This window comes from Desulfacinum infernum DSM 9756 (assembly GCF_900129305.1).
GTDB lineage: Bacteria > Desulfobacterota > Syntrophobacteria > Syntrophobacterales > DSM-9756 > Desulfacinum > Desulfacinum infernum.
The window spans coordinates 1-51158 of the sequence record NZ_FQVB01000033.1 but is presented as its reverse complement, the minus strand read 5'-3'; the positions used below and the strand labels follow the sequence as shown (position 1 = coordinate 51158).

The 51158-nt window shown below is 62.0% G+C and carries 42 protein-coding genes and 1 pseudogene; 19 read left to right on the top strand and 24 right to left on the bottom strand.

Features of this window, described 5'->3' with window-relative positions:
* Positions 1-225 precede the first annotated feature (225 nt).
* A complete protein-coding gene (locus BUB04_RS14855; RefSeq protein ID WP_073040883.1) occupies positions 226-1053 on the top strand; it encodes an MBL fold metallo-hydrolase in 828 nt (275 codons plus the stop codon).
* A gap of 268 nt (positions 1054-1321) precedes the next feature.
* Here the strand turns inward: BUB04_RS14855 and BUB04_RS14850 are convergent, their stop codons facing one another.
* From BUB04_RS14850 to BUB04_RS14820, 7 genes are all read right to left on the bottom strand, one after another.
* Entirely contained in the window at positions 1322-1696 is a 375-nt protein-coding gene (locus tag BUB04_RS14850; protein WP_073040881.1) for a hypothetical protein, read from the bottom strand.
* Between the two features lie 151 nt (positions 1697-1847).
* Complete coding sequence (locus BUB04_RS14845) at positions 1848-2969, bottom strand: ABC transporter ATP-binding protein (protein ID WP_073040879.1); 1122 nt, start codon at positions 2967-2969, stop codon at positions 1848-1850.
* Between the two features lie 20 nt (positions 2970-2989).
* Positions 2990-4384, bottom strand: a complete 1395-nt coding sequence (locus tag BUB04_RS14840; RefSeq protein ID WP_218588482.1) for an ABC transporter permease — start codon at positions 4382-4384, stop codon at positions 2990-2992.
* A gap of 256 nt (positions 4385-4640) precedes the next feature.
* Complete coding sequence (locus BUB04_RS14835; protein WP_073040875.1) at positions 4641-5654, bottom strand: Fe(3+) ABC transporter substrate-binding protein; 1014 nt, start codon at positions 5652-5654, stop codon at positions 4641-4643.
* A 100-nt stretch (positions 5655-5754) separates the two neighbouring features.
* Complete coding sequence (locus BUB04_RS14830; RefSeq protein ID WP_178372012.1) at positions 5755-9090, bottom strand: PAS domain S-box protein; 3336 nt, start codon at positions 9088-9090, stop codon at positions 5755-5757.
* Positions 9091-9450: 360 nt separating this feature from the next.
* Positions 9451-11622, bottom strand: coding sequence for a catalase/peroxidase HPI (gene katG, locus BUB04_RS14825; RefSeq protein ID WP_073040871.1), 2172 nt, complete (start codon positions 11620-11622; stop codon positions 9451-9453).
* Between the two features lie 70 nt (positions 11623-11692).
* The gene (locus BUB04_RS14820) at positions 11693-12151 is read right to left on the bottom strand and encodes a Fur family transcriptional regulator (RefSeq protein WP_245795210.1); all 459 of its coding nucleotides are present in this window, start codon (positions 12149-12151) and stop codon (positions 11693-11695) included.
* Between the two features lie 166 nt (positions 12152-12317).
* Here BUB04_RS14820 and BUB04_RS14815 point away from each other — a divergent pair, with 166 nt between their 5' ends.
* The 4 genes from BUB04_RS14815 (at position 12318) to BUB04_RS14800 (ending at position 16488) form a co-directional block, all read left to right on the top strand.
* Positions 12318-12734, top strand: a complete 417-nt coding sequence (locus BUB04_RS14815) for a MarR family winged helix-turn-helix transcriptional regulator (RefSeq protein WP_073040869.1) — start codon at positions 12318-12320, stop codon at positions 12732-12734.
* A gap of 347 nt (positions 12735-13081) precedes the next feature.
* The gene (locus BUB04_RS14810; protein ID WP_073040867.1) at positions 13082-13705 is read left to right on the top strand and encodes a flavodoxin family protein; all 624 of its coding nucleotides are present in this window, start codon (positions 13082-13084) and stop codon (positions 13703-13705) included.
* A 97-nt stretch (positions 13706-13802) separates the two neighbouring features.
* Positions 13803-14261, top strand: a complete 459-nt coding sequence (locus tag BUB04_RS14805; RefSeq protein WP_178372011.1) for a PaaI family thioesterase — start codon at positions 13803-13805, stop codon at positions 14259-14261.
* Between the two features lie 88 nt (positions 14262-14349).
* Positions 14350-16488: an acetate--CoA ligase family protein gene (locus BUB04_RS14800; RefSeq protein WP_073040863.1), complete on the top strand. Its 2139-nt coding sequence runs from the start codon at positions 14350-14352 to the stop codon at positions 16486-16488.
* Between the two features lie 151 nt (positions 16489-16639).
* Here BUB04_RS14800 and BUB04_RS14795 read toward each other — a convergent pair whose 3' ends face one another.
* The 8 genes from BUB04_RS14795 to BUB04_RS14760 form a co-directional block, all read right to left on the bottom strand.
* The gene (locus BUB04_RS14795) at positions 16640-17863 is read right to left on the bottom strand and encodes a carbohydrate porin (RefSeq protein WP_073040861.1); all 1224 of its coding nucleotides are present in this window, start codon (positions 17861-17863) and stop codon (positions 16640-16642) included.
* A 139-nt stretch (positions 17864-18002) separates the two neighbouring features.
* Positions 18003-18251, bottom strand: a complete 249-nt coding sequence (locus tag BUB04_RS14790; RefSeq protein WP_073040860.1) for a hypothetical protein — start codon at positions 18249-18251, stop codon at positions 18003-18005.
* Positions 18252-18366: 115 nt separating this feature from the next.
* Positions 18367-20577 (bottom strand): ferrous iron transport protein B, encoded by a 2211-nt coding sequence (gene feoB / locus BUB04_RS14785; RefSeq protein ID WP_073040858.1) that lies wholly within the window; start codon positions 20575-20577, stop codon positions 18367-18369.
* Positions 20578-20827: 250 nt separating this feature from the next.
* Positions 20828-22069 (bottom strand): DUF2325 domain-containing protein, encoded by a 1242-nt coding sequence (locus tag BUB04_RS14780; RefSeq protein WP_073040856.1) that lies wholly within the window; start codon positions 22067-22069, stop codon positions 20828-20830.
* A gap of 77 nt (positions 22070-22146) precedes the next feature.
* Positions 22147-22383: a FeoA family protein gene (locus BUB04_RS14775; protein WP_178372010.1), complete on the bottom strand. Its 237-nt coding sequence runs from the start codon at positions 22381-22383 to the stop codon at positions 22147-22149.
* A gap of 163 nt (positions 22384-22546) precedes the next feature.
* Positions 22547-24001: an efflux transporter outer membrane subunit gene (locus BUB04_RS14770; RefSeq protein WP_073040854.1), complete on the bottom strand. Its 1455-nt coding sequence runs from the start codon at positions 23999-24001 to the stop codon at positions 22547-22549.
* Between the two features lie 65 nt (positions 24002-24066).
* Positions 24067-27201, bottom strand: coding sequence for an efflux RND transporter permease subunit (locus BUB04_RS14765; protein WP_073040852.1), 3135 nt, complete (start codon positions 27199-27201; stop codon positions 24067-24069).
* 5 nt (positions 27202-27206) lie between these two features.
* Positions 27207-28409 carry an efflux RND transporter periplasmic adaptor subunit gene (locus tag BUB04_RS14760; RefSeq protein WP_084076531.1) on the bottom strand — a complete coding sequence of 401 codons (1203 nt, stop codon included), beginning with the start codon at positions 28407-28409 and terminating at the stop codon, positions 27207-27209.
* 162 nt (positions 28410-28571) lie between these two features.
* Here BUB04_RS14760 and BUB04_RS14755 point away from each other — a divergent pair, with 162 nt between their 5' ends.
* The 3 genes from BUB04_RS14755 (at position 28572) to BUB04_RS20150 (ending at position 29800) form a co-directional block, all read left to right on the top strand.
* Positions 28572-29207, top strand: coding sequence for a CerR family C-terminal domain-containing protein (locus BUB04_RS14755; protein ID WP_073040885.1), 636 nt, complete (start codon positions 28572-28574; stop codon positions 29205-29207).
* Positions 29208-29332: 125 nt separating this feature from the next.
* A complete protein-coding gene (locus BUB04_RS19440) occupies positions 29333-29509 on the top strand; it encodes a hypothetical protein (protein ID WP_178372009.1) in 177 nt (58 codons plus the stop codon).
* 162 nt (positions 29510-29671) lie between these two features.
* Positions 29672-29800, top strand: coding sequence for a hypothetical protein (locus BUB04_RS20150; protein WP_281246608.1), 129 nt, complete (start codon positions 29672-29674; stop codon positions 29798-29800).
* A 113-nt stretch (positions 29801-29913) separates the two neighbouring features.
* On the opposite strand, the gene BUB04_RS14750 is transcribed toward BUB04_RS20150, so the two are convergent.
* The 3 genes and pseudogenes from BUB04_RS14750 to BUB04_RS14735 form a co-directional block, all read right to left on the bottom strand.
* Entirely contained in the window at positions 29914-30306 is a 393-nt protein-coding gene (locus BUB04_RS14750) for a pyridoxamine 5'-phosphate oxidase family protein (RefSeq protein WP_073040850.1), read from the bottom strand.
* 47 nt (positions 30307-30353) lie between these two features.
* Positions 30354-32380: pseudogene (locus BUB04_RS18845) on the bottom strand (DUF1365 family protein).
* Positions 32377-33648: an NAD(P)/FAD-dependent oxidoreductase gene (locus BUB04_RS14735; protein ID WP_073040848.1), complete on the bottom strand. Its 1272-nt coding sequence runs from the start codon at positions 33646-33648 to the stop codon at positions 32377-32379. Before BUB04_RS14735 ends, BUB04_RS18845 begins: the two are co-directional and overlap by 4 nt.
* 115 nt (positions 33649-33763) lie before the next feature.
* Between BUB04_RS14735 and BUB04_RS14730 the strand changes: the two genes are divergently transcribed.
* Positions 33764-34180, top strand: a complete 417-nt coding sequence (locus BUB04_RS14730) for a DUF2177 family protein (protein ID WP_073040846.1) — start codon at positions 33764-33766, stop codon at positions 34178-34180.
* A 42-nt stretch (positions 34181-34222) separates the two neighbouring features.
* On the opposite strand, the gene BUB04_RS14725 is transcribed toward BUB04_RS14730, so the two are convergent.
* Positions 34223-34630, bottom strand: a complete 408-nt coding sequence (locus BUB04_RS14725) for a DUF1499 domain-containing protein (protein WP_073040844.1) — start codon at positions 34628-34630, stop codon at positions 34223-34225.
* A 56-nt stretch (positions 34631-34686) separates the two neighbouring features.
* Between BUB04_RS14725 and BUB04_RS14720 the strand changes: the two genes are divergently transcribed.
* The 3 genes from BUB04_RS14720 to BUB04_RS14710 are packed head-to-tail and all read left to right on the top strand — an operon-like array spanning position 34687 to position 38216.
* Positions 34687-36042 carry an MFS transporter gene (locus BUB04_RS14720; RefSeq protein ID WP_073040842.1) on the top strand — a complete coding sequence of 452 codons (1356 nt, stop codon included), beginning with the start codon at positions 34687-34689 and terminating at the stop codon, positions 36040-36042.
* Complete coding sequence (locus BUB04_RS14715; RefSeq protein ID WP_073040841.1) at positions 36039-36851, top strand: DUF1295 domain-containing protein; 813 nt, start codon at positions 36039-36041, stop codon at positions 36849-36851. The genes BUB04_RS14720 and BUB04_RS14715 overlap by 4 nt, the downstream gene beginning before the upstream one ends.
* Positions 36852-36863: 12 nt before the next feature.
* Positions 36864-38216, top strand: a complete 1353-nt coding sequence (locus BUB04_RS14710) for a deoxyribodipyrimidine photo-lyase (protein WP_073040839.1) — start codon at positions 36864-36866, stop codon at positions 38214-38216.
* Here BUB04_RS14710 and BUB04_RS14705 read toward each other — a convergent pair.
* From BUB04_RS14705 to BUB04_RS14685, 5 genes are all read right to left on the bottom strand, one after another.
* The gene (locus tag BUB04_RS14705) at positions 38177-39340 is read right to left on the bottom strand and encodes a protein-tyrosine phosphatase family protein (protein WP_073040837.1); all 1164 of its coding nucleotides are present in this window, start codon (positions 39338-39340) and stop codon (positions 38177-38179) included. The two genes, BUB04_RS14710 and BUB04_RS14705, sit on opposite strands and share 40 nt — an antisense overlap.
* The gene (locus BUB04_RS14700; RefSeq protein ID WP_073040835.1) at positions 39337-41958 is read right to left on the bottom strand and encodes a PEP/pyruvate-binding domain-containing protein; all 2622 of its coding nucleotides are present in this window, start codon (positions 41956-41958) and stop codon (positions 39337-39339) included. The genes BUB04_RS14705 and BUB04_RS14700 overlap by 4 nt, the downstream gene beginning before the upstream one ends.
* Positions 41959-42051: 93 nt before the next feature.
* Positions 42052-42687, bottom strand: coding sequence for a GAF domain-containing protein (locus tag BUB04_RS14695; protein ID WP_073040833.1), 636 nt, complete (start codon positions 42685-42687; stop codon positions 42052-42054).
* 452 nt (positions 42688-43139) lie between these two features.
* Positions 43140-43562 carry a universal stress protein gene (locus BUB04_RS14690; RefSeq protein ID WP_073040831.1) on the bottom strand — a complete coding sequence of 141 codons (423 nt, stop codon included), beginning with the start codon at positions 43560-43562 and terminating at the stop codon, positions 43140-43142.
* Positions 43563-43794: 232 nt separating this feature from the next.
* The gene (locus BUB04_RS14685) at positions 43795-44154 is read right to left on the bottom strand and encodes a DsrE family protein (RefSeq protein ID WP_084076528.1); all 360 of its coding nucleotides are present in this window, start codon (positions 44152-44154) and stop codon (positions 43795-43797) included.
* A 443-nt stretch (positions 44155-44597) separates the two neighbouring features.
* Between BUB04_RS14685 and BUB04_RS14680 the strand changes: the two genes are divergently transcribed.
* The 7 genes from BUB04_RS14680 to BUB04_RS14650 all read left to right on the top strand — a co-directional run bounded on the left by BUB04_RS14680 (position 44598) and on the right by BUB04_RS14650 (position 50725).
* Positions 44598-44852 carry a sulfurtransferase TusA family protein gene (locus BUB04_RS14680; protein WP_073040826.1) on the top strand — a complete coding sequence of 85 codons (255 nt, stop codon included), beginning with the start codon at positions 44598-44600 and terminating at the stop codon, positions 44850-44852.
* A gap of 13 nt (positions 44853-44865) precedes the next feature.
* On the top strand, positions 44866-45318 hold the full coding sequence (locus BUB04_RS14675) for a hydrogenase iron-sulfur subunit (RefSeq protein ID WP_073040825.1): 453 nt from the start codon (positions 44866-44868) through the stop codon (positions 45316-45318).
* Positions 45319-45781: 463 nt separating this feature from the next.
* A complete protein-coding gene (locus BUB04_RS14670; protein WP_073040823.1) occupies positions 45782-47092 on the top strand; it encodes a CoB--CoM heterodisulfide reductase iron-sulfur subunit A family protein in 1311 nt (436 codons plus the stop codon).
* A gap of 38 nt (positions 47093-47130) precedes the next feature.
* Positions 47131-49053: a CoB--CoM heterodisulfide reductase iron-sulfur subunit A family protein gene (locus BUB04_RS14665; protein WP_073040821.1), complete on the top strand. Its 1923-nt coding sequence runs from the start codon at positions 47131-47133 to the stop codon at positions 49051-49053.
* 50 nt (positions 49054-49103) lie between these two features.
* The gene (locus tag BUB04_RS14660; RefSeq protein ID WP_073040819.1) at positions 49104-49400 is read left to right on the top strand and encodes a hypothetical protein; all 297 of its coding nucleotides are present in this window, start codon (positions 49104-49106) and stop codon (positions 49398-49400) included.
* A 79-nt stretch (positions 49401-49479) separates the two neighbouring features.
* Positions 49480-49797 (top strand): 4Fe-4S dicluster domain-containing protein, encoded by a 318-nt coding sequence (locus BUB04_RS14655; RefSeq protein ID WP_073040817.1) that lies wholly within the window; start codon positions 49480-49482, stop codon positions 49795-49797.
* The gene (locus BUB04_RS14650) at positions 49784-50725 is read left to right on the top strand and encodes a (Fe-S)-binding protein (protein WP_073040815.1); all 942 of its coding nucleotides are present in this window, start codon (positions 49784-49786) and stop codon (positions 50723-50725) included. Before BUB04_RS14655 ends, BUB04_RS14650 begins: the two co-directional genes overlap by 14 nt.
* The last annotated feature ends 433 nt before the right edge of the window (positions 50726-51158 follow it).

Sequence of the window (51158 nt, the reverse complement as noted above, 5' to 3'; positions counted from 1 at the left end):
AGATGGGGTTGTACGGCCAAATCATCGCCAATGCATCCTCAAGGTGGGTCATTTTTGATGGCCGTAGGTGGGTCATTTTAGTTGGCCATTAACAAAGGCACCCCGGCGCGGATTGACTTGAGGAGGGGAGTGTTCTAGGAATCGTAAAGTTTTCTGGGCGGTTGAAGAGGATCCAACGGATGGAAACGAACCGGGTGTTTCCGGGGAAAAGGGGAGGTTGGCACGTTGAAGACTTTCGAAGGAGAAGATTCCAGGCTGGCCGGACTGGGCTGGATACCGGATTCCGGGCCGTGTTCAGGCGCCTACGTGCTGCATGGAGGCCGCACGCTCATCGACACGGGGAACATGCTGGGCCTTGTGGACGAGCTTCGGGAAATGGGGCCTGTGGAAAACCTGGAGCGGATTCTGCTCACCCACGCCCATTTCGACCACGTGGGCGGCATGGCGGAGATCTATCAAGTGACGGCCCCCGATCTGTTCGTCCACAAGCTCACCCGGGAATACCTGAAGCTGCTTCGCCCTCCCTTTCCCGAATTCTTCAGGAGCGTGGAAGAGGCGGGAAAGATGCATTTTGTGGAAGACGGGGATGTGATCGACGGCGATCCGCCCCTGGAGGTGTTGCACCTTCCCGGTCACACGGCCGGGGATCTGGCTTTCTACTGGCGGGACGCAGGGGCGCTCTTTGGCGGCGATGCGGTATTGCCCCACAAGGAGCGGTTTGCGGCCGTCCTTTCCAAGCCCGACGAGGTCCTGGGCGGTCGCATGCAGGACAAGGTGAGCACGCTCAGGCGGCTGCTTTCCCTTCCCATCCGCCATCTTTTCCCGGGCCACGGAGAGCCCGTTCTTCACAAGGGGGACCGGCAGGTGAAGATCGCCCTGGTGACCCTCTATCAGGCCCTCCACGAGAACCCGCCCGAAACGGCCTGGCTTCTCATGGCGCGGGATCTCCTGGACGCCGGGCAGCCGGAAGAAGCCCGCGAATGCTGGAAAAAGGCCCGTTCCATCGCCCCCGACTCCGACGGCGTCGCCCAAATGGCCAAGATCTTCGAGTAGCGGGGCATTTGAAAGTCGGCGGACAGACTCTGACAGCGTAGAGCAGCCCTTGCCTCCAAGAGGCTGTCCGAGGACTCCACCAATCGTCACTCCCGCGCAAGCGGGAGTTCATAACTTACTGAAAATTCTGGATCCCCGCTTCCGCGGGGATGACGGATGGGCGTTGAACGGCGCAAATCAATCGTTTTCGGACAAGCTCCTAGCCAACAGATCAACGCGTTTTTGGAGGGGCGGGCTTTGCTCTCTCCCGTGAGGAACCGCGCCTTCCTTACTGCTGTTTGCCCAGCATGAGCATCACGGCGGTTTCCCCTTCGTCCTGGGTCACCATTACGTGCATCATCCGGTCACCCTTTACCCAGTGGCCCTGGATGCCTTCCTCCTGGGCCATCTCCATTTGGGATTCCCAGCCGTCTCCGCTCAGAGCCTCCTTGTAGAACGCGAACACCTTCTTGGGTTCATCCTTGGTGTGGAGCATGACCTGGGTGCCCTGCTGCATCTTCATGGCCATCTCCACGGTGGAGTCGGGGTATTGGGCCACCACCTGAGCCATCTCCTCGGGATAGTCCACCTGGGCCGCACCCGGTGCCGCAAGAACCCATGAACACAAGACCAAAACCGGCAACATCCACTGCAAGGCTTTCATGGGACCCTCCTGTGAAAAAGGTCAAAGATCGGTAAAGTCTCTAAAGGGGAACTTTTAAAGCACTTTACGACCAAGTGAACCTACAGGACAAGCCGAAAGTGCCAGGAAAGGCCACATCTTTTCAGGGGGTTGGCGCACGGTTCCTTTGGCGTCACACGGCCACGGGAAATTCCTTGTTTTTGGCAATGGTGGGATCGAAAGGGCAGGTTTCCCGGTCATGGCCGTCGGTCCCGTAGGCGGGCCAGCCTCCTGGCGGCGGAGGCTCAAGGCGAAGTCGGACCCTTGATCCTGCCGGCCTGGGGAATCGTTCGGGCGAAACGGCATACAACCGGTCTCCCGAATCCAATTCCACCAGATACATGGATCCGGCTGCGGACAACACGGATCGCACCACAACGGCGCTTACAGGACCTGCCGGATCCTGGACCAGATCCGGAGGGCGAAGCAAAATGTCCACTCCCTCACCCGCAGGGCTTGTGCTTTGTCGGCGAATCGGTAAAACGCCCAGAGATGTTGCCGCCGCTTTGGAAGAAATCAGATGCCCGGGAAGGAAGGAGGATACTCCCACGAATTCCGCCACCGTCCGGGTGGCGGGGTCCAGAAATAGTCGGGTCGGCTCATCCCATTGGGCCAGCTCCCCCCCGTCCAGAACCCCCACCCTGTCGGCAACGGCGAAGGCTTCTCCCTGATCGTGCGTGACCATGAGGGCCGTGATGTCCTGCTTCTTGAGAATTTCCCGGACTTCCAAAGCCAAATCTACTCGAAGACAGGGGTCCAGGTTGGAGAAGGGTTCGTCGAGGAGAAGGAGCATGGGGCGAGGAGCCAAGGCCCGTGCCACGGCCACCCGCTGCTGCTGCCCCCCCGAAATCTCGTGGGGATATCTCTCTTCCATACCTTCCATCCTCACGAGCCTCAGAACCTCCGCCGTTCGGGCCTTCCGTTGGTTTCGGGGAAGGTGGCGCAATCCGAAAGAGACGTTGGCGGCCACCGTCAGGTGCGGAAAAAGAGCGTAGTCCTGAAAAACCAAACCGATTTGCCTCTTGTGTGGAGGCACGAGGTGGGTGCGGTGAGAAAGGAGCCTGTCTCCCAGGGTAATCGTTCCGTCCCGCAGGGGCTCGAAGCCGGCGATGGCCCGCAAGAGCGTGCTCTTGCCGCAACCGCTTCGACCGAGTAGACAGCCGATTTCACCCTTCTCCAGAGTCATGGAAAGATGCCGGATGACGCATCGGTTGCCGTAGCGGCAGCTTACGTTCTGCACGTTCAAAAAGGACATCTCCCGTTTCCTTTCCGTTATTAGACCCGGACGCCGCGGCTGGCGAGCATCATGGGGATTGAGCCCACCAACACCAGGATCAAGGCCGGCAGAGCGGCTTGTTCCCAAAGGCCCTCAGAGGTCAATTCGAAGATTCTCACCGCCAAGGTATCCCAGCCGAAAGGGCGGGTCATGAGCGTCAGAGGCATTTCCTTCATGACCTCCACCATGGTCAGAGCTCCGGCTGCCAAAAGACTGGGGGTGAGCAGGGGCAGGTGGATCCGACGTAAAACGCCCCAGCCGGATTCTCCCAGGGATTGCGCCGCGTTCTCCAATTGGGGCGAGCATCGCTCCATGCCGCTTGCCACGGCCCCATGGCCCACGGCGAGAAAACGAACCAGATATCCGAAGAGCATGACCAGAAGCGTCCCCTTGAGCTGGAAGGTCCCATCGCCGAAGGAAGAGATTTTGAGATCCGCCAGAAGATTGTCCAAAAGAGCAAAGGGCAGGTAGACCCCGACGGCCAAAACCGATCCGGGAAACGCATAACCCAGGGTGGCTATGCGGACGCCCAAGTCGGTGGCCGTACCGGGAGATCTTCTCTGCCAGAAACTCATCATCAGGGACACCCCAACCACCACCAGTGCCGCCAAGGTTCCCAGGAAAAATGTCCTCCCGACCAGCAGCAGGTCGCGTGAGGGTATTTGGCTTAGTTGGGGGAGGGTCCAGGCCAGGAGCTGCCCCATGGGAAGCAGGACGGAAAGGAAGAGAACCAGGAAAGCGTAACCGGTTGCCAGCCACTTGGTCCTTGGGCCCAGGGGCGGCGGAATCGCTCGGGATGAACGGGTCGATTGGTGGTATCGCCTCCGACGCCGTTCCCGGTGTTCCAGAAAGGCGCACAGGAATACGAAGGAAAGGAGGGTCAAGGCCAGTTGGGCCGCCGCTTCGATGGAAAAGAGGCCGTACCAGGCCTTGTAGATGGCCGTCGTGAAGGTGTCGTAATTGAAGACGGCCACCGTCCCGAAATCGGCCAGGCACTCCATGACGACCAAAAAGAGGGAGGCCCCGATCCAAGGGCGAGCCATGGGCAGCACCACCCTCAAGAAAGCGGAGACGGGAGAATGGCCCAGACTTTGGGCCGCCTCTTGAGTGCGTCCGCTCAGACTTTGAAATGCCTCGCGCAACATGAGATACACGTAGGGGTAGAGGGCCAGAGTCATGGTGAAGATGACGCCGCCTCGAGACCGAACGGAAGGAAACCATGGAAGGTCTCCTCCCATCAGCTTTCGAAGATAAGTCTGCACAGGCCCCGTAAAATCGAAGAGCCCCACCATGACGAACGCCAGCACGTAGCCCGGCATGGCGAGAGGAAGCGCCAAGGCCCATGAAAAGATGCGCCTTCCCGGAAAATCGCGAAACGCCACCAACCATGCCAAGCTGCTTCCCAGCAAAAGGGTGAAAACTCCGACTCCAAGCACCAGCCAGAATGTGTTGGACAGAAGCCCCCACATCAAATGCCTGACCAGATGATCCCATACGTTCCTGCTGTCGCCCAGGGCGGTCCGCACAATGGCCCACAAGGGCAGTGTGATCAGGACGGCAAGGGCCCAGATGGCCCATTGCCGCCCTGATCCAGGGAGAAAGAAACGGCGCACTGAAGGAATCGTGCAGGTGACGGCTTTCATGGGTTGCCTATCTGTATCCGGCGCGATCCATCAGCATGATGGCGGCGGCTTGGAGTTCCCCGGCTTGGCTCAGGTTGAAGGAGCTGGCTTTGAAGCTCCCCCAGCTTGCCACCGTCGGATGGGGAGAAACGGAGGGATCCGCGGGATATTCCATGTTGAGGTCCGCGAAGATCCGCTGAGCTTCCGACGTGGAAAGCCATTCCAGAAACCGGACGGCCTCCTCCTCGTTCTTGGCATGACGGACGAGCCCGCCGCCCGACACGTTCACATGGACCCCGTTTCCGTCCTGATCCGGCCAGAAAAGGGCCAGGGGAAGATCCGGCTTTTCTTTCATGAGACGACCATAATAGTAGGTGTTCACAATGCCCACCTGGCACTGGCCCGCGGCGATGGCCTCCAGCAGTTTGGTGTCATTGGAAAAGACGTCCGTCGCCAGGTTGGCCACCCAACCTCGAACCATCTCCTCGGTGGCCTTCTCGCCGTTTTGGGCCATGAGCATGGCCACGAGCGATTGGTTGTAGACCTTCTTGGAAGTCCTCAGGCAAAGCCTCCCCTTCCACTTGGGATCGGCCAGGTCCTCATAGGTGGTCAGCTCCGAAGGATCCACCAGCTGGGTGTTGTAGGCGATGGTCCTTGCCCGCACGGAAAAACCGAACCATCGACCTTGAGGGTCTCTGAGGTGTGACGGGATGTTCTTTTCCAGTGCCGGGGAAGAGACAGGTTGCAGCAGGCCTTCCCGGGCTGCCCGCCAAAGGTTTCCGGCGTCCACGGTCAAAAGGATGTCCGCCGGGGTGTTGGGTCCTTCGGCCTTGAGGCGCTGGATCAAGGCCGGACTTTTGTCGGTGATGTAGCGGATGGAGACCCCGGTCTTCTGGGAATAAAGATCGAAGAGGGGTTTGATGAGGTGTTCATTTCGAGCCGAGTAGACCACGAGGGAGTGGGTATCGGCGAGGGCGTTGAACGTGGACACTGCCATGAGTGCCAGAAGCAGGGTGAGCGAGAAAGTGAACCGCTTTTTCATGAAGTTTACCTCCCATTGTTGGATGCATGACAAGCATTTTCGAGACCACGAACGTAATTAGGCGCCTCTAACTTTTTTGTCAACAAAAAACGATCCAGATTCATGCCACCGTTTCCTGCGGGTCCGGACGGATCGCCTTCACCACGGCTTCGGCCAGGTCCTTGGTGAGGAAGGGCTTGGAGAGAACGGCGCGGATGTTCCCATTGGGCTTCAAGGTTTGGGAGGCCTCATGGTAGCCCGTGCAGAGGATCACCGGAAGATCGGAGCGGATTCGGGCGGCCTCTTCCGCCAGGTCCACGCCCGTCATGTGAGGCATGGTGAGGTCCGTGATCACCAGATCGAAGGCGTGCGGGGCCGAGCGGATCCTTTCCAGGGCGGCTCTGGGGTCGGTGTCCGTCTCCACCCGGTAACCCGCCTTTTGGAGCATTTCCCGGCCCAAGGTTACCACCGATTCCTCGTCGTCCACCAGAAGAATCCGCCCGGTTCCACGGGGCAGAGGGCTTTCGGACGTCGGCGGTTCCGCCGTGGCCGGTTCGGCCACGGCCGGAATGAAAACCCGAACAGCCGTCCCCTTGCCCGTTTCGCTTTCCACCTGGATGAAACCGCCGTGATCCTTGACGATGCCGTGCACCACGGCCAGCCCCAGGCCGGTGCCCTGGCCCGGCTTCTTGGTGGTGAAGTAGGGATCAAAGATCTTGTGGCGTATGGATTCGGGAATGCCGCAGCCCGTATCGCGCACTTGGAGCCGTACGTAAGGTCCCGGTGATACCCCGGGGGGGCAGGGGATGCCTTCTCCTCCCACCAGCACCTCGTCCAGGACGATCTCCAGAAGGCCGGGTTTGCTTCCCATGGCGTGGGCGCTGTTGGTGCACAGGTTCATGAGCACCTGGTGCATCTGGGTCGGGTCGGCCAGTACCACCGCGCGTTCGGCCCGGATGGTGCATCGGATGTCGATGGTCGTGGGGATGGATGCCCGCAGCAGCTTGGTGGTTTCCTTCACGATGGTCGACAGCTCCAGCGGCTTGGGGTGCCGGTCCCCCTGCCGGCTGAAAGTGAGAATTTGAGCCACCAGGTCTTTCGCCCGCTGTCCCCCCTGGAGGACCCTTTCGGCGTATCGTTTTCCGGGATCGTCCGGGGGAAGGCGTTGGAGCAGGAGTTCCGTGTAGCCGTTGATGGAAAGGAGAATGTTGTTGAAATCGTGGGCGATGCCGCCGGCCAGGGTGCCGATGGCTTCCATCTTCTGGGCCTGGCGGAGCTGATCTTCCAGGCGGCTTTTTTCCGTAACGTCGCGGTACACGGCCACATAATGGGTCAGGCGGCCCCGGCCGTCGCGGATGGCCGAGACCTTTCCTTCCAGTTGGGTGGGGGCGCCGTCCCGGCTTGCCGTGCGGACGCGTCCCGTCCACACGCGCCCGGACAAGACGGCATCCCGGATTTCATAGCGGGTGGCTTCCTCCATACCCAATCCGGGCAGGTCCCATGGGGCCCGGCCCAGCGCCTCCTCCCGCGTGTAGCCGGAAACCTTCTCGAAGGCCGGATTCACATATTCGATCCGTCCGTCCCGGTCGGTGACGATCACCACGTCCGCCGTCTGGTCCACGGCCGTGGCCAAGAGAATCCGCTGTTCCTCCGCCTTTCGACGCTCGGTGATGTCGGTGAGGATGCCCACCACACCCCCCACGGCCCCGTCCTTCAAACGGAAGACAGCTCGATTGAAGATCACGCTTCGCGGGCGTCCCTCCCGATCCAGAATCTCCTGTTCCTCCACGTGCATGTGACCGCTTTCCAGGAGCTTGCGGTCCCGCTCCAGCCACGAAAGGAAGACGGCGGCCTTTTCCAGATGTGCGAACGCGCCACCACCGGGTTGCCCGGCCTCTTCCAGGCCGAAAAACTTCAAGAACGCCGCGTTGCAGCCCGCGGGGCGGCCCCGGGCGTCGGTGTAGTAGATGGGGTTGGGGATGGTGTCCAACAGGGTCTGGAGAAAGGCATACTGGGCTTGCAGGCGATCTTCCGCCTCCTTTCGAGCCGTCTCGTCTTCCAGGATGTAGAGTGTCTCTCCCGTGACGGGGATGGTCAGCAGGGTGACCCGCAACCAAAGGTGCCCTCCGTCCCGGGTTCGCCCCAAGCACTCTTTGGAGGCATAGGCGGACTGGGCCGCCTCCCGCCGAAGCTCCTCCAAGAGCCGGGCGTCTTCCACCAGGTCGTCCGGGCGGAGGATTCCCACGGCCTCCTCCGGGCCGAATCCGAACGTCTTCTGGGCCCACGTGCTCCAGGTTTCAAATGTTCCGGAAGGGGTGAGCAGGGACACGAGCACCGGCATCTCCTGGAGGATGAAGCAGGACCGGCCCCGCTCCAGGTCCATGATCTGCTGATGGGTTCTTCGCACCACGGTTTCCACCCGGCCCAGGTAGCCCGCCATGAAGAGGACCAGGGACGAGCAGAGGAGAAAGGCTGCGGTGCCGAAACCGATGAGCATTCGGCGGGCATGGGCCACCCGTTCCGTGATGTCGGTGAGAACGGCGATGTCTCCGATGCTTTTTCCGGAAGCGTCCTTTAGATGGAAAAATCGCGAGCGGTAGGTTCTTCCGGCCCAGCCGAACCGAATGTCCGTCTGGCCGGCTTGATGGTTTTCTTCGTCGATGTAAGGAACGAGCGGTTCCGGAACCGGCGACAGGGTGGTGTCGCTGAGGACGACCGTTCGGAAGGCCGTCCACGTGTCGGGCCTGCCCAACACCTTCTGGCCTTCACTCCACAAATCTCGATCCAGACGCTCCTTTTCCACGAAGGCCGCCAGGTGAAGCCCCGTGGCTTGGTGAATGCTCGTTAGAATGGTCCCCACTTCCTTGCCCAGCTCCAGAAACCCCATGAGGCGGCCGGCATGGATCCAGGGAATCACAACGCGCAGCGTCAGGGTGCCCATGGGCCCCAGCTCCACCCCGCGGGCGGTCTTCAGGGTGGTTTGGGCCCGGCGGGCCGTCCAGCGGGTGATCACATCTCCGGAAAGTTTGGGGTGATGGACCCTCAGGAAGACCCGAAGGGACGGGTCCATGAAGTAAAAGTGGGTCATGTGATGGTTCTGCTTGAGTCGGACAAAATCGGGAGCCGCCGCTTCCAACAAGGAATCCACCGACCGGAGTGTGAAGGCCTCCAGCAGGGCCGGCTTGGCGGCCAGTTTCAGGAGGGCCTCCTCCATGAGGCCGGCTTCCCGCTCGAGGGCGGTCTCCCAGAGGCTCCGAAAGCTTTCGAACCGGCGCTGGGAAAACTCCCGCGTGGAGCTCTCCAGGACCCGGTGGATGCCGAAGACGAAAAGCCCCAGCAGCAGGCTCATGGCCACGACGAACGGCACAAGCACCGGCCCGCGCAACCGAAAGAGCCCCGACGCCCCCTTTTCGGCGGCGCTGGCCGTCTGGGCCGCGGCTGACTCGCATTTTCCCATGAACTCGCCTCCACAGGTTCCGGCCACCAAAGACTTTCTCACCAAAAACATCGGAAGATGGCGTCCGGAACATAAATCCTACTTTTGTGCTGGGAAATAATAGTCGGCGGGCCCGGGGAACGCAAGATCCCGGGGATTACCTTGGGTCGGACGATGAAGGAAGACAGCCGCACCGAGCGGTGCCATTGCCCGCGTTCAGCAGGCCGTTCGCTTGGGCTGTTGGCGGCGGTGGGATTCGCCAGGCAATCTGCGCAGGGGCGTGGACGGCCCCCGCCACTGCGCAGGAGGTGAATAAGTACGGGCGGGCTTTACGCCCGCCCTTCAGGAGTTCACCACGATAATGAATCGCTCAATGGGTTTTTACCTTCCCAGGTGGAGGTCGAAGCGGTCCAGGTTCATCACCTTGTTCCAGGCGGCGATGAAGTCGTGGACGAACTTCTCCTGGCCGTCGTCGCTGCCGTAGACCTCGGCGATGGCCCTCAGCTGGGCGTTGTGGCCGAAGATGAGATCCACCCGCGTGGCCGTCCACCGGAGATCCCCCGTCTTGCGGTCTCGGCCTTCGAACACGTGGGCGTCTTCCGACACGGGGTGCCACTCGGTGCCCATGTCCAGAAGGTTCACGAAGAAGTCGTTGGTGAGGACCTCGGGACGCTGGGTGAAGACGCCGTGGGGTGAGCGCTTGTGGTTGGCATTGAGAACCCGCATGCCGCCCACCAAGACCGTCATTTCCGGGGCGGTCAGGGTCAGGAGCTGCGCCTTGTCCACCAGCAGGTGTTCGGCCGGGATCCTGTAGGGCGATTTGAGGTAGTTGCGGAACCCGTCGTAGATCGGTTCCAGCACCGCAAAAGACGCCACATCGGTCTGTTCCTGGAGGGCGTCCATGCGTCCGGGCGCAAAGGGGACCGTCACCTGGACCCCGGCGTTTCGGGCCGCCTGTTCCACGGCGGCGCAGCCTCCCAGGACGATCAGATCGGCCAACGAGACCTTCTTGCCTCCAGCCGCGCCGGCGTTGAACTCCTTTTGGATCCCTTCCAGCACGCCCAGCACCTTGGAAAGCTGCTCGGGCATGTTCACCTCCCAGTTCCTCTGGGGTTCCAGGCGGATGCGGGCGCCGTTGGCGCCGCCCCTCTTGTCGGAACCGCGGAAGGTGGCGGCCGATGACCAGGCGGTGTAGACGAGCTCCGAGATGGAAAGTCCCGAGGCCAGAATCTTGGCCTTGAGGGCCTGGATGTCCGCCTCGTCGATGAGCGGGTGATCCACCGGCGGGATGGGATCCTGCCAGATAAACTCTTCGGCAGGGACATCCGGTCCGAGGTACCGGGAACGCGGGCCCATGTCCCGATGGACCAGCTTGAACCAGGCGCGGGCGAAGGCGTCGGCGAATTCATCGGGATGTTCCATGAAGCGCCGCGAGATCTTCTCGTACACCGGATCGAAGCGCAGCGACAGATCCGTGGTCAGCATGGTGGGCCGGTGTTTCTTGTCGGGATCATGGGCATCGGGGACCACCTCCGGAGCGTCCTTGGCCACCCACTGCTTGGCGCCCGCCGGGCTCTCGGTCAGCTCCCATTCGTACCGGAACAGGTTGAAAAAGAAATTGCTGCTCCACTTGGTGGGCGTGACAGTCCAGGTGACCTCCAAGCCGCTGGTGATGGTGTCCGGCCCCTTGCCGGTCCGGAAGGTGCTCTTCCAGCCCAGTCCTTGCTGTTCGATGGGGGCCGCCTCCGGTTCCGGCCCCAGGTGGGAGGCGGGTCCTGCGCCATGGCACTTGCCGAAGGTGTGGCCGCCGGCGATCAGGGCTACCGTCTCCTCGTCGTTCATGCCCATCCGTGCGAAGGTCTCCCGGATGTCCTTGGCCGCCGCCACCGGGTCCGGGTTGCCGCCCGGGCCTTCGGGGTTGACGTAGATGAGACCCATCTGGACGGCCGCCAAGGGATTTTCCAGGTCGCCCTGGGCGGTGTGGCGCTGGTCTTCCAGCCACTGGCCTTCCGCACCCCAATAGACGCTTTCATCCGGCTCGAACCAGTCTTCGCGCCCGCCGGCAAAGCCGATGGTCTTGAACCCCATGGATTCCAGGGCCACATTGCCGGCCAGAATCATGAGGTCGGCCCAGGAGATCTTGCGGCCGTACTTTTTCTTGATGGGCCAAAGGAGCCTTCGGGCCTTGTCCAGGTTCACGTTGTCCGGCCAGCTGTTGAGCGGAGCGAAGCGCTGCTGGCCGGATCCGGCCCCGCCCCGGCCGTCGCCGATGCGGTAGGTGCCCGCGCTGTGCCAGGCCATGCGGATGAAGAGACCTCCGTAGTGGCCGAAATCCGCGGGCCACCAGTCCTGGGAATCGGTCATGAGGTCGCGCAGGTCCTTTTTGACCGCTTCCAGGTCCAGGGACAGGAACTCCTTGGCGTAGTTGAAGTCCTTTCCCATGGGGTTGGCTTCGGGCGAATTCTGGTGAAGGATCTTCAGGTTCAGTTGGTGGGGCCACCAATCCTTGAGGGATTTGGGTTCGTTGCCGGTGGGTTTGGCCGGTGCGGTCATGGGATTCCTCCTGGCTTGGTTAAACATTCGCTCCTAACAAAGAATCATTTTCCATAGAATCAAAAAATTTTTAGTCCCCCCGTGCGTCGGTCTTCTCGCGGCACTCCGGGCACACTCCGTAGAAGTCGAGCCGATGGGTGACGATGGTAAAGCCCGTTTTGCGGCCCATCTCTTCGGCCAGCTCTTGAAGGCCGCTCAACTCGGGATCCCGGATCCTTCCGCAGCTCGTACAGATCACATGGGGATGAGGGAACGGCTTGCGGGCGTCGTACCGGTTGCCGGCATCATGGAAACCCAGCTCCAAGACCTCGTGCATCTCCTTAAGGAGCCCCACCGTCTTGTAAACGGTGGCGAGGCTGGTGGTGGGAAAGCGCTTTCGCACCTGCGCGAAGATGGTCTCCACGCTGGGGTGAAAATCCGATTCCACGAGAATTTCCAGGACGGCCAGCCGTTGCGGGGTGATGCGGAACCTCCTCCTTTTGAGCTTCTCGAGCATCTGCTGGAGTCTTTCCTGGGCATGGCGGTCCACTCGAGAAGTCCTTCGGTTCGGGGGCAATCTTGATGGAAAACGATTCTTATTTAAAAAAGAACCTAGCCCGTACGGGGCACGGGGTCAATGGGAAAAATGATTTGCTTGCTAATAAATGTTGTGCTAGCAAAAGATGTCGTCCCCCTCCCACCTCAAGGAGCGGTCCATGCTCTTCGAAGACTGTCTCTGCTTTCAGCTTGCTTCCCTTTCCCGTTTCCTTTCCAAACACTATCGGGATCGGATCGCACCCTACGGCCTCACCCAGGCCCAGTTTTTCATGCTCATCGCCCTTTACGAAGAGGACGGGGCCCTTCCCAGCCGCCTTGCCGAAAAGACCCACCTGGACCGGCCCACCGTGACGGGCCTCATCGACCGATTGGAACGGGACGGCTGGGTGGAGAGGCGTTCGGACCCGGAGGACCGGAGGTCCTTGAGGGTCTTTCTCACCTCCAAGGCCCTGGAACACAGACAGCCGCTTCTGACCGTCTACGACGAGGTGAACGGCCTCTTCCTGCAAAAGTTCCGTCCCGAGGAATGGCAGGCCTTCCGGGCCTTCCTGGATCGCCTCCGGGACGCACATTGAGAAGCCCCGAGGCGGGGATAAACCAGGCCCCTGCAAAAGCCAAAGGGCTATTGGGTAGGGGCGGGGTTTATCCCCGCCCGCAAAGTGCGACATTCCTCCTGATGGCACGAAGAAGTGCCGCAACCGCACACAGGAGGTCTTGCTGCGAGAATCCTTCAAAAGAATAAAAGGCGCGATACGCGGCTTCATGTGTGTCTAACGGTTAGCACGGTGCGGGGGCAGCGGTGGATTCCTTTGGAAGAGGGAGAAAACTTCAGGGGGGAATCGTCATTGGCCCCCACGTCCCAAGTCTTTGAAGGTTTTGTGATCATATTTCATGGCAATACGATCCGAAGCGGGAGGGGAAGATGAAGATCCTGGCCATCAATGGTAGCCACCGGAAGGGGAAGAACACGGCTGTCATGCTCGGCCTGGTGTTGGAAGAGGCGGCCGCGGGCGGAGCGGAAACGGAGCTGGTGGAACTGGCGGATTGGCGCATCGAATACTGCATCTCCTGCAACAAGTGCCTGCGCGAGCCTCAGTGCTCCATCCGGGGGGACGACATGGCCAAACTGGCGGAAAAGATGTTGGCCGCCGACGCCCTCGTCATCGGTTCGCCCGTCTATTTCGGCAACGTCACGGCCCGGCTCAAGACCTTCATGGACCGAACCCGGTGGCTGCACATGCGGGAAAACCTGCTGGAAGGGAAGCTGGGGGCGGCCCTCACCCACGCGGGTTTGAGAAACGGAGGCCAGGAACTGACCCAGGTGATCCTGGAGCGGTTCCTTACCGCTCACGGCCTTCGCCTGGTGGAAGCCCGGGAGCCGGCCGGTCCCATCTACAACACCGCGCCCATGGGGACCCTCTACGAAGGACTGGACGACGGGCGTTTCCGATGGCGGAAGGGCGTCCTGGAAGATGAACTCACGGTCGTCATGTGCCGGATTCTCGGCCGCAACCTGGTGCGGTTGGGAAGCGGGGCCGAAACGTAAGGGCGGGAGGCCCCAGGGACCCATGGCCGGATCCGCGGCGGGTCGTGGATCCGGGCGCCCGCCCATCAAAAGGGCACGCTGGAGCGGAAGGGTCCAATTGGAACGGAAACAACAGTTTGAGGAGACGGTCATGGGGGTGCCGAGTCTGGAACATGTCCGGGAAAGACTGCGAAGGATCCCGGCCCTGCGCTTGTTGGGAGTGGACCTTCTGGCCCTGGAGCCGGGGCTGGTCCGCCTTCGGCTCCCGTTTCGGGAAGACTTCTGCAATTCCATGGGCATGGTCCAAGGGGGATTCGTCACGGCGGTGGCCGATGCGGCCGGCGGACTGGCGGTTCTCAGCAAACTGGAGTCCGGATGGAAGGCTCCCACCATTGAGCTCAAGATCAACTTTCTGGAACCCATCCGCGGGTCGGTGGAAGCCGTCGGTCGGGTACTGCGCACGGGAACCGGGGTGGGAGTGAGTTCCATGGAAATCTTTCTGGAAGACGGCACCCTGGCGGCGGCGGGGATCGCCACCTATCGGCTGGTGGGTCCGACGCCCCGCGGCCACCAATGAACCGCCAGCACCGACGGTCGTGACGGCAATGGATGAAACGGGTTTTTCGGAAACAGGGAATTGGTGCGGCGAACTTCGGAGGACGACCATGGAAGGAATGGACAAGGCGGCGCGTGCGGCTTTCGATGCTCTCTTTTCCCCGCGATCGGTGGCGGTGGTGGGGGCGTCCACCCACGGCGGCAAGGTGGGAAATTTTGTCCTGCGCTCGGCTCTGGCCTCGGGCGTGGAAGAGGTCTACCCGGTACACGCGGGCGGTGTGGAAGAGATTCTCGGGCGGAAGGCCTATCCGTCCATCGAGGCCATTCCGGACGATGCGGTGGATCTTTTTCTTTTCGCCGTTCCCCAAAAGCACATCCTGAAGGGCTTCGGGGCGGCTGTGGCCAAGGGATGCCGGGGAGCCGTCATCTTCACGGCCGGGTTTCGGGAGGCGGGGGAGGAGGGGCGTCGCGATCAGCGGCGGTTGAAGGCCATGGCCGACGAGGCGGGGGTGAAGATCATCGGGCCCAACACCCTGGGTTTTTTCCGGTCGCATAGCCGCATGAACGCTACCTTCATGCCGGTCCTATCGGATCTCTTCAGGGAACCCGGTTCCATCACGCTGGTGAGCCAGAGCGGGGGCGTGGCGGGCTTCGGGGCCATCCGGTTCGCGGAGGACAGGATCCCGGTGGGCACTCTGGTCTGTCTGGGGAACCGCGCCAACGTGGAATTCGCCGACATGCTCGACTACCTGGCCGAGGATCCCCACACGCGGGTGGTGGCCCTTTTCATCGAGGGGCTGGACGACGTGCGGCGTTTCTTCGATGCCGCCAGGCGCTGTGCGGCCGTGAAGCCCGTGGTGGTCCTGGGCGCGGGCTATACGGATGCAGGGCGCAAGGTGGCCCGCTCCCACACGGGAAGCATGGCCGGGGCCCAGGCGGTCTATGAGGCCGCCTTCCGCCAGGCGGGCCTCCTCCAGGTGCACTCCATCGAGGAACTGGTGGACACGGCCAAGATCCTTTCCCTCAGCGCCCCGCCTCGGGGAAACCGGGTGGGCGTCATCACCCACACGGCCGGGCCCGCCGTACTGGCGTCCGACATCCTGGCTCGAAGCGGCCTGGTCCTGGGGGATTTGAGCGATGCCACCAAGGAAGCCCTGGTTTCCAAGGGGGTTTTGCCGTCCTTCATGCCGCCGGACAACCCGGTGGATCTCACCACCTTCGGCTACCTGGATCGGCGCCTCTACGTGGAGGTGCTGGAGCTCCTGGCAGAAGACCCCGGGGTGGACGCGGCGTTGGCCGTCTGCATGTCCGCCTTGGGGGATCCCCATGTGGATCCGTTTCCGGCGGACGCCTTCGGCAGGGCGGCGGCACGGTCCGGAAAGCCCGCCGTGGTGGCCTGGGGAGCGCCCAGCGACGCCCACGAGGAATTGGATGCCTGGGTGCGGGCCGGTGTGGCGGCCTATCCCACGGCGGAACGGGCTGCGGCGGCCCTGGCCAACCTCCACCGGGCGTCCCGGCTGCAAGAACGCCCGAAGGATGCCGCACCTCCACCCGAATTTCCAGCGGAGCTTTCCGATTACGTGGCGGATCTACGATCGTCGGGCCGAGTGCACCTTTTGGAACACGAGGCCAAGCGGGTTCTGGATCTGGCCGGCATCCGCACCGCCCGGACCGTCCTGGCTAGCGGCGAAGACGAAGCGGTTTCCGCGGCCCGGGAAATCGGGTATCCGGTGGCGCTCAAGATCGCCTCCCAGGACATCGCCCACAAGAGCGACGTGGGCGGCGTGGCCCTCCACCTTGCGGACGAGGAGGCCCTTCGCCGGGCCCACCGGTGCATGATGGAAGTCGTGGCCCGGAAGGCTCCCGGAGCCCGCCTGGAAGGGGTGTGCGTGCAGCCCATGGTGCCGGCGGGAACGGAGCTCATCGTGGGCGGAACCCGGGATCCCCAGGCCGGCCCGGTGGTCATGTTCGGCCTGGGTGGCATCTGGGTGGAAGCCATTGGGGACGTGGCGTTCCGGCTGGCTCCCGTCACGGAAGCGGACGCTCGGGAGATGATCACCGAAATCCAGGGGACGGCCGTCCTGGACGGCCTCCGCGGGGCGCCGCCGGTGGAAAGGGACGCCCTCGCGCGCCTCATCGTCGCCGTCTCCCACCTCCTGGCCCGCTTTCCCATTCAGGAACTGGACTGCAACCCGGTCATCTTCCACGACGGCACCTATACGGTGGCCGACGCCCGCATGAGTTTTTGATCGGCGGTTCGGGTCGGAGTTGCACTTCCAGGGTTCCGGAACCCGGGGTAGGGCAGGCGCGCACAGCGGCATCCCATGGGATCGGACAGCCGCTCCGCCGAAACGTTCACTGCCGGCAAACAGGCACCCCCGCCCGGGCTCCGGAGCCCCGCTAAAACGACAGTTGGGCCCTCAATCCCGCCACCACGACATCGTCGTTGTGTCGATCTCCGTCGGCGTTCTTGATCCACTGGATGTCGGGAGAGATGGTGAGATGATCATTGGCCTTGTAACTGTAATAGAACTCCACATGATGCTCGTTGGCCGGATCGGCCCCTTCGGCCTTGGCCTGATCCTTCCAATCCTCGCCGAGGATGGCCACTCCGTAGGCCAAGGCCATGTGGTCTTCCGTCCTCCCGAAGACCTGTCCCGAGCATTGCAGTCCTGCGCTGAAAGCGTGGCTGACTTGGGAGACGTCTGACCGTTGCCACCCGTATCTGGCAAACAGGGCGAGCGGTTCCAAGACCTGTTGATCGAAGGAAAACCCGATGCCCCAGTTCTTCTCGTCCGTATCGCGGGGATCTTCCAGGGACTGGTGATCCTTGCCGTTGTACCAGCCGTAAATGCGATAGTTGCCCTGCATACCGCCCAGGGACGGCTTGAAGTCCATTTCGGCCATCACGAACGGATCGTCGAAGATATTCTCCCAATCCGCATCCGCGTCCGCCGCCCCGAAACCAATGTCCCAGAGGCTTCCGGGAGAGAACCAGATCATGGCCCCGAAGCCGTTGTCGTCAGGAAACTCCACGGCCAGGTTGTTCACAAACCCGCTGGAAAGAAACTGGTCTGTTTCGCTGTTGGCAATCGAATTGGTATCAAAATCCGAGCTCAGATCCATCTTGCCGATGCGAAAGCGCAGACCGGACGAGCATTCCTGCTCATACCACAGCTCGGTGATTCTCAAGGATGGATCGTCATCTGCATCGTCATTGATTCCCGAAATTGTCGGGATTTCCCCGTCGATGCCTTCCCCGGATCCCCCCTCCACGAGGGCATAAAAGGTCCCTCCCTCGGTCACGGGAAGCGTAAGTTCCAGGTCAAAGGAGACGCTTCCATCCGTCACATCACCCTCCTGACTCAAGGAATCCTCCACCCCCATGGATCCCTGGACGATGCCGGTGGCACCAATTCCCACCTCCAGCTTCTGATACCAGGGCACTTCGCCAGCCGGCGAAGTCTGGGTTGCGGGCTGCTCCACTTTCTGTTTCAGTGCTTCCACTTGTGCTTTCAGGGCGTTGATCTCATCTCGGGTGACATCCGCTTCTTTGCCTGCGGCCGGTCCTGTCCACGAAAGGGTCAACAAGGCGGCCAAGGCCAGCAGTGCGGTTTGCTTCATTGGGCGTTTCTCCTTTTCTTGCATAAACTGGGACCAAAAGAAAAGGGCGCGACAAGACCGGGGGAACCCCTTTCCCGTCGCGCCCTCACTTCCCGGCTCCTGGTGCCGGGCCGTAGGGCGAACAAGCCGACCCTTGCTGCTAGTCGGCTTGCGCCAGAACCCTGATCAGTTTCTTCCTTAGTGCTTCAAGCTGCTTGGATTTAAACGCCTTTTTCGATTCTTCCAGTGTTTGGATGGTCTCCAGGAGCGCTTCCCGCAGCGCTTGGCCTTGAGCGCCCGCCGGAGCGCATCCGCAAGCCGTCAGGGCATCACCTCCTTCCAGAAGGGAGTCCGCAAGGCATGCCTGCTCCTCCAGCAATCTCCCGATGTGGTGGATGTTTCTCTTCATCAATTGACACACATTCGCACAACGCCTCGAATCTTCATCCCTGCCGCTCATCAGCCGTCCATGTCTCCTCCTGCTTGTGTCCTTCTCTTTCGGCAAGTTCCCATCCGTGGCGAATCTAGACGCCGCCGATACCCATCAGCCTGCCGATCTGGAAAACGGTCGCGGTGATCACGAAGGCCATGACGGACAAGCCGCCCAGCTGGAAAAGGGCCCATCTCCAGGAATTGCTCTCCCTTCTGGTTATGGCGATGGTCGCCATACAAGGGGCGCTGATCAGACAGAAGAGCATGATGCAAAAGCCCACCAGGGGCGTATAGCTGCTCCTGAGCTTTTCCCTCAAGGATTCGGATTCCTCATCGGCCTCGCCCACGGAATAGACGATACCCATCTGGGCCACAAAGACCTCCTTGGCGGCGAAAGCCCCCACCAGGGCGGTTCCGATCTTCCAATCGAAGCCCATGAGCTGGAGGACCGGTTCCAAGGCCCGGCCGAAGCGACCTGCAAAGCTGTGGCGAAGTTTGGCCTCCGCTTCCTCGTTGTCTATGGAGGCAAGCATTTCGGCCCTCATCTCTTCGGTGAGCTCCGCCTGTTGGATCTGGCTTCGGGACATCTCGAACCGCGCCGATTCCTCTTCCGGGAGGGAAGGAAAGGAGGTGGCCGCCCACAGGAGAATGGAAATGCCCAGGATGATGGTTCCAGCCTTTTTCAGATAGACCCATCCCCTTTCCCACATGTGGATCAGCACCCCCCTCAGGGTGGGCATTCGGTAGGGAGGAAGTTCCATGACGAAGGGGACCGATGCCCCCCTGAGGAGAGTGCTTCGGAGGAGCCGCGCGCTCAGAACGGCCAGAAGAATGCCGGTGGTGTAGATGACCCACAGCATGGGGGCGTGCCATGCACGGGGAAAGAAGGCGGGGATGATAAGGGCATAGATGGGCAAGCGCGCGCCACAACTCATCAAGGGAACCACCAGCATGGTCGCCAGTCTGTCCCGCCGGTTTTCCAGTGTCCTTGTGGCCATAATGGCCGGTACCGAGCAGCCGAAGCCGATGAGCATGGGGATGAAGCTCTTGCCGTGCAATCCGATCTTACTCATCAGTCGATCCATGATGAAGGCGGCTCGGGCCATGTATCCGGAATCTTCCAGGATAGCGATGGCAAGAAAGAGCAGGAGGATGTTGGGTAGAAAGACGATCACGCCGCCGACCCCGCCGATGATGCCGTCAACCAGAAGGGACTTGAGGGGGCTTTCCGATCCTTCCGGCCACCAGGAGGAGACGGATTCACCCAGCCGGGCGAAGGCCTCCTCGATCCAGCCCATGGGGGGGTCTCCCAGGGTGAAGGTCAGCTGAAAGACCAGGTACATCAGGACCAAGAAAAGGGGTATGCCGAGGGCGCGGCTGGTGACAACGGCATCGATGCGATCGGAGAGGCTCGGACGCGGTTGGCCCTGGCTGTGGACGGTTTCCTGACAAATGGTGAAAATCAGCTCATACCTGGCCGCAGCAATGACCGTCTCGGCCGATTGGCCCGTGGCCTTCTCGATGAGATCCGCGCCTCGCGACACCTGATTTCTGATCTGCATGGAACCGATTCTTTCCAGCAGATAGCCGTCGTTTTCCAAAAGCTTCACGGCAAGCCATCGGGCGTCGTAGGAACCCCGGATTCCGTCGTCCCTTTCAATCAGCGATTGCACCACGGCGATCTGCTTTTCCACCTCCTCACCGTAGCGAACCCCACCGGACCTCGAGGGGGCCCCCCGGATGCTCCCCCTGGCCGACAAAGAACCCGCGGCGGGCTTCCCCTTTTCCTTTCCAGGACTTCGTTTGGCTTCCGCCGTGGACGAGATGGCGTCCAAGAGTTCCCGGATGCCGCGTCCCTTGTGCCCGACGGTTTCCACGATTTCGGCGCCGAAACGATGGGAGAGCTTCTTGAGGTCGAATCGGTATCCTTTGGATTTGGCCACGTCCGACATGTTGAGAGCCATGACCAGAGGGACTCCCAGTTCCATGAGCTGCACCGTCAGGTAAAGGTTTCTCTCCAGGTTGGAGGCGTCGATCACGTGAACCACCACGTCGGGCTTTTCCTCGATAATGAAATTCCTGGCGATCAGCTCTTCTTCCGAATAAGCGGTCAGACTGTAGGTGCCGGGCAGATCGACGATTCGAATCTCCGTGTCCCCGTGCCGCCGGAGTCCCTCCTTCCTTTCCACCGTCACGCCGGGATAGTTGCCCACATGCTGCCTGGCGCCGGTCAGCTGGTTGAATATCGTTGTCTTCCCCGAATTGGGGTTGCCCGCCAAAGCCACGACGATCTGTCTTTTCATGGGTCCCTGAAACCTCCGGTGTGATTAAAGAATACAGGGCTCGGCCGACGGGCGCCCGCGTGGGTTGAGTGTGCGGGCACAACTTTTCAGGCAAAGCTCCTTGAGGCACCGCTTGGAGTCACAGTCGAGGCAGACGAGATCCGCCGCGCACAGACACCCTGAGTCCAGTAGGCGCAGCAGCGTCCCCTCCTGCAACTCCACACGCAGACCGTTCCTTTTGATTTCGTTCACGGTCCCACCATCTCCTGTGTCAGTTTGCGCTCCCGGGAGGGACAGGGTTCGAGTTCGTCCCGCCGGCCGCATCCCGCAAGACTTGAAAGATGGCACTCAGACTGAAACTGGGGAGCATGTGCACGGGTTTGTTGTGTTTTTTGGCAAGATTCTTGACCAGGGAGCAGGCGGCATGGCTGTTGCAATTGACGGGGCAGAGCACGATGTCCGCCCTCCTGACACGGTGCTCCAGCCGGCGGCTTCCATTGTTCATGTATCCGTCGTGATAGTCGAAGATCCCCCCGCGGTCTTCGATAAACCTGCGGTAGAGAGACTCCATCCGCGAGATGCCCCCCACCACCAGAATCCGCTTGCGGCAAAGATCGAAGGCGGGGCAGTCCGGGTCGCATTGGCCAACGCCTTTCATGATCCGGACGGCAGAGGCCAGTTCTGTCTTGAGACGCATCTGAAGCTGCTTCTGCTTTTCCAGGCTGCGGGTCAATGCCTCCACGGTCTGCTTGAGACGTTCCGATTCCTGCCGAACCTCTTGAACGCGGGTTTCCTTCAAAACGAGCACCTCCTTCAGCCTGAGATTCTCCCTTGCCAGCTCGGACTCGCTTTGCCCCTGTTGCCTTTCCAGTTCGAGCCGAAGGCCGTCTATTTCCTTGATGAGAGCGGACAGCTTGGCCTCGCGGGCGATGAGCTCCTCGGAAAGGAGTTTATTCTTCAAAAGCAGGTCGCTCACTCTCTGCTTGAGTCCCTCGATCTTGCGCTCCTTGGCGTCCAGCTGTCTGCGAAGGTCATCCAGGGATTGTCTGGTCTTGGCATGATCCGCCGCCGTCTGGTGCATGGCCATGTGGATATCGCCGAAGATCTCCTGTCGCACCTCAGGCGACAGGTCCCCTCGGGCAGCCGCCGCCCAGAGAACATCGAGGAATTGTCCCGATGAAAAGCACACCTTCCAGTGTTGAAGAAAACCCTCCTGGTCCAGGCGGCGAATCGATTCCGTACGTTTTTTGAATTTGTGCTGCAGATAACTGTCGATCTTGCGCGACAGGTTGTTTTCATCATCAGAACAGGAGACAAGGATCTCATGGATCTGGAAAGGCGTTTTGCCCTTCCATACGATGCGCGCCTTTTTGAGAAGCTGCCTTTGTTCGGTGGGGGTGAGGCACAAACTGAGCAGCGGGCACTTGAAACAGGAGTCCATCTGCCAAAGGCGTCGGAGGGATTCCTGCGGATGGAGGTTTTGAGGTGTTGGGGATTCTTGCAGGGCTTTCATGGTTGGGGTCTCCTGTGTTTTCTGAATTCCCCTAAATATATTAGGGTCGCCTAACTTTTGGCCCGAAAAAAAGGCGATCAAAGGAGTTCCACTTCAATGTGTTGGGTTTCCCGGCGCCTGAGCGACAAGTGGTAGCCCTTCACCTTGATGTCCATGGGGTCCCCCAGAGGAGCCACCCTTTCCACCTCGATGACTGCTCCGGGCGTAAGCCCCATTTCCACCACGCGCCGGTTCAATCCGGCTCCAGGCCCGATTTTCAGAATTTTGGCCTTCTGCCCGGGCGCCAAGACGCCCAATTTGGACACGACGTTCATGGGGTACCTCCCTGCATGGCGAAAAATAAGTTCCTTCAACATATGTTAGGTATGGCTAACTCTTTAGAGGTAACCGTCCCCCCTTGTCAAGCTTTTTTTGCAGGCGCCAGACATGGAAGGGGTCCCATCGGCTGTGGGCTCCCCGTTTAAGGGAGCCACGACATCAGGAATCTTCGGACGAGATTCCGGGAGAAGTGCCCGGAGTGGGGTTTGGCGTCCAGCCCCCGCCCAGGGCCTTGTAGAGGCGGATCAGGTTGGTGGTGACGGCCCCGCGGCTCTGGGCCATCTCGTCTTGGAAGGACTGGAGCGTGCGCTGGGTATCCAGAACATCGGTGAAGTCCACCAGACCTGCCTGGTAGCGGTCTCGGGCTATGATTTCCGCCTTCCGGGCGGCTTCCACCGCCTTTTCCAGCCGTTCCAGACGCTGCTGTTCCTTGGCGAAGGCCGTGAGGGCGTTTTCCACCTCCTCCAGGGCCTGCAGGATCACGTTCTCGTAGTTCAAGAGAGCCTGTTCCTGTCGCGCGCTGCGCACCTCGACGTTCTTCCGGATGGCTCCCGCATCGAAGACGTTCCATGCCACCGCAGGGCCCACGCTCCAGAAACGGCTGGCCCATTCCAGCAGATGCCCGCTCAGGAGCGATTCCAGCCCGATGGTCCCCACCAGCCGGAGCTTGGGATAGAGGTCCGCGGCGGCTTCCCCGATCCGGGCCGTGGCGGCGGCCAGTTCCCGCTCCGCCTGCCGCACGTCCGGGCGGCGTCGGAGCGCATCGGCGGGAATCCCCACGGCCAATGACGGAGGGGCTACGGGGATCGGTGCAGGTTCTGAAAGGACCGCGGAAAGTTCCCCCGGGTTCTTGCCCAGGAGGACGGCCAGTCGGTTTTGGGCGGCCTCTAGGCCTGTTTGCAAGGAGGACACCTGGGACCGGGTGTGTTCCAGATTGTACAGGGACTGCTGGAGGGGAAGCTCGTCGATCAGGCCGGCTTGGAACCGGGAAAGGTTCAAGTCGTAGGTGGCCTTCTGGATCCTGATATTGGCTTCCACCAGGGCCAATCGTTCCTGGTAGGTTCGCACCTCCACGTAGTTCCGGGCCACTTCGGCGGCCAGGCTCGCTCGGACCTGGTCGCGGGAAGCCAGGGCCGCTTCCAGGTCCGCCAGGGCCGCTTCCACGGCCCGGCGTTTGCCGCCGAAAAGGTCCAATTCCCAGCCGGCATCGAAGCCCGCCTGGTAGTAGTCCGTCTCCGCGGCCCGGCCGGTGGTGCCGTGTTCGCTTGTCCGCTGGCGGAGGGAGGTTCCCGAAGCGTCCACGGAAGGAAAGAGCCCCGCCCGTTGGATCCCCCGAAGAGCACGTGCTTCCCGAATGCGCGCTTCGGCGGTCTTGAGATCCAGGTTGCCGCTCAGGGCCTCTTCCACCAGGCGGGTGACCACCGGGTCGCCCAGGGTGTCCCACCACCGGGCCAGGGTGTGGGGATCTGGGGGCGCGGGTTGCCAGGCATCGCCGCCCCGGGCCTGCCAGCCGGCGGGCGCCCTTCTTTCCGGTGGCGTGTAGTCGGGTCCCACCGTCGCGCATCCCGCCAGGACGACCACCGCCACCGCCAGCAGCCCAGCCAGCCGATACATTCCACCCCTCTTCCCACCTCTTTTTGTGCTTTTTCTCGTCTTCACGCCGCCTATCCCTCTAATCCTTAATCCTCTAATCCTTTACCCCTTCTTCTTCGCCAAGCCTGCCCTTTTTCCCTCGCCGTCTGGAAGACGTAAAAGAGGAAGGGAATCAGGAAGATGCCGAGCACCGTGCAGACCAGCATGCCGGAAAAGACCGTGGTGCCGATGGCTCGGCGGCTCCCCGCCCCGGCTCCCGTGGCGATCACCATGGGGGCGACGCCCAGGATGAAGGTGAAGGCGGTCATGAGTACGGGCCGAAACCGGATGCCCGCGGCGGTGAGGGCGGATTCCCGGATGGAGAGGCCGTGGCGGCGGCTGTCCCGGGCGAATTCCACGATGAGGATGGCGTTCTTGGCCGCCAGCCCCACCAAAAGCACCAGGCCGATCTGGGCGTAGATGCTGAGCGGCATTCCGAGAAGGCTCAAGCCCAGCAGCGCCCCCAGGGCCGCCACGGGGATGTAGAAGATGATGGCCAGCGGGATGTTCCAGCTTTCGTATTGGCCCACCAGGAAGAGGTATCCGAAGAGGACGGCCAGGGCGAAGAGCCAGACCACCTGCCCGGACGCCTGCTTTTCCTGATAGGACAAAGACGACCATTCGAACCCGTAGCCGGGCGGGAGCACCTTCTTGGCCACCCGTTCCATGGCGTCCATGGCCTGCCCGGAAGAGAACCCGGGGGCGGCCTGGCCGTTGAAATCCGCGCTGGGAAAGAGGTTGTAGCGCTTGATGAGCTGCGGGCCCAGGGTGGTGGACAGCGTGGCCAGGCTGCTCAGGGGGACCATGCGGCCGGTGTCGCTTCGCACGTAGAGCCGGCCGATGTCGGAAATCTCGTCGCGGAAAGTGGATTCCGCCTGGACCTTGACTTGATAAGTGCGGCTGAACAGGTTGAAGTCATTGACATAACTCGATCCCAGCTGGGCCTGGAGCGTGGAGAAGATGCGGCTCACGGGCACCTGCAGGTATTCGGCCCGCGTCCGGTCCACGTTGAAAAAAATCTGCGGCGTGTTGGCCGTGTAGGTGGTGAAGACCCGGGAGAGCACGGGATCCTGGTTGGCGGCCATCATGAGCGACATGGCCGTGCCGAAAAGCTCTTGAGGGCTTTGCCCTTCCTTGGCCAGGAGCCGGAAATCAAAGCCTCCGCTATGACCCAGGCCCATGATGGGGGGCGGTGCAAAGGCGAAGGAGTTGGCCTCGGGAACGGCGGACAGGATCCCCTGCGTTCGGCCCACGATGGCGTCCACATGCAGGTCCGCGTCCTGCCGCTCATCCCAAGGCTTCAGGATTCCGATGGCGAACCCCACGTTGGCCGCTTGCCCGCTCAACAGGCTGAAGCCGCTGACTCCGATCACGTCCTTGACCCCGTCGAGGGATCCCATTTCCGACGTGATCCGCTCCATGACGGCGCTGGTCCTCCCCAGGGACGCTCCTTCCGGAAGTTGGGTGTTCACGAAGAAAAAGCCTTGATCCTCTTCGGGCAGGAAGCTGGTGGGCCGGGCCTTGAAAAGAAGGCCGGTGCCCGCCAGGACCGCCGCAAAGAGGAGCACCCCCAGGATCGCCTTTCGGATGAGGAGGCCGGATCCCGCCACGTAGCCGCGCCGGGCGAAGTCCAGGCCACGGTTGAACCAGGCGAAGGGGCCGCGCCGGACCGGGCGGTGAGGCCGCAGCAGGGTGGCGCACAGGGCCGGGCTCAGGGTGAGGGCGCACAGGGTGGAGATGAGCACCGACGTGCAGATGGTCACGGCAAACTGCTTGTAGAGCTGCCCCGTGATGCCGGGCATGAAGGCCACCGGGACAAAGATGGCCAGAAGCACCAGGGTGGTGGCGATGATGGGACCCGTCACCTGCTCCATGCTGCGGATGGCGGCTTCCTTGGGTGGCAGGCCCTCTTCGTCCATCACCCGATAGACGTTTTCCACCACCACGATGGAATCGTCCACCACCAGGCCGATGGCCATGATGAGGGCGAAAAGCGACAGGGTATTGGCGTTGTAGCCCAGGGCCAGCAGCACGGCGAAGGTGCCGATGAGCGAGACGGGGATGGTGGCCGTGGGTACCAATGTAGCCCGCCAGTCCTGGAGAAAGACGTAGTTGACCAGGAGAACCAACAGGAAGGTGAGTACCAGCGTGAACCGGATCTCCTCGATGGCCGCCGACACGTACTTGGTGGTGTCCAGGATGATCTGGTAGGCTATGTCCTCGGGCATGTCCTGGGAGAGCCGTTCCAGTTCGGCCCGAACGGCCTTCATGGTGTCCAGCGCGTTGGCGCCCGTGGCGCGATAAACCGCCATGCTGGCGGCGGGACGCCCGTTCAGGATGGACTGGGTGGAATAATCCCGGGCCGCCAGTTCCACACGGGCCACGTCCCGAAGACGTACCAGCCCCCCCTGGTCGTTGCTTCGCACCACGATGTTCTGGAATTCTTCGGGGGACTGCAGCCGTCCCCGAGCTCGGATGGTGAACTGGACCTGCTGGTCCGCTCTGACGGGTTCCCGCCCGATGGATCCTGCCGCCGCCTGGATGTTCTGTTGCCGGACGGCGGCGATCACGTCATCCGCCGTGATGCCCAAGGCGGTCATGCGGTCCGGGTTGAGCCAGATGCGGATGCTGTATTCCTTTTCGCCGAAGATGAACACGTCGCTCACGCCGGGAAGCCTGACCAGGGCGTCCTGGATATAGCTGCTCACGTAGTTGCTCAGATAGAGCATGTCCCTGCTGCCCTTGGGCGAATAGAAGCTCACGACGGCCATGATGTCCGAAGAGCGACGCCGAACGGTGATGCCCTGGTCCACCACTTCCTGGGGCAGCTTGGCGGTGGCCAGCTGCACGCGGTTCTGGAGGTTCACCTGGTCGATGTCCGGGTCGGTTCCCACGGCGAAAGTGACCGACAGCTGGTACCCGCCGTCGTCGGAGCAGGTGGACGACATGTAGAGCATGTTTTCCACCCCGTTGACTTCCTCTTCGATGGGGGCGGCCACGGTGTCGGCCACCACCTGGGCGCTGGCCCCTGGGTAGGTGGCTCTGACAAAGATTTCGGGTGGCGTGATCTGGGGGTACTGGGCCACCGGGATGTTGAAAAGGGCGATGAGCCCACCCAGGGTGATGACGATGGAGATCACCGCCGCCAGGCGCGGCCGTTCGATGAAGATGCGCGAAAACATGGCCGCTACCTCCCTTCGCCGTTCAGAACCCTGGGAGCGACCGTCATTCCGGGGCGGACCTTCTGGATGCCCTGGACGATCACTTTTTCACCCGGCTTCAGCCCGGACGTCACGGCCCATTCCGTTTCCAGCTCGGGGCCCAGGGTGACAGGGCGGGCCGCCACCTGGTTCTTGTCGTCCACCACCAGCACGTAGCGCCCCTGTTGGTCGACCAGTACGGCCGCCTGGGGCACCACCGGCATGAGGCGTGGGCTGCGGCTTTTCACGAGCACCGTCACGTACTGGCCGGGGATGAGCTGCCCGTCCGGGTTGGGGAACCGGGCGCGAACCGTGATGGTGGCGGTGGTGGGGTCCACCCGGTTGTCCACGAAGTCCACCCGACCGGACCGGGGGTAAACGCTTCCGTCGCCAAGGCGCAGGTTGGGAGCCAAAAGCAGATTGTCCGGTCTCGCCGAGGCGTCTCGGAGGGCTTCCTGGATGGCGGAGGCATCGTTTTCACTGACCGAATAGACAACCCGGATGGGATCCATCTGGACGATGGTGGCCAGGGTCCCCGAGGAGGGGCCCACCAGGTTACCCTTTGTGAACACCGTGCGCCCGATGCGTCCTTCGATGGGAGATTGGATCACCGTATAGGCCAGATTGATCCGGTCGATGGCGAGCTGCGCCTTGGCGGCTTCCAGTTGCGCTTGAGCCTCCATCACCTGTGTGACGGCCGTGTCCATGTCCGTGGCCGGAACGCTTTCCGGCCGGGCGGATCGAAGTCGCTTGAGATACCGCTCGGCCCGATCCAGCGCCGCCTCCGCCTGGGCCACCTGGGCCTCGGCCGCGTCCACCCGGGCCCTGTAGAGGTCCTGCTCGATCACATAGAGAACGTCGCCGGCTTGGACCCGGCTGCCTTCCTGAAAGCGCACTTCCTTCAGAAATCCCTCCACCCGGGCCTTCAGGTCCACCGTCTGGATGGCTTCCACGTGCCCCACGTACTCGCTGGGGGGATTCACGTCCTTTTCCACCACCGGAACCACGCCCACGGGAGGCGGGGAGCCTCCCCCGGAAGAAGGCGGGGCGGCGGACGCCGAACAGGCCGCACCCAGCAGTAGCCAAAGCCCCAAAGCCAGTGACAGCAGCGCTGCACGCTTTCCGGCGGGGGCCGCTGCGAGTCCGCGTTTCCGGGCATGAAGGCAGGAAGAAACCATGCGTGTTTTCATGGAAAAGCTCCCCTTTTTGCTCAGTCCGTCCGTTGTCAGATGGAGCTTGACAAGGTTAAAAGTCTATTTCAAATAAACGTTGGATTTGCTGTCTACGGCACTTTATTTAGATTGTCAAATGAAATGTGCGGCCGGCGCGGCCTGGCCGGGGAGAACACCAAAATGAAACAAAGGCGTGACGGAATGGAAACACGCCAGCGGCTTCTGGACGCCGCCTGCCGGGTCTTTGCCGAAAAGGGGTACAAGGCGGCGCGGGTGGCGGACATCTGCCGACGTGCCCGGGCCAACGTGGCGGCCGTGAACTACCACTTCGGCAACAAGGCCGCTTTGTACGTGGAAGCCTGGAAGTATGCCTTTTCCCTGGGAAAGCCCACGGCGGCGGACATCCCCGCCCACTTGGACCCGGAAGAAAGGCTCCGGGCCTTCGTGAGGCGCTTTCTGCGCCACGTGGTGGAGCCGGATGCCTCCCACCTCTTTATGCGTCTCTACTTCATGGAGCTCATCCATCCCACGGGACTGGTGAACGAGATCTGGCAGCAGCTCATCGAACCCCACCGCCGCGTACTGCTCCGGATCCTGGCTGATCTGCTGGGGAAGGATCCGTCCGATCCCCAGGTGCTCTTTTGCGAACTGAGCGTGGTGGGCCAGTGCCGCGCGGCCTGCATGCTGCGCCATCGCGACCTGGAATACCTGCTGGACGCTCCCGTCACCGACGACCTGGTGGACCGCCTGACGGATCACATCACCCGTTTTTCCCTGGCCGGCATTCACGCAACCATGACCAATGGAAAAAGCTGACATCTTCAAGAAGCGAAACTCAACATTTTCCGTTCCCCCCTTGCCAAGGTCTCGGGAGTGGTTACAATTAACGCATGTTATGGAGGTTTTTCCCAACCCGTTGCTCCCCAACCAAGGAGGAAACCATGAGTGATGTATCCACCCCCACCAAGCGGCAACAATTCGTATGGGTCAAGGACAAGGCCGGCAATGAATTTGTCTGCCCCGTGGATGTTTTGAAAAAACCCACGGAAATGAGCGAGGAAGAGCTCAAGAATTGTGTGGAAGACGCGACGTCTCCCCAGCCCTTTGCCGGCGGTTGATACCATAGGGATAGCCTTGAAGGACCGATTGCAATCTTGTCATGAGGGGCCCGCCCATGGGGCGGGCTTTCCACTTTTCAGTCACGCACTGCCTGAAGGATGCCGCCAAGAGCGAACTTAAGAGAGGGCGAGTCTTGGTCCGGGTTCAGGACCGCGCAGGAAATGAGTTTTTCTGTCCCCCTGGAGGCTCTGAAGGATCCGGGCGCCTTGGAAGCGGAAATTGTCGAATCCTGCGTGGATGACGCCACCGTCGGGCGATACGCGGGCGACTTCAAACGGCAGGATTCCTGACGGCCGATCTTTTGAAGGCGAATCAAGCCGATTTCCCGTGGGAGCGCCGAAAGGCGCGATGGATGTCCCGTCGCGGCTCGCGCCGCTCCCACAGGAAATGTAAAGTTTGCCTGTCAATCTTCTTTTTCCCCGGATCCAATCAGAGGAAGCTCCTTTTCGATCTGGAAGAAAACCGCGAACTCCTTGGCTCCGGCTTCTTCGTTCCGGGTCGGATAGAACTTTCTCCGCAAGGATTCTATGGTCTCCGAGTCTTCCGTTTCCTTGATCTTTTTCAGGAAAAACCTCTTGCCCTTGTACCCGGGGCCGTCCTGTTTGAAAAGATAGGCGGCGCGGGGGTTCGACTGAAGGTTGTGATGGGTCAGTCGATCCTTCATGATGAAGGCAAGGGATCCGTCCTCCATCACGTGGGGTCGGGCATACACCGCGGCGTCCACGTTCCCGTCCTTGTCGGCTGTTGCCAGCACGCCGAAACCCTTCTGACTTTCAAAATAATTCCTGAGATCCATGATTCTCCTCCCGTCTGCACAGTGAGTTTGAAGTTCCAAGACGAACACTAAGCATAGGTGCCCCCGTCGTCACCGCTCACCTCCCTATCCAAAGCCGGATTGTTGGGGCGGCTCAGCACCAGCTGCAGGTCGTTGAGGGTGCGGGTGGCGAAGGCCGCCTCGCAAAAGCACAAATAGTAAAGCCACATGCGTCGGAAGGTGTCGTCGAAACCCAGCGTCCGGATGTGGTCCCAGTTTTCAAGAAAGCGCTGTCGCCACAGGCGAAGTGTCCGCGCATAGTGAATGCCTATATTTTCCAGGGATTCCACGTGCAAACGGGATGCTCCGGCCATGGCGCTGCACAGGGCGCTCAAAGACGGCAGCATGCCCCCGGGAAAGATGTATTTTTGGATCCAGTCGCAGCCCCTTCGGTAACTTTCATATCGAAAATCGGGGATGGAGATGGTTTGGAGCACCACCGCCCGTGTGGTGCCAGCAGACGCTCGCAGCAGGCGAAAAAGTCCGAATAATATTCGTGGCCCACCGCTTCCAGCATTTCGATCGAGACGATCTTGTCGAAACGCCCCCGGACCTTCCGGTAGTCGCTGAGAAGGATGGTCACCCGGTCCTGGAGCCCGGCCCGGCGTATGCGCTCCGTCGCCAGGCGCCTCTGGGCTTCGGAGACCGTGATTCCCGTAACCCGGCAGCCGATCTCCCGGGCGGCCAGAAGGGCGAAGCCGCCCCAGCCGCATCCGATTTCCAACACATGATCGTCGGGTCCCAGCCGGGCCTTGCGGATGATGCGCCGGAGTTTCCTCAATTGGGCCGTTTCCAGATCCTCGTCCTCCCTTTCGAAGACGGCGCAGGAATAGGTCATGGATTTGTCGAGGAAAGCTTCAAAGAGTTCATTGCTCAGATCGTAGTGGCGGCGAATGTTTCGTTTGGCGCCGGGAAGCGTGTTGGCCCGCGCCAAGTGGCGCCACCTGTTCAGGAAGGACAGGAGCCTGGAGAGGGTGCTCTGTCGGTCTTCCAGTCTGTCCCGGTTAAGGATGAGCAACGTGATGAATCCGGTGAGATCCGATGTTTCCCACGCCCCGTCCATGAAGGATTCGCCCAGTCCCACGTCGCCTCCGAAGAAGACTCGCCGGAAGAATCCGGGATCGTGGACTTGGATCTCCACGGAGGGCTCCGTCCCCGATCGCCCGAAAGACCGAACGGAACCGTGCGGAAGGCGGACGGTGAGAAACCCCACTTGGATGTGGTTGAAAAGATGGAACAACCAGGATTGGAGCCTGCGGTCCAAGGGGGACGGCGGGTTCTTGATCAACGTCCAGGCGTCTCGGGCCGCGGGCTTGGCGTAAACCGGCAATTTGTGGTCCCGATAGAGATGATAGGCTTCCCGGAGGATGCGGGGCATGGTCTTGTGGGCCACGGCCGGGCGGCGCGCCAGATCCTTGAGCAGGTTGGCGGAAGTGAGGGGAACCGGCCTCCCTTCCAGGTGGGCTTCAAAGACCACCCGCCCTTCCTTCAAGAGGCGAATCCGGATGTCCAATCCCTTTCGGATATCCCGAACCAGGAACTCGTATCGGCCCTCCATGTCGTGAAATGGGGATACGTGAAAGGCTTTGTCCGTGTAATAACGGTGAAGGCCCTCCTGGGAATCCGATTCCGGGTTGGTCAGGACGTAGAGATGCCTTTCTCCGAAGGTGTTGTTGACCTCCGCCGCCATTCCGATCCAGTTTTCATGCACGTCGAAAAAAAAGTAGAAGCTCACGGGATTGAAAACCCGGGTGAGATGGCGAGACGACGTCACCAACACCACGCGCGCCGGTGAAGCGTCCAGGCCCGCAGAGCGCAGGTGCCGTTCCAGTTTCTCGCGGATGGGGGCGTCCCCCGGGTCCAGATAATCTCGGTCGTGGATGGACAAAAGGTTCCAGCGGTTGAGTCCGAAAAGGGGAAGGCGGCGGGCGATATGGGGCAATTCTTCCAGATCGAACCCGAAGAGCCGCAACGGATAACGGAAGGCATGTTCCACGGGTTCCCGTCGGCGGTGTTCCACAGCGGCGTCGAAAAGCGAGGGGCGAATCGTTTTCATAGTTCCAATCCAAAGTGTCGGGCGACGGCCAGGGCCGATCGCACTCCGTCTTCGTGAAATCCGTAGCCGAAATAGGCGCCGCAAAAATAGGTGCGCCGGACCCCGTTCAGCTTGTCCAGATTCTTTTGGGTTTCCATCGCCTCAAAGGTGTACATGGGATGGGTGTCGTCAAAGGCGGCCACCTCCTCTTGCACCGGCTGAGAATCGAAGGGGTTGAGCGTGACACAGTAGGGTGTGGGCGTGGGGAGTTTTTGCAGGCGGTTCATGTAGTAGGTCAACGTCAGGGGCTGGGCGCCCTGGGGGCCTGTATTTTTTAGAAAATTCCAAGCGGCCCAAACACCGGACTTGGGTGGAAGGTACGAGGGATCGCGATGCAGGACCGTTCGATTGCGGTTGTATTGCCATTGCGAAAGCAGGGCGCGCTCGTCGTCGGAGGGGTCGGCCAGCATGGCCAGGGCCTCATCGGCGTGGGCGGCGATGACCACGGCGTCGAAGGAATGTGCCGTGCCGTTGTGGTCCACCACCGTGACAGCGTCTGCATGCCTCCGCACTTCTCGGACGGGGTGCCCTGTGAGGACCGTTCCCGTAAAGCGCTTCAGAAACGCTTGCACGTAACGATGACTGCCCCCCCGCACGTAGTACCAGGAAGGTCTTCGAATCAGGGAAAGCAGGCCGTGGTTATCGTAGAATCGTGCAAAAGATTCCGCGGGAAAATCCCCCACCCGGGCGGTGGGAGTGGACCAGATGGCGGCGGCCATGGGGAGCACAAAATCGTGGATCACGGGTGCGGAAAATCCTTCCCTTTGGAGGTACTCGTTCAGGGTCAGCCCCTTCAGGGCGCCGCTTAGGAGTTTCTTTCGGGTTTGGGCCAAGAAACGAGGGATTCCCAGGATTAGGCGCAGAAAGCGGGGATTTTTCAGGTTGCGGGGCTGGGCCAGGAGCCCCGCCCAACCCGTGCCGGCGGAGTAGAAATCCTGGGCCCGGTCCCAATAGCTGAAGGCCATGTCCGTTTTGGCCACGGCCACGTCCAGCTGCCGAAAAAATCGCAGAAGGTTGGGGTAGGTGCGTCGGTTGAGGACGATGAATCCGGTGTCCACCGCCAGGCCCTGATCCCGCCCGTGGGGAATCGTCACGGTGCGCGTGTGTCCGCCCAGGTAATCGTTTTTTTCAAAAAGGGTGATCCGATGTTTTTGTTGCAGGATGTGGGCGGCTACGATCCCGGAGATGCCGCTTCCGATGACGGCGATGTGCCGGGATCTGCTGCTCATGGAGCCTCCTGTGGGGAAAGACGGAAGGAAGTTGCAAGGGAATCACCAATGATTAACTTCCAAAACAATTAGAGTCAATGAACAATCAAGGCCCCCCTAAAAGAAGGAGGACTCCATGGGCCACAACCTGAAACTCTACGTGGGAACGGTCGTCATCTTCCTGGCCATTGACCTCACCTATCTGGGACTCATCATGCCCAAATTCTACAAGGCCCAGCTGGGGGCTCTGGCCCGGCTCAGGGGCGACGCCCTGGCGCCTTTGTGGTGGGCCGCCTTTGTGGTCTATTTGCTCATTCCGGCCGGGATTCTGCTGTTTGCGCTGCCGCGGGTGAATCCGGCCAATCCGTTCTTCTCCGCTCTGGCGTGGGGATTTCTCTATGGTGTGACGCTCTACGGGGTTTATGATTTCACCAACCTGTCCACCCTGGACAAATGGCCCGTGGCCTTGTCTTTTGCCGATACGGCGTGGGGCGGGGTGCTTTGTTCGCTGGTCACCGCCGCCGCCTACCGCCTGGACCGCTGGATCGGCTGAGATAGGTGATGGAAAGCCGTCTGTGAAGGCCAAGCATCTCGCCTATGGCTTCGCTGGGTCACGCCTCGTCCAAGGCTCTTCCCTGACTCCCCCACATCTTTTTCGCAGTTCTTTGCAGATGTGTTCCAGTCGTCGGCGGTTGACGCCCAGATCCCAGAAGCCGGTTCGAGATGCCGAGCGCATGTGAAGAACCTTGTGGTCCAGGTCCAGGTGGAATTCCACATCGTCCACGAAGCTTAGCAGGCTCTTGCACTCGGCTCGAAGATAGACGGGGGTCTCCTCCACGATGCGTGTCCGCCCCAAAGAAAGCAGGATTTGGCGAAGAACCCTCATCATTTGCGGTGGCGGGGCGCACAGCGTCATCGGGGCAATCCGCTTGGCGGGATCCGATGCGGTGGACGAGATGCAGTTGGGCGATGGGCCGCAGTCTGCCAAGGGATTTGGGGTCATGGCCGTCTCCTTATTCGCCGGAATGGATTCTTCGAGAGTTGAGAAGGTTGAAGTCGATGAGACAGGTTCCCGCAAGAATTCGCTTGGCCTACGCCCTTCCCGCTCTGGCCCTGGCCGTGGTGGGGCTACCTCTCTATGTGCACATTCCCAAATTCTACACGGATACGGTGGGGCTGCAAGCCTCATGGGTGGGAGCCGTCTTGCTTTTCGTTCGGATCTTCGACGCCTTCACCGATCCCCTGTTGGGCCGGATTTCCGACCACACCCGCACCCGTTGGGGGCGAAGACGTCCCTACCTGCTGTTCGGAACCTTTCCCCTGGCCGTTTCTCTGTGGCTTCTTTTCAATCCGCCCGCCGCTGAAATCGGCTCGTCGTTCGGCTGGTTTGCCGTATCGATCTTCTGTGTTTTCCTTTTCTGGACGGCGGTGGAGGTGCCCTACGAGGCCTGGGGGCCGGAAATCACCCTGGACTACGATGAGCGCACCCGGCTTTTGGGAACGCGCGACGGTTTCGTGATGGTGGGGATCGTGCTGGCGGTGGCGTCCCCGGCACTTTTGGGGCGCATTTTGGATCTCGGAGCGGACTCTGCCGGAGAGCGGGCCAAATTCATGGTCATGGGGGGCCTTTATGCGCCTATCCTGGTGGCGGCGTGCTGGATGTGCGCTTGGTTGGTTACGGAAAGAGAGTGGGCGACCGACCCCAGGAAGACGGCGCCCAATTTTCTCCAGGACTTGCGTAGGTCTTTGGAAAACCGACCCTTTGTGATCCTTCTCATCGCCTACACCATCAGTTCTTTCGGAAACAATCTGCCTGCCACCCTCATCCTCTACTACGTGCAGTACGTGTTGGGTTCCTCCAAGGCCGACGTCTTTCTCATGGTCTATTTTCTCACGGGAATCCTGTTTCTGCCGGGCTGGATCGCTCTGGCCCGCCGCATCGGCAAGAAACGGGGCTGGCTCCTGGCCATGGCCGTCAATACGGGGGCCTTTGCCGGCGTCTTTTTCCTCGGTTATGGTGACGAGACCGCCTACGGCATCCTGGTGGCCCTCTCCGGGGTTGGCTTCGGGGGAGCCTTGGCCCTTCCTTCGGCCATGCAGGCGGATGTGATCGATTATCACCAGTGGCTCACGGGGGATCGGCTCGAAGGGTTTTACGTGGGGGTCTGGTCCGTGGCGAAGAAACTGAGTGCGGCATTGGGGGTGGGACTGGGCCTGTGGCTCCTGGGGCGGGCGGGGTATGAACCCAACGTGATGCAAAGCGAGCCGGTGATCTTTCGGCTGAGGCTTCTTTATGCCTTGGTTCCCTGTCTGAGCAACGTCCTTTCCATGGCGGTGGCGTGGGCTTATCCCCTGGACAGGGCCGCGCACCGCGCCCTGATCCGGGCCATCGAACAGCGGGGAGCGGAGACATGACATCCACGGGCACTTTGTTTGCGATCAACTTGGCGGCGGCGCTCCTGCTCATGACGGCCCTTTGGCCCTACACCGTCTGGAAAAAGAAGGCCAGCCTGGTGGATCGTTTCTGGGGCCTGGGTTTCGTGTTGGTTGCCTGGATCAGTTTCTGGGCGGGCCAAGGCTATGGGGCACGCAGGCTGCTGGTGACCACCCTGACCACCCTGTGGGGACTCAGACTGTCGGCGCACATCACGGGCCGCAGCTGGGGCAAGGAAGAAGATCCGCGCTATGCGGCCATGCGAAAGGCCCATGGTGAGCGTTTTGCCGTCAGGAGCCTCTGGAGCGTCTTCCTGCTCCAAGGGGTTCTTTTGTGGATCGTTTCCCTGCCCGTCCAATGGGCGTGCACTTCGGCGGAACCGGCCCGGATCACGGCGCTGGATCTGGTGGGAGCGGCTCTTTCGCTTGCCGGTATCGTGTTGGAATCCACGGCCGATTTTCAGCTGCTTCGGTTTCTTCGTCGGCCTGAAAACCGCGGCAAAATTATGGACCGGGGACTGTGGGCCTACAGCCGCCATCCCAACTATTTCGGAGAGACCCTCGTGTGGTGGGGGATGTATCTGGTGACTCTATCCACCCCCCGTGGTGGGTGGACCGTCGTGGGGCCTGCGCTCATCACGTTTCTACTTCTCAGGGTTTCCGGTGTAACGCTTCTGGAAAGCGTCATGAAGGAAAAGAGCCCCGAGTATCAGGAATACGTAGAAAGGACCAGCGCCTTCGTTCCCTGGTTTCCCAGGAAGCGCAGGAAGAACGGACCCGGCGGTGCTTGAGGAGGGAATCCCATGGAGCAGGAAAGGATCCGTCCGCGGAGCACGGGAAGATCCGCCCGGGGGCGCTACGTCCTCTATTGGATGCAGGCCTCGCAAAGGGCGTCCTGGAACCATGCGCTCCAGTACGCGGTGGACGAGGCCGACCGTAAGGGACGCCCGGTGCTGGTGCTCTTCTGCCTGATTCCCGATTATCCCGAAGCGAACCTGCGCCATTACGCCTTCATGCTGGAAGGGCTTGCGGAAACCGGCCGCGACCTGGCCGACCGTGGCGCGGGCTTCGTGGTGGAGGTGGGGAGTCCCCCGGAAGTGGTCGCCTCTTACGGGGCCCGGGCGGCGCTGGTGGTGACCGATTGCGGGTATCTGCACCATCAGAGACTCTGGCGTCGTCAGGTGGCGGAGCGACTGGAGCGGCCGTTTGTGGAGGTGGAAACGGACGTGGTGGTGCCCGTGGAGGCCGCCTATCCCAAACAGGCGGTGAGCGCCGCGGTGCTTCGCCGGCGTATCCGGCCCGCGCTGGACCGGTTCTTGACTCCCATGGAAGAAAAGGCCCCGCGCGTGCGGTTTTCGGGCGGCGATTTTCCATCTTCCGTGCCGCTGGACGTGGAAGGCCTTCTCGGGCGCCTGGTCGTGGACCGATCGGTGCCAACGGTGCCTCTTGGTTCCGGAAACCGGGCGGCTCGCCAGGCCCTGCAGCGCTTTCTGGACGAGCGGCTGGAACGCTACGCCGAGGAAAGGAATGATCCCGGCCGGGACGTCTGTTCCGGCCTCAGTCCTTATCTGCATTTCGGCCAGTTGTCGCCGCTGGAAGCCGCGTGGGAGGCGTCCCGGAGGGGCGGTGCAGGGGCGGAGGCATTCCTGGAAGAGCGGGTGGTGCGCCGGGAGCTGGCCGTCAATGCGGTCTACTACAATCCCGCCTACGATGCCTGGGAGGGGCTGCCGGCCTGGGCCCGGGACACTCTGAGCCGCCACGCCCGCGACCCCCGACCGGCGCTTTATTCCCGGGAAGAGCTGGAAGCCGCTCGGACCGAAGATCCGGCGTGGAACGCGGCCCAGAGGGAGCTGGTCCATTTCGGGAAGATCCACGGGTACATGCGCATGTACTGGGGGAGACAGCTTCTTTTGTGGACCCGAAACCCCCGGGAGGCCTTTCGGGTGGGCCTTTATCTCAACAACAAGTACGCCCTGGACGGGCGGGATCCTTCCAGCTACGTGGGCGTGGCCTGGTGCCTCGGCCTGCACGACCGGCCGTTCAAGGAACGCCCCATCTTCGGCCAGGTCCGCTCCATGACCCCCCAGGGGTTGCGCCGCAAGTTGGATCTCACCGTCTACCTGGAAAAGACGTCCCACCTGCCTTCCAGGGCATAGAGACAGTCGCGCGCGAAGGCGCCGCTCACCACGTCCGGCAGGGGGAAGACCAGCCCGGCCGTGTCGGGCGGCTCCCTCCCGGTGAGGTCCCTGAGGAGTCTTCGGGAAAGCCGGTCCAGTCTTCGGCGAACATCGTCCAGGTCGAAGGGGGCGCTGGGTGAGGATTCCGCGGGGCCCTTTCCCGATCCCCAGCAGAAGACCCGGCCGTCGTAGCGGACGCAGAGCCCGTGGATCCGGCACAGAAGCGGCCGGAAGGGAAAGGCCAGGCATCGGCCGTCCACGCTGAGCGGGCATCGGGTAAGGATTTGTTCCCGACGGGGTTCTTCCCGGTCCGGGGGAGGGGCCGCGTAGCGGCCGAATAGGGCGGCGAAGATCCCGGTTCGCTCCCGCGGAGGAGGTGCCGGGCGCTTCCGGAAGGTCGCCGCCCGCTCCACGGCCCGGAGCCGCTCGTCCCAGGGGATCTCCTTTCCCATGCGGTGGTTCAAATGAACCGCCTCCACGAGCTGCAGGTAAAGGAGCCGGCGGCAGCAGGCGTCCGTTCCATCCCCGCAGCGCGGAAGATCGGGGGCCTGCCGATCGAAGACCTCGTCGGCCTCCCGAAGGATCTCCTCATATTCGGAAAAGTAGGGAGAGAGATCCACGAGGCTTCTTTCGCGGAGATCGAAACGGCAAACGCCCGGCGAACCTTCCCGGCGGCAGTAGCGGCGGAGCATCTTCCACTGGACGTAGCTTTCCGGCCGGGCGCGGGATCCTTCCAGAATCTTGCGGGCCTCCTTCAGGGCGTACCCCCGGCGCAGCAGGAAGGCCGTGAGGACCGTACCGGTGCGGCCGATACCGAAGCGGCAGTGGACCAGCACCTTCTTGCCGGTAAAGAGACAGGCGTTCAGCCAGTCCAGGGCCCGCTCCAGGGCCGTCGGGTCCGGGATGCCTTCGTCGTCGGTGGGAAGGTAGTGGATTTCGAAGCCCGCTTTCTCTTCGATCTCGTGAAGATCGCAGAATTCGGCGCACAGGTTGAGGATGGCGTCCACGCCCTGTCGCCTCAGGGATTCCAGATCCGCATGGGACATGGGGGCGTGGCCCGCCGCCAGCTGTTCCGTGATCCACGTGAGCGGGTATCGACTCACCGGTTGCCTACTCCTCCACGGGGGGATGTCTCTAAAAGATCGGGATGGGCGGCGAAGAACCGAGCCGCTTCTTCCCGCACATCTTCTTCCGTTTGGAGGCGCATGTCCAGAAGGCGGGTGATTCCCAGGAGGTGGCCCAGCATTTCCACCATTCGGGGAAGACGGTGGGGCGGGATGTCCCGGGCGTGGGCTTCCAGCCGGTCTCCCCGCCGTTCCACCGTCAGCCCCGATCTTTCCAGGACGCGCTCCAGAAGAAGAATCCGCCGCTGCCGGCCGCTCAGATCGGCACCGCCGCCCGTGAAGGCGAAGCGCAGGTGGTTGCGTGCGTTCCCTGCGCCGCCCAAGGCGTCCACCACGGCGAAGTGATAGCCGAAGCGCAGGTGGACATTGACATAATCGGAGGAAAGAAGAGCGAAGCTGGCCAGCAGTTGGGAGTCCAGGGAAAAGACGCCGGCGCTCACCCGGTCGAAGTCCTCCCAGTCCATGTGGCGCACCTTGTCGCTCCAGTACACGTCCGGAGAGGACAATCCCTTCCAAAGGGCTCGAAACAAGGGATTGGCCACATCTTCCAGGGAAACGGCCCCGGAACGACCCGTTGCGCCGGCGAGGCCTCCCCCGAGATCCAGAAGGTAGAGCTGGAAGGGCAGGTCGCTCGAGAGCCTGCGAGCTCCCCTCACGGTGCGTCCCCGCCGGTGGGCCCCGAACATGGCGCGAAGCGCCGTTTCGTGGCAAAAGCGCAGGATGTCGTGGATGGTGGAGCAATTTTCCGCCCGGAATTCGGGGCTGGCGGCATCCGTCAGATGCAGGGGGGAAACGCAATCCAGAAGCCGCCGCAGCCGGGCCTTGACGGGGCGGTCCGCCGGAAGCCGGCCCAGGCGGCAGGCGGGATCCAGAAGGCCCGATACCAGGCCGGCGTAAACCCTTCGGGCCGTGGCATCCACCGTGACGATTCGGCCGGGCCGCAGGACCGTGGTGGCCGACCCCGTGTTCACCAACAGGGGGATGGCCTTTTCACGGGCGACCGAGGCAAAATGTCCGGCCACCGAGCCCGCATCGGTGAGGACGGCCTGGAGTCGGTCGGCGATGGTGGCCAATTCGGGAAAGGGGGCGGCGGCGGTGACCACGGCGTCCGGGGGAACGCGGGGCAAGTCCGAAGGGGATTCCACGTGGACCACGCGTCCCACCGCCGTTCCCGGGCAGGCGCATTCTCCGCCGGAAAGAAGCACCCTCTCTTCCGGCGGCGCCTCTCTCGCCGCACATTCCGGCCGGGGGGCCTGAACGAAGAGCGGCCGCGCCTGCAGAATCCACGTTCGTCCCCGCGCGTCCACGGCCCACTCCATGTCCACGGGCCCGCCCAGAAGGTCTTCGCAGGCCAGGAGGTGTCGGGCCAGAAGGCGGGCCAGGGAAGCGTCCACCGGGCCCCTCGCCTTTTCCTCTTCGGTCAGGGGACGGCGCTCCAGGCCGCCGCCGGGGCTCAGGACCAACTTTTCGGTCTGTTGGGAAAGCCGTGTGGGATTTTCGTGGAGCGAGAGCGTGGTTCGGTCCAGGATCACCACTTGCGGTGCGGCTTCCCCTTGCACCAGCATCTCGCCCATGCCCCACACGCCGTAGACGGTCGGACGCCGGGGATCGCCCGTGGACGGGTCCGCGCTGTAGGCCACTCCGCTCCGGACGGCGTCCACCGTCTCCATGACCAGGACGGCCATGGGGGTTTCTTCGTCCAAATATCCGTTGAACACCCGGTAGGCCAGGGCGTTGGCCGTGTATTTGCTCGCCATCACCCGCCGATAGGCGTCGGGGAAGGCCGAGGGCGGTACATGGAGCACGCTCAGGTACTGGCCCGCGAAGGAGTGGGTGCGGTCTTCCCCCACGGCGCTGCTTCGAACGCAAAGGGAAACGGAATCCGCCTCGTCTGCGAAAACCCGTCGAAGGGTTTCGCCCACGGCCTCCAGCAGGTCCGGAGGAAGGTGGCACTTTTCCAGCTTTCGGCAAAGTGCTTCCGCCGTGCGGCCAAGCTTTTTGGAATTGGAGGCGTCCAGGCGCCCCAACCAACGGGCCGTCTCTTCTCCCAGATGGTTGTGGGCCAGGACGTGGAGAAAGGCCCGGGAAGTGACCACGAAGGACCGGGGAACGGGAAGGCCGAGGCCCGCCAGACGGGCCGCCTGAAGGGCCTTACCGCCCAGGAGATCTTCCCCGAGGCCCCCCGCTTCGTCCATGGGAACGACAAGGGGCGAGTCCGCGGGAAGGGATGCCGGGATCAGGGCCGGGGCCATGCGACGGCGCACCCGGTCCAGGGCGGCCTCCGCCGCCTTTCCCTGCCGGGGGGCCATGGCCTCGAGCTCTTTTACCAGGGCCTGGGCATGACGCTCCAGGAGCGCCGCCATGCGACGCACCTTGTGGAAATCCACGGGCGGGTCTTCTCCATGGACGCGCTCCAGGGTGGCCATGCACCGATGGCACCTGTGGTCGGCCCGGAGAAGCCGGCGAAACCGGGCGTACGTGTGGACCAGTCTGCGGCGGGGGCTCACAAGACCGGCCAGGCGGTCCCACAGGGAAGGGGGGTGATGGAGGCGCATGGGCTGCAACTTTCCGTTGGGGGCCGTCCCCCGGCGGTGCATGGACAAGCAAGGCCTTCTCCATCCGGAGCCATTATTCGAACCCGACGGGCGGATCGGATCAAGTCGCAAATGGGTCCCGTCGGGCTTCGGTCCTCAGGCGATCGCCGGCTCCCGGCGCTGGAGATCGCCGGCGTCCACGCTTTGCGGCACGCCTTCGTAGGGGGTTCGCCGGGTCGTGCGGACCTTCTGGGCCTCCCGCAGGGTTTTCAGGACATCGAGACTTTCCTTGTAACCCTTGTAAAGACGGCACATATCCAGGGCCATGCCGGCGATCTGGGCCAAGGCCTGCACGAAATTCACATCATCCAGCGTGAAATCCCAGGGCTCGGACGTATAAACCCGCATGGCCCCGATGACACGGCCACCGGTAAACACGGGGACGGAAAGGATCGAAGCGATCCCCTCCCTCCTGGCCGCCTCCGGGTACTCGATCCGGGGATCATCGGCCACATCATGGATGGCCACCGGTCCGCTTTCCAGAGACGCGGCGATGGAACGCAGGGCGCTCACCGGGCCCTTGTTGATGTACTCGTCGCTCAGCCCGTAGGATGCCGCCAGTTCCAGCTGATCGGTCTTCCTGTTGATCAGGAAAAGAGCGCAGCCCTTGACGTTGAGTGCGGTTTTCACACCTTCCACCGTCGTCAGGATCACCTCCTCGGGGTCTCGGGAGTGACCGATGGCGTTGGCGATCCGAAGAAACGTCTCGTAGTTCATGAGGTGTCTTTTCATGTTTTTTCCTTTCCTCCCATGCTCGAGGCATGGGAGTGACCACGTTGGTGCTTCCAGGCCCATCCGGCGGAACGGCCGGAAAAAGCCCTCCTTATCCTTTGGCGTTCCTGGCGAATCTGCCCATCTTGATCTGCATGGCCTCCTCCTTCGTTGTTGGTCGAGTCCTTTCACTTGGGACTATCCATAGGGCCAGAGGCTCAGGAGAAGATCGAGAGTGCGGGGAATTTTTCAGGATGAATTCAAAAGTATCAAATCATATGAAATAGCGATTGGCATTTCTTGAATATGTTTAACTTGCAGGGAAGGAAAAGCAAAGGGGCGGCGGGCGGGAAACCGACGGAGAATCCGGGGTCGGGCGCCATGCCCAACGGGGAACGGTCGCGCATCGTCGTGCTTGTGGCGGCGGCCATGGCTGCTGGGAGGGGAGGCTCGGAAAGGTTTTCGGGGGGCCGTCAGGGGCAGGGCACCACCAGCACCATGCAGGGCGCCGTCTGAACGATGGCCAGCCCCACCATGCCAAGGCGCGAGATGCCGGGGCGGTCACCCACCTGATGGCAGCCGATGACCACCAGGTCCGCCGCCATGTCTTCGGCCAGCTTGCAGATTTCCACCGACGGGTCGGCCTCCCAACAGTTGAAGCCGTAGCGCGGGTACCCTTCCAGGTATTTCTTGTATTCCTTTTCGAAGCGCTCTTCCGCTTCCCGGGTCATGGCCACGATGCGCTCGTCGGGCGTTGCCGGGTGGAGGAGCCGGTAGTCGAGGGCGTGAAAGATGTGGAGGCGGGCGCCGTGCACCCGCGCCAGTTCGGCGGCCTGCAGGAGGGTGCGGGCGCCCGCCGGGGAAAACTTGAAGGCCACGAGGATCCGTTGAAGCATGGAAGAAAGCCTCCTGGGAGCCTGTCCGACAATGGCTCTCCGAAACAAGAGCCCGGGCTATGGCCGCTCTTTTCGTAGCCGCGGGGCTTCAGCCCCGCGGAGAGGGCTATCTCAACTTCATGAAGCGACAGGAAATACGCAATATCCCATCCAACGTTCGGGGGTTTTTCCGCAGCCCTAAAGGGCTGCGCTACGAGAAAAGAGATCATCCGCTGCGTTTTCGGACGGCCCCTTAGAAAGTGAGCACCTTGTATTCCGGATCGGCCATCATCTGGACCAGCACCGGGGCGGGGGAAATCACGGCGCCGTCCACCAGGTCGTCCGGAGACACCAGCCGCTTGTCCGCACAGGCCTTGCACACGTGGATGGGGGTCTTCCGCCTGATCAGGGTGTCCAGAAGATCCTTCATGTGCTCGCCCGTGGAGGAACGGATCCCTTCCGCCATGCCCATCTGCGCCCAATGGATGGCGTCGTCGATCAAGAAGACCTCCACGTGATTTCCCTCCTCCGCCGCGATGCTGGCAAACTGCATGGCGCGGGTGGCGCTGCCGGACCGCTCGAACCCGATGGAAATGACAAAACAAAGCTTCATGATAAGACTCCTTTCAGTGACGGTTTGAAGGGATGGCTCCGGGATCGTGTTCGACCCTTCCTCTCGGATTTCCCCGGCTGTCCTTCCATATGCGAGGCAAGATCTCTGCCAATTGCTCCCTATAGGGAATTTCCCGGCCTTTTCCGGCCCCGCTCCTGCCCATGGGACCGCCCGGGGCCGGCTACCGTTTCGTGAGGGTGCTCAAAAACCGTTAAGCCTATTTAACGGGTGTTGTTCAGTTGAACAGGTGCCCCGGGCCTCAAGGACATCTTCCGCCGCCCCTTTCGGGGTCCTGCGCGGTTCGTGTAATGGCTGTGAATCCAGTACCCTATGTGGAGTCCGGCGATCCCTGGCATGAACCTTGTTCCTGGTACGGGTGACGGTCGAACAATCGACCCGCCAAGCCGACCAGACAACCCAAGCACCGAGAAAGGAGACAGACCATGTCCGCTGTGGATCTCAGTTCCGTTCAGGCAGCGAGTGTTGTGGACGCCCGCGGGAGCGCGTGCCCGGGCCCGCTTTTGGAGGCCAAGAAGGCCATCGGCAAGGTGAAGGTGGGGGAGGTGTTGGAGATTCTCTCCAACGATCCCGGCACCAAGAACGACATCCCGGTGTGGGCCAAGAAGGTGGGCCATGAGTATCTGGGCCATCAGGAAGCCGACGGATACGATCGCATTTTCGTCGTTCGCAGGAAATAAGAGGCTGATCGCCATGGGAACACCCGCCGGCCAAGGCAAGATCCTCATTCTGGCGACGGAAAGCTGCGCCTACCCGGGGGCGGACGCCGTCGGGCAGGCGCACATCACCTACCCGGCCAACACCTACATCTTGAAGGTGAAGGCCCCGGTCCTCTTTCCGGAAAGATTCTACCTGGACTGCTTCGACAAGGGCATTTCCGGGATCATCGTCATGAGCTGCGGCGTGGAATGCCCTTACGAGGGCGCCTATGAGGCTCTGGCCAAGCGCATCGACCGGGTCTATCAGCTCATGAAGGAGCGGGGCCTGGACATCCGACGGCTGCGCCTCACTTCCATCTGCACCGTGTGCACCCGGGCGTTTGTCAACGAGGTCAAGCAGATGCAGGAGGTGATCCGCGAACTGGGACTTCCGGGAAGCGAAGCCCGCGATCGTCTCGAAGCCTCGGAGCTGGCCGAAAGCGCTTAGGAGGCTGTCCGAAAATGGCGAATTTGCTTCGTTCAACGCCCATTCGTCATCCCCGCGAAAGCGGGGATCCAGAATTTCCAGTAAGTTATGGACTCCCGCTTGCGCGGGAGTGACGGTTTGTGGAATTCTCGGACAGTCTCCTGGTGTCGAGTCACGCCTCTCATGTCGTATGGGCTTCGGGGGCTTCGGCGAAGCGATCTTTTCACCGGGCGTCTCCACCTGAGGGCGTGGTGGGCGGGGATAAACCCCGCCCCTACGAAAGATGTCAATCCGCGTAGGGGCGGGCTTTATGCCCGCCCGTGGCGGCCTCGGAAGGAGAAAGGCTCGTCCGATCCATGTGGAAGAAAACCGCGAATGGACGCGCATGGGCGCAGATGAGTGTCTTTCGGAGTAGGAGCGGCCTCGGCGGCGGCGCTGAGATTCTAGGACGGCATGGCCATGGCCCTGCCGGTGGAGGATTTTCATGGGGACCTGTCAAACCCTGTCTTACGACGCGCTGGTGGTGGGCGGCGGCATCGCCGGACTCCAGGCCGCGCTGGACCTGGCCGACCAGGACTATTCGGTGGTGGTGGTGGAAAGGGATGCATCCATCGGCGGGACCATGATTCGCCTTTCCAAGGTGTTTCCCACCCTGGACTGCGCCAGCTGCATCACCACGCCCAAGATGGCGGCGGCGGCCCATCACGACAAGATCACGCTGCTCACCTACTGCGAGCTGGAAACCATGGAACGGGACGACCGGGGTCGGGTGCGGGCCGTGGTGCGCCAAAAACCCCGGTACGTGGATGAGGACAAGTGCATCGGGTGCCGCCAGTGCGAGTACCACTGCCCCGTGTACGTGCCCGATCCGGACCAGGGGAACTTCGCCGCTCGAAAGGCCATCTGCATCCCCTTTTCCAACGCCGTTCCGCAGGTGGCGGTGATGGACCCGGAAAGCTGCATGCTGTGCGGGACCTGCGCCAAGGTGTGCCCCACGGGGGCCGTCGTCTACGATCAGCAGCCCCGAAAGATCGTCATCGAGGCGCTCACGGCCGTGGTGGCCACGGGGTTTTCCGTCACGCCCCTGGAGGACAAGGCCCAGTACGGATCAGGAACCATTCCCAATGTGATCACCGCGCTGCAGATGGAGCGGCTCCTGGCGCCCCACGGTCCCTACAACCGGGTGCTTCGGCCTTCCGACGGCATGGAACCCGATTCCATCGCCTTCGTGCAATGCGCCGGATCCCGGGACAAGAGCATGGGGATTCCCTATTGTTCCCGGATCTGCTGCATGTACGCCATCAAGCAGGCCATGCTCCTTTCCGGGGCCCTGCCGGTCGCCGATATCTTCATTTATTACATGGACATCCGAGCCTTCGGCAAGGGCTACGAACAGTTTTTCCAAAACGCCCGGGCCATGGGGATCCAGTTCGTGAAGGCCAAGGTGGCCCTGATCGAACCGGGAGAAGACGGAGCGGTGACGGTCCGCTATGAAGATCAACTCAACGGAGGCACGACCACGGCATCCCACGATCTGGTGGTCCTTTCCCTGGGCAAGGTGCCGGGTTGGAATCCCGAAGGGCGGTGCGCGCTGACCGTGGGTCCGGACGGCTTCATCAGCGGCCCCGAACCGAAGCTGGCGCCCACGCGCACGGTGGAAGAGGGGATCTTCGCCGCCGGCGCCGCCGTGGGATTGAAGGACATTGTGGACAGCATCGCAGAGGCCAGCGCTGCGGCCATGCACGCGGCCAATTATCTCCAATCCCGAAAAAAGGCCCTGGAGGCCGTGGCCTAGAAGGCCGAGTCGCGGGACTCAAGAGACGGAGCTTTTCCATGGAAGACCAGCGCACCCCATTGCCCGACGTCGCCGATGAACCACGGGTCGGCGTGTATATCTGCCACTGCGGCGGAAACATTTCCGATCACGTGGACGTGGAGGCCCTGTGCGAAAAGGCGGAAAAGATACCCGGTGTGGCGGTGGCACGGCGGAACGTGTTCATGTGTTCCGATCCGGGCCAAGAGCTCATCATGGAGGATATCCGCAGCGGGAAGGTCAACCGGGTCGTTGTGGCCTCCTGTTCGCCCAGCCTGCACGAATCCACCTTCCGGAACGCCCTGGAGCGCGCCGGCGCCAACCCCTATGTCTATGAACATGCCAATATCCGGGAACAGGTGAGCTGGGTTCATCACGGGGATCCGGCCACCGAAAAGGCCTTGAAGCTGATTTCGGCCGCTGCGGCCAAGGCCCGGCTGCTGACGCCGCTGGAACCTCTGCGGGTGGACGCCCGACGCCGTGCCACCGTGATCGGGGCGGGCATCGCGGGGCTTCGGGCGGCGGTGGACCTGGCCCGTCGGGGCCTTGAGGTGGTTCTGCTGGAAAAGACGCCGTTCGCGGGCGGACGCGTGGCGAGCCTGGACCGGCTGGCACCCACGGGCGAAGCCGCCTCGGAGGCGATCCTGTCCCTGGCCCGGCAGGTGATGGAACACCCGGGCATCTCCTTCCATTCCTGTGCCCGCGTGGTGGGTTTCGACGGGTACGTGGGAAACTTTTCCCTGGAGGTGGAGGTGGAGCCGCCCGCGCCGGAGGATGCCGCCGTCCTGTCGGCCTTGAAGTCGGAGGGCGAAGGCGGTCCCCGATTCGTTCCGTCCCGGGGAGCCGTCCTCGGGGATCCTCCCGCCGCCCAAAAACGTTTCCGGGTGGACACGGGCGTGGTGGTCCTGGCCACGGGCTTCCAACCCTACGAACCGCGGAAGGGAGAATACGGCTACGGCGAAATGCCCGAAGTGGTGACGCTCCCCCAATTCATCGAAGCCCTGCGGGACGCCGATGCCGACGGATCCTTTCTGACCCTGGGGGGGCGACCGATCCGAAGCGTCGCCATGATCCACTGCGTGGGAAGCCGCCAGATTCCAGGCGTCCACGAAGAAGACGCCTCCGGGCATCTCAACGAGTACTGTTCCAGAACCTGTTGTTCCGCCACGCTCTTTGCCGCCAACCAGGTGCGCACCCGGTATCCCGGGACGCGGGTCTTTGAATTCTATCGCGATATCCGGGCCTACGGCCGCGGACAGGAAGAACTCTACCAGGAAGCGGCCCATAACAGGGTGCTCTTCTTCCGGTTCGAGCCCGAAGATCCGCCCCGGGTGGAGCGTGCCGACGGACCCACCGGAACCCCCCTGGTGGTGCGCGTGAAAGACACCCTGACCTTCGGGGAAGAGGTGCAGGTCCCGGCCGACCTGGTGGTGTTGGCCGTCGGTATGGAGCCCGCAGGAATTCAGGATCTGGTGAAGATGATGAAACTTCCCGTGGGCGCGGATCGATTCCTCCTGGAAGTCCATCCCAAGCTGCGCCCCGTGGAGCTGGCCACCACGGGGATGCTCCTGGCCGGGACCTGCCAGGCTCCCATGGATGTTACCGAGGCATGCAACGCCGCATCGGCGGCGGCGTCCAAGGCGTCCGCCCTGCTGGCCAAGGGCTGCGTGCAGCTGGATCCCTTCGTGGCGGAGGTGGATTGGGACAAGTGCCGAGGTACGGGGGCCTGCGTGGAGGCGTGCCTGGGTGACGGGGCCATTGAACGGGTGGACGTGGTGGTGGACGGAGAAACGGTGCGACGCGCCCAGGTGGTGTCCGCCCTGTGCCTTGGCTGCGGGGCCTGTGTGGCCGTCTGCCCCACCGGGGCCATTCAGGTGAAGGGATCCACGTTGGCCCAGTTCGAAGCCATGGTGGATGCCATCGCATCCGACCCGGCGGCCTGAACCGGCAAGGAAAGACCTTCCGGAAATCGGACACAGCGGGAGAAGGTTCCATGGGAAACGAACAGGAAACGAAAAAAGGCGTGGACAAGGAAGTGATGAAGGCGCTGCGGGCGGCCCGCCAGGAAACCATCCGCCGGGTGTCGGCGCAGGTGAAGGAACAGAAAAAGATCATCGCTTCCATCACCGGGGAACTGAAGAAGGGGCCCAGGACGGTTCCGGAAATCGCGGACGCGGTGGGGCTCTTGCCCCGCGAAGTTCTCTGGTGGATCGCATCCCTCAAGAAATACGGGGTGGTCCTGGAGGGCGAGAAGCAGGGCGCCTATTTCGCCTACCGCCTGGCAGAGTGAACCCCGGAGACGGCGGCCTTGGAGTTGATCGGCGTTCCTTGGCGGCTTCGCCGGGGACGCCCTGTGAAGGAGACGCATCATGGCTTTCGTGGACCTTTCCTTTTCGGAGGAGCTGGAGCGGTTCGGGGTGTCCACCACCTTGGACTGCTTCAACTGCGGCACCTGCGCCGCCATCTGTCCGCTCATCTACGAGCATTTTCCAAGGCGGATGGTCCGATACGCCCAGATCGGGGCCAGGGACCGCATCCTGGAAAACGGCGTGGAACTGTGGCGGTGCCTCCATTGCGGCTTGTGTACCCAGACGTGTCCCCGCGAGGCGGACCCCGGCGAGCTGATTCTGGGCCTTCGCCGGTATGTGCTCCATCATTGGAGGAGAGACGGTCATGTACCATCCTGAGACGATTGTGGACCTCATTGCGGGAAACGTGCGGAAGACTCGAAATCCCTTCGGGGCCTTCCACTTTGCCATGAACCGATGGTGGAAAAAGCTCTCCCTGCCCACCGACGGCGACACGCTCTTCTACACGGGGCTCATGGTGCAGTCGGTGCCGTTCATCGAAAAGATCACCCGCCGGCTGGAGATGTTGGAGGACACGCGGTGGGCCCCCTTCGTGGGGTACGGATCCTGGGTCCCCAAACGCCTCGTCCAGATGGGATCCCTCTTCATGGCCACGCCCAAGGAGCGCGCCCCCTATGAACGGATCCTCAAGGACATCGTTGCCCTGCTGCAGCAATCGGGCGTTCGATTCGCCTACCGGCCGGACCTGGATCTCTACAGCGGTATCCTGCTCTACGACCTGGGAGACCAGGAGGCCTTCGAGGAGCACGCCCGGTTCGTGGCCGGGCGTTTGCGAGAGGCGGGCGTTCGGACCCTCATCACCGTGGACCCTCACACCACCTACGCCTTCAAGGTGCTCTATCCCAAGTATGTGGGGGCGGAGTTCCAGGTGCGCACCTACTTCGAACTGCTGCGGTTGACGGGCCGTCCCAACGGGACTCGGGTGACTTTGCACGACCCGTGCTTTTTCGGCCGCTATCTCAAGCTTTCCCACATGCCCCGCCGCGTGCTGCGCGACGTGGGGGTGGAAGTGGCCGAGGTGCAGCAATCGGGCCCCCTCACACACTGTTGCGGCGGGCCGGCCGAATCGGTGTCGCCCAAGCTTTCCCGGGAGATCATGGAGCGCCGTGTGGAACAGCTGAACCGGACGGGGGCGCCGATCCTTTCCATGTGCCCCATCTGCATGGGGAACTTGAAGAAGGCCGGGGCGGACGTTGAGGACCTGGCGTCGTTCTTGGCCCGGCGGGCGGGGGAAGGGAAAAGGTAAGAGGCGAAAGGTAAAAGGGAAGAGGTAAAAGGGAAAAGGTAAAAGGCGAAAGGTAAAAGGGAAAAGGTAAAAGGCGGAGGGCGAAAGGGGATAGGTCGAAGGTGAGAGGCTGGAGGAACAAGCTGGGAGCTTGTCTGAAAACCCTGAGGACGAGCGCGTTTCTCGCAGCGCAGCCCTTCAGGGCTGCGGAGGAATCCGAGAACTTCGGCCGGATCTTCGGGTATTACCTTTCATTTTCATTGGGTTACGGTGGTCCCTCCCCGCGGGGCTGAAGCCCCGCGGCTACGAAAGAAGGCGGCTCCCTTGTCGGGTGAGGAAGGAGACCCGTTCTCGGGCAGGCTCCTAGGAGCTTGTCCGAGAATTGATACACATGAGATGTTAATCTCATATGCATACGCTATTTGTACTTGACAGTATAGTGCTACGCTGATAT

Excerpts from the sequence above, each read along its gene's own strand:
- BUB04_RS14835 (WP_073040875.1), bottom strand. The coding sequence starts at position 5,654 with ATGAAAAAGCGGTTCACTTTCTCGCTCACCCTGCTTCTGGCACTCATG.
- BUB04_RS14690 (WP_073040831.1), bottom strand. The coding sequence starts at position 43,562 with ATGCTTCAACGGATCCTCGTGGCCTTCAAGTTTTCCCCGGCGGGCGCC.
- BUB04_RS14815 (WP_073040869.1), top strand. The coding sequence starts at position 12,318 with ATGCTCTTCGAAGACTGTCTCTGCTTTCAGCTTGCTTCCCTTTCCCGT.
- BUB04_RS14675 (WP_073040825.1), top strand. The coding sequence starts at position 44,866 with ATGGGAACACCCGCCGGCCAAGGCAAGATCCTCATTCTGGCGACGGAA.
- BUB04_RS20150 (WP_281246608.1), top strand. The coding sequence starts at position 29,672 with ATGAGTTTTTCTGTCCCCCTGGAGGCTCTGAAGGATCCGGGCGCCTTG.
- BUB04_RS19440 (WP_178372009.1), top strand. The coding sequence starts at position 29,333 with ATGAGTGATGTATCCACCCCCACCAAGCGGCAACAATTCGTATGGGTC.
- BUB04_RS14695 (WP_073040833.1), bottom strand. The coding sequence starts at position 42,687 with ATGAAAAGACACCTCATGAACTACGAGACGTTTCTTCGGATCGCCAAC.
- BUB04_RS14810 (WP_073040867.1), top strand. The coding sequence starts at position 13,082 with ATGAAGATCCTGGCCATCAATGGTAGCCACCGGAAGGGGAAGAACACG.
- BUB04_RS14710 (WP_073040839.1), top strand. The coding sequence starts at position 36,864 with ATGGAGCAGGAAAGGATCCGTCCGCGGAGCACGGGAAGATCCGCCCGG.
- BUB04_RS14850 (WP_073040881.1), bottom strand. The coding sequence starts at position 1,696 with ATGAAAGCCTTGCAGTGGATGTTGCCGGTTTTGGTCTTGTGTTCATGG.
- BUB04_RS14655 (WP_073040817.1), top strand. The coding sequence starts at position 49,480 with ATGGCTTTCGTGGACCTTTCCTTTTCGGAGGAGCTGGAGCGGTTCGGG.
- BUB04_RS14830 (WP_178372012.1), bottom strand. The coding sequence starts at position 9,090 with ATGGGAAAATGCGAGTCAGCCGCGGCCCAGACGGCCAGCGCCGCCGAA.
- BUB04_RS14750 (WP_073040850.1), bottom strand. The coding sequence starts at position 30,306 with ATGGATCTCAGGAATTATTTTGAAAGTCAGAAGGGTTTCGGCGTGCTG.
- BUB04_RS14670 (WP_073040823.1), top strand. The coding sequence starts at position 45,782 with ATGGGGACCTGTCAAACCCTGTCTTACGACGCGCTGGTGGTGGGCGGC.
- BUB04_RS14685 (WP_084076528.1), bottom strand. The coding sequence starts at position 44,154 with ATGAAGCTTTGTTTTGTCATTTCCATCGGGTTCGAGCGGTCCGGCAGC.
- feoB (WP_073040858.1), bottom strand. The coding sequence starts at position 20,577 with ATGAAAAGACAGATCGTCGTGGCTTTGGCGGGCAACCCCAATTCGGGG.
- BUB04_RS14715 (WP_073040841.1), top strand. The coding sequence starts at position 36,039 with ATGACATCCACGGGCACTTTGTTTGCGATCAACTTGGCGGCGGCGCTC.
- BUB04_RS14660 (WP_073040819.1), top strand. The coding sequence starts at position 49,104 with ATGGGAAACGAACAGGAAACGAAAAAAGGCGTGGACAAGGAAGTGATG.
- BUB04_RS14845 (WP_073040879.1), bottom strand. The coding sequence starts at position 2,969 with ATGTCCTTTTTGAACGTGCAGAACGTAAGCTGCCGCTACGGCAACCGA.
- BUB04_RS14770 (WP_073040854.1), bottom strand. The coding sequence starts at position 24,001 with ATGTATCGGCTGGCTGGGCTGCTGGCGGTGGCGGTGGTCGTCCTGGCG.
- BUB04_RS14775 (WP_178372010.1), bottom strand. The coding sequence starts at position 22,383 with ATGAACGTCGTGTCCAAATTGGGCGTCTTGGCGCCCGGGCAGAAGGCC.
- BUB04_RS14735 (WP_073040848.1), bottom strand. The coding sequence starts at position 33,648 with ATGAGCAGCAGATCCCGGCACATCGCCGTCATCGGAAGCGGCATCTCC.
- BUB04_RS14720 (WP_073040842.1), top strand. The coding sequence starts at position 34,687 with ATGAGACAGGTTCCCGCAAGAATTCGCTTGGCCTACGCCCTTCCCGCT.
- BUB04_RS14790 (WP_073040860.1), bottom strand. The coding sequence starts at position 18,251 with ATGAAGAGAAACATCCACCACATCGGGAGATTGCTGGAGGAGCAGGCA.
- BUB04_RS14730 (WP_073040846.1), top strand. The coding sequence starts at position 33,764 with ATGGGCCACAACCTGAAACTCTACGTGGGAACGGTCGTCATCTTCCTG.
- BUB04_RS14800 (WP_073040863.1), top strand. The coding sequence starts at position 14,350 with ATGGAAGGAATGGACAAGGCGGCGCGTGCGGCTTTCGATGCTCTCTTT.
- BUB04_RS14780 (WP_073040856.1), bottom strand. The coding sequence starts at position 22,069 with ATGAAAGCCCTGCAAGAATCCCCAACACCTCAAAACCTCCATCCGCAG.
- katG (WP_073040871.1), bottom strand. The coding sequence starts at position 11,622 with ATGACCGCACCGGCCAAACCCACCGGCAACGAACCCAAATCCCTCAAG.
- BUB04_RS14755 (WP_073040885.1), top strand. The coding sequence starts at position 28,572 with ATGAAACAAAGGCGTGACGGAATGGAAACACGCCAGCGGCTTCTGGAC.
- BUB04_RS14725 (WP_073040844.1), bottom strand. The coding sequence starts at position 34,630 with ATGACCCCAAATCCCTTGGCAGACTGCGGCCCATCGCCCAACTGCATC.
- BUB04_RS14665 (WP_073040821.1), top strand. The coding sequence starts at position 47,131 with ATGGAAGACCAGCGCACCCCATTGCCCGACGTCGCCGATGAACCACGG.
- BUB04_RS14760 (WP_084076531.1), bottom strand. The coding sequence starts at position 28,409 with ATGAAAACACGCATGGTTTCTTCCTGCCTTCATGCCCGGAAACGCGGA.
- BUB04_RS14700 (WP_073040835.1), bottom strand. The coding sequence starts at position 41,958 with ATGCACCGCCGGGGGACGGCCCCCAACGGAAAGTTGCAGCCCATGCGC.
- BUB04_RS14680 (WP_073040826.1), top strand. The coding sequence starts at position 44,598 with ATGTCCGCTGTGGATCTCAGTTCCGTTCAGGCAGCGAGTGTTGTGGAC.
- BUB04_RS14765 (WP_073040852.1), bottom strand. The coding sequence starts at position 27,201 with ATGTTTTCGCGCATCTTCATCGAACGGCCGCGCCTGGCGGCGGTGATC.
- BUB04_RS14795 (WP_073040861.1), bottom strand. The coding sequence starts at position 17,863 with ATGAAGCAAACCGCACTGCTGGCCTTGGCCGCCTTGTTGACCCTTTCG.
- BUB04_RS14650 (WP_073040815.1), top strand. The coding sequence starts at position 49,784 with ATGTACCATCCTGAGACGATTGTGGACCTCATTGCGGGAAACGTGCGG.